Source organism: Collinsella sp. AM29-10AC, assembly GCF_003469085.1.
Taxonomy (GTDB): Bacteria; Actinomycetota; Coriobacteriia; order Coriobacteriales; family Coriobacteriaceae; genus Collinsella.
Window position 1 is genome coordinate 1 of sequence record NZ_QSKB01000005.1, and the last position, 57,671, is coordinate 57,671.

Consider the following 57,671-nt stretch of genomic DNA (forward strand, 5'->3'; position numbering starts at 1 on the left):
GTGGCCTCCTTGGCCGGGCGCCACCAGGACTCGTTGGCGACGTACCAGTCGATCGTCTGCTTGAGCCCCTCGGCGAAGTCGGTGTGCGCCGGCCTCCAGCCCAGCTCGCGCTGGAGCTTGGTCGAGTCGATGGCGTAGCGGCGGTCGTGGCCGGGGCGGTCGGCGACCCAGTCGAAGTCCTCGGGGTCGCGGCCCATCGCCTCGAGGATCATGCGCAGGACCGTGATGTTGTTCTTCTCGCCGTCGGCGCCGATGAGGTAGGTCTCCCCCATGCGGCCCTTCGTGAGGATGTCCCAGACGGCCGAGGAGTGGTCCTCGGTGTGGATCCAGTCGCGGACGTTCTCGCCGCGGCCGTAGAGCTTGGGGCGCACGCCGTCGATGATGTTCGTGATCTGGCGCGGGATGAACTTCTCCACGTGCTGGTAGGGACCGTAGTTGTTGGAGCAGTTGGAGATCGTGGTTCGCAGCCCGTAGGTGCGGGTCCAGGCGCGCACGAGCATGTCGGAGGACGCCTTGGTGGAGCTGTACGGCGAGGACGGGCGGTACGGCGTCTCCTCGGTGAACTTCGCCGGGTCGTCGAGCGCCAGGTCGCCGTAGACCTCGTCGGTGGAGACGTGGTGGTAGCGGACGCCGTATTTCCTCACGGCCTCCAGCAGGCGGAAGGTGCCCTCGACGTTGGTGCGCAGGAAGGGCTCCGGGTCGGCGATGGAGTTGTCGTTGTGGCTCTCGGCGGCGTAGTGCACGATCACGTCGTGGCCGGGGACGAGCCTATCCAGCAGCTCGGAGTCGCAGATGTCGCCCACCACGAGCTCGACGCGGTCGGAGGGCAGCCCGGCGATGTTCTCGGGGTTGCCGGCGTAGGTCAGCTTGTCCAGGACGGTGACGTGCACGTCGGGGTGGTTGTTGACCACGTAGTGGACGAAGTTGCTGCCGATGAAGCCGCAGCCGCCCGTGACGATGATGTTCCTGGGGGAGAAGGTCTCCTCTGCCATGTTCGTATCTCCTTGTTTCCTAGTACTCGCGCGGGCTGTTGACGATCTCGCCGGCGGCGACCTTCTTCAGGTGCTGCCCGTAGACCGACTTGCCGTAGGCCTTCGCGGCCTCCTCGAGCTCGGCGGTCGTGATCCAGCCGTTCTCCCAGGCGATCTCCTCGGGCACGGACACGGGCAGGTCCTGGGAGTGCTCCACGGCGCGGACGAACTCCGCGGCCTCGTGCAGGCTCTCCATGGTGCCGGTGTCGAGCCACGCGTACCCGCGGCCCAGGGTCACGACGGACAGCGTCCCCTCCTCCAGGTACATCTGGTTGAGCGTGGTGATCTCCAGCTCCCCGCGGGCCGAGGGCCTGACCTCATGCGCCTTGGCGGCCACGTCGCCCGGGTAGAAGTACAGGCCGGTGACGGCGTAGGAGCTCTTGGGCTCGGCGGGCTTCTCCTCGATGGAGACGGCACGGCCCTGCGCATCGAATTCCACGACGCCGAAGCGCTCGGGGTCGTCCACGTGGTAGCCGAAGACCGTGGCGCGGCCCGACTCGGCGTTCTGGACGGCGCGCGTCAGGTGGCGCGACAGGCCGTTGCCGTAGAAGATGTTGTCGCCGAGGACGAGGGCGCACGGCTCGCCGGCGATGAACTCCTCGCCGATGGTGAAGGCCTGGGCCAGGCCGTCGGGGCTCGGCTGCTCGGCGTAGGACAGGTTCACGCCGTAGCGCGAGCCGTCCCCGAGCAGGCGCTCGAAGTTGGGCAGGTCCGTCGGCGTGGAGATGACCAGGATGTCCCGGATGCCCGCCAGCATGAGGGTGGACAGCGGGTAGTAGATCATGGGCTTGTCGTAGACCGGCAGCAGCTGCTTGGAGGTCACGAGCGTGAGCGGGTACAGGCGCGTGCCGGACCCGCCGGCGAGGATGATGCCTTTCATATAATCCGTCCTCTGTAATCGAAAATAGTTATAAATCAAGCGGTTAGTAAGAGTTTGATATTCTTTAAGTTAAACCTTCTCAATATTAACGAAAGAAGCAATTGATGAACAACCGCAAGGACACAACCCGTAGAGACGACATAACGAACGTGAGGGCCCTTGCAATATTCCTTGTAGTCCTAGGCCACAGCATTATTCTGTATTCAAGTGCGTGGGGATATTATCCAACTGAACAAAAATCAATTCTGTTGGATAATCTCAAATTCTTAATTAACGGAATCCAGATGCCCTTGTTCTTTTCGTTATCTGGCTTTTGTTTTTTATGGAGCTGGAATCGATCAAGCGATTTTATAAATCAGGTCATTAAAAAAGCTCAACGCTTAATTATCCCCTATATCATGATTGGAATATGTTGGCTCTTCCCCATCAGGATGCTCGTTAAGTATCCCTATTACAATGGCCTAACTGTACCGCACATCATCTTTAAATCAATTCTGTTGGGCGAAGACAACGGTCACCTTTGGTTTCTCCCGACTCTTTTTTTCATTACAGCAGCCACGTCGTGCATCTTTCAAATACTCGAAAAGAGCCCTCTAACAAGTTTTAAGGTTCCGATAGTTTTCGGCGCTTCAATTTATCTTTACCATTTTGGAATACCATCAGCGAACAGATATATCAATTTGGCAGAAGCAAATGCAATATGGTTTGCGCTTGGCCTAACAATCCACTACTTGGAAGCAAACAAATGGTTCGAGAGCTATAAAAGGCGTAAAAGCATATCAATAGTCCTAATACTATTATTCCTTGTAAACTTACTAAAACAAGTGGTGCCCCCCATTGCTTCCACCGCCCTTACTTGCATGGCGCTTGCATCAATTTATTGTGTCATCCCCCAAAAGGCAAACCTACTAACCGAAAAGATTAGCAAAAACAGTATGGGAATATATCTTTTTCATTCTCCACTGGTTTACATTTCTTTTACCTACTGGCCCAACATAGCCCCAATGGCGATGGCAGCAATTAACCTGATTGGATTTGGATCAGTCGCCTATATGTTGACGAATCTAATTCGAGCCACAAATATGGGTTGGATAATCGGAGAAACGCCAAAGGCACCACACGATAAGAAAAAGGGAAAGCAATAGCCAAGGAATACAGCTAATTAAACTGTTTCTTCCATTTATCGATGCTCGTCCAGGGAAGATTAATCTCAGTTTTAACGGGATGGTTTACCCAATCAGCTAATTTATGGAGATAGCCGTCCTCGCGTTCAAGAACGGGAAGTCCCGTGTCTTCACCGATTTGGCGGGCTCGATTATCAATTGCAATAATTAGAGAGCGATGTCCTCCATTTAAACAGCGGATGCCCGCATGGAGACGCGTCCCCACATAATCAAACTCCTCGGTTTCAATTACACGATTAAGCTCTTCGGTATTGGGGCCTATGACATTAAATTGCTTCAGATCGACTATTTGATCAAGACACCAATCAACATCATGGCTTCCTTGAATCCAAATCGTTACCTTTTCGTATTCCGACGACAGCAATTCCAGCATCTTACGGTCACGTTCCGCATCGAAACAATAATCGGTAATTGACGTAACAACGTTTTTAGAACGCTTAGAGGATATCTCGAGTTGCCTAGATGGGGTTAACGACCACATGGTCGGACATGCGGTATTAAGAACATTCTCTATGCCAATAGAGTTAAGCCTCTTCTTAGTCATTTCATCTCGAACACTATGAAGATATTCATCGGATAGCAAGGTTTTATAGAACTTCTTTGTATAGGCGTCGATAGCATCGTCCACCCCAATATCAGACATGCCCACGCCGAACAAAACAACATTTCTATTATTGCCCAACCGCTTGGCAAGCGCCCATTGCTGCTGATCAGCCATATGCGTATACAGAATATTGGTGCCGCACAACAGCTTTACGTATTCAGGATACATTTCAAGCTCTTTGGAATAATAGTGCGTTGCCACATGGGGCAACGCACCGCCAAAGATTTGATCCGCGATACAGCCACAGGCATCCATGATCACATGGTCACCAGAGTTCTCGCTTCCCATAGCCGTATCCAAAAGGAGATAGCGTTCTTGCTTAACACCATCGGATTTTTCATCGTGCCTGCACGATGTCGCAGAGGCTTTAAGTAGCTGAGTCCATTGGTTAAAGCGCGCCATTAGTTTCTCCGAAATAAACGTTTGAGTAGAGCAACGTGACCGCCTTCGACGCCCGTCGAAGCAGAAGGCTGAAACGGTTCACAATAATCATCAGATAGGTTAAAAACGGCAGACACGCTGCATGCGCCACTTTCAACCGAACGAACAACAGGATGAGCGTTGCGAGAAGGCGAAAGACAGACTAGTTGGCTTAGCTCGGCGACACAAAGCGGATTCTTGCCGTCTTCCGCAAAAGAGTATATATGAATGCGAAGATAGGCCTCTTCATCATCATTTAAAAACAGCGGAACATGCCCCGCAAAAAGACCGTCCCTAGATTCAAGACTAATCCAGCGAATATCAGACTGATCAAGGGCACACCAAACTGCCGCGCGAACATCCACAGGCATCAAAGACGACTCAAAACGCACAGTCAAATCAACAGAAGAAGCTTGAATGAGCGTTTGAGACATGGCAGACGATCGCAATCGAGCATCAGCGAGATGATCGCTGAGCAAGAAGACCTTACTTAGTTCTTCGGTTTTTAGCACATTCCCGAAGGCGGACTTCCCGCTAACCAAGGATGGCTCTTCATTCAGATAACGTGTAAAGGCCTCGAAGAACATTTCATTTTCACGCTCAATCGACGTGCAGCTAAATCGATTAGGCGAATCGCATTTTGAGCCTGAAAGAGCCTCAAGAATAGAAGAAGCAATGCCGCAAGCAGAGGGCTCAGCGAGGTGGATGGTGCCCTCCGGAAAGTCGAGTAGATTATTCTCACGGTTTATTTCAATTACCGAAAGCTTCGATGCAAGCATTTCGAAAGGCAGGCGAGAGGGATTAGTCACGCTCAACGATACGCCGGCAACACACTTGGCATAAAGCGAGGCGCATTCATCAGCGGTCAAGATGCCGAGGCTGCGTACACGTGGATCACGAATGGGAGGCATTACGTCTTCGCCGTATAAATATACGACAACTGCATCGTCGAGCTTGAGAAGCAATTTAATTGCATCAAGCAACATGCCAGACAAACGCCGATCCTTATTGGATTGATAAATAGCACAGATGGCATACTCTCTGCTTAGATTTTGTTCCTGCGCAGTATATATATCGCTAACGCCAAAATCACAATATGGGACTTCATGCGAATAATAGGGTTCAACTTTTTTAGAAAGCCATCTGCCTATTGTTATGGGGTTTAGTTCATAACGATAACTTGCTTCGGCATTTAGATACATCTCCCCCATCGGATAGAACCAAGGTTCAAAATCCTGAATGAAGTAGAACTTATGGGTGCACTTCTGCATAGATGCAAAGTGCGCCGTATTCCAAGCGGTGGCGATTACTGCAAAAAAATCCTCGGACACACTCGGAGCCACACGAACTTCTTTAGGCGAATAACCAAACCAATCCTTTATTTCGGTCTGAACTCTATGAGCACTTTTGTATGCTTCACAGCCCGGCATAATGTAAAAGTAGTTCTCATATCCGCGAGAATCTAGAAAGGAAGCCTTGCTGCAGATGGTTCGAAAGCCGCCAGAACCCTTTGCCGGCGGAGATATTATCCAGGCAATTTGTTTCATTTAAAGCACTCAAATCGCTTCGTAGTCAAAAGGATCGAACTTATATAACGCTGCGCGCTTGGGATCTCGAGAAAAGTTAACGGAGAACCATGGATCTCCCTCAGAGAAACGCTCGGACCAGTTATGCAACAATCGTGCCTTATCCTCAAAATGCTTATGAGAGCGAGATTTACTATCAAGGGATTTGTCAACACATGCCATATGGTAGAGACATGCCTCTGGTGTATAGATCACTTTTAACCCAGCTTGAGAAGACTTGAAGCAAATATCAACATCCGAATAGTCAAGAAGATACGACTCATCAAAACCACCCAGACGATTAAAATGTTCGCGTGAAATAGCTAAACAGACACCACTCACCGCCGATACATCCCTTACGGTCAATGGCATATAGATATAGCCAGGAGAAGAGCGATGAATGCCTTGCGACAGGTTGACGATTGATTCTCCAACATAAGACAGGCCTGCCTGCTGCACAATGCCGTCAAGATCGCACGTCATTGTTCCAACGACGCCAACATCCTCTCGTTGAGAAAAACCGACGAGAGTCTTTAGCCACGAGGAGTCTAGTGCCTGAATATCGTCATGAATAAAGACGAGTTGCTCGCCACGCGCGGCGAAAGCACCGGCATTTCTCCACACAGATATATTAAAGGGGTCATCAAGCGCGTGAACGATATAGCGGCAACGAAGTCCAGAGCTCGATTGCTTAACAGCAGCTTCCGCTTCCTGCGAGCACACGAAAACGACTTCAAGATCATCAAAATCGGTGTCATTGATTGAAGATACAAGAGTCGAAAGAACCGAAGAATTGCCGCGGGTGGTAACGATTAATGAACAGGACTCAGATGAAGGAACATCATAAATGGGGCTATAACGAAAAGCACGATTATGAGAATTGACCACAGTCGCCTTGATACCGCATCTATCAAGGTGCTCCTGAACAGCTTTTATTCCAGCGAGGGTTGCATAGGGTTTACTATCGGAATTACCCGCAGTCGAATTCTCGCTTATTCTCCAGTGATACAAGATTTTAGGAACGTGATGGATCGTCCCACCAAGTTCGGCAATCTTCAGCACCATGGCATGGTCCTGGGCGCCATCCAACTCGCTGTTAGAAAGGTCAATTCTGTCTAAACATGCCCTCTTAATAGTAAGAAGGTGGCAAATATAATTATTGTCTCGAGCCATATCAAGACTAAAATCCGGCTTAAAAGTAGGATGAGCCAAGGACCCATCAGGCAATAGCTTATCTTCATCACAGTAGAGAAGATTAATATCCGAATTATGATTTAGAGCGTGTGCATACTCAAACAAGATATTCGGTTCGAGAACATCATCATGATCGAAAAAGCAAAGGTAGTCTCCCTTGGCCATCTTGATTCCGACATTGGTGTTCTCAGTGATACCTAGATTGCCCTCAAGATCAGTCACTTTAATTCTAGAGTCTGCAGTCACATACTCGGAAACCAAGTCGCTAAGTCCATCGTAATCTGGCGTAGAGTTAACCAGGATGAGTTCCCAATTCGAATACGTCTGAGCAATCACAGAATCAGCCATATCCCTGAAGAAATTCAAGGGAGTCTTATATAGAGGAACGATGATTGAAAACAAGGGCTGGTATGCAAGTCTTATTTGTGCTTGTGCCCGCGAATCGGATCCAGTCAATCTGCGCCCAGAAAACCAGGACAAATAACGGGGTTGATCGAATGCACACGCATGATTCCGATCAGCCTCATCCAAAAGCTCTTTAAGCATATCTTTCTTTAGATTGATAAACGTATCTAGATGACCAGAAGCCCTGTGTATGCAAATGCACAGGCTATCCCCGACCTCAGGAATATGAAGAGAGAAATTTATTAGACCAGGATTCGCATCGGCTATTAATTTATTAAATAACAAAGATTCCCCAACAACGCAGGCTTCTTCATTAAAAGCGACAATACGATCACCCTCAAGGTAATCAGTACCCGAAAGAACACCTCTAACGATTACGCCATCAACGCAGGGAATAAAGCTCTCAATTTGGATAGAAGCGAGCGCATGCACGCCAGAACGGTCAATATTGCGAAATTGTCCACAATGCTCCGCGCGCAGCAAGCCGTTAACTTTCGACTCAATCGAAAACTTGCCAGGATTGATGCGGCGCTGGTAAATTACATTATCTCCGCTAAAGAAAGACAGCGATTGGTCGACACCAAAATCGGCAAGAACAGCAACAAATTCAGTCTCTGAAATAGGAATGATTCTTGCGGGCAGAATTTGCCCATTAGGTGATTGCGACTCAACAGCATCAGGAAAAACGGATGCGGCTTCATACAGTAGATATAGCTTGCCGTCGCCACGGCAATTTAGCTTATTGTTAAATTCGGTATTAAAAACTATGCCCATATCAGCAACACTTTCCAACAACTAAAACAAACTCGCAAATCGTAGCCAAAGTAAACGGGAATACGAGGCATATCAATATGAATCGTTTACTGTCCCCAAAGACCAAGCGACTTTGGTTAAGGATAAACGATAGGCACGGAACCAGAAGTGGCAAAAGGTAACGACTCTGGCAACCATTAACTGTCCCCAATCCAACGGGAGTAAAAGACACATAAAGTGCAGTTGCCACCAAAATCACCGTAAACAAAAACACAAATGAGGCCCATAGAAATTGTGCGAGACCAATATGATTAACGCTAATCGAATCGGCCGAAAAAAGCCCAAACAACAATAGGCAAACAGCTGGAAGCACCTGAACCAACCCACGGATTGCATTTACAGAAATCTGAGCAGCAAGCGATCCAAGGTATGCAAAGTTCAATGCATATCCAGAAGAGGTTATCGGATTTAAATAATAAGTTGAAAAATAATTGGCGAGTATTTCCGCGTAGCGCAATGGATCGGCGAGAATGAAAGCGATTTGCTGACCAGAGTTAACATCGGAGCCGCCTCGCATATCGCCAACGTTAGATCCGCCGGCCGTTGAAAACAAGAACGGAAGCGCAAATGAGGCAAAAGCAATCAAGCCCAAAACAAACACGGCGGCATAGTAATGAACTCGTTGCTTCGAGCCCGCAAAACGATTACGCGGAACCATAAAGAAAAGACCGATTATCGGAAAATACACAGCTTTGACTGCGAGTCCTAAAAAGGTAAATAAAAATGCGAGTGCTATATTGCGAACTGTAAATTCATTTAAATCACCCCATGCATACCTCAAAAAATAAGCAAAACCGAGAATGATAAACGAAATGAGCCATGCATCATATGAGAAACATGACGCAAGAAAGATCGAAGTTGGCAGCATTCCCACAAAAGCAAATAGTCCCTTTTTTGAGGGCGTAACCTTGATTGCAATGGCAATTGCAAGACAGTAACTAAATAAATTGCAAATCCGAGCGAATTGAATCATAGAAGAAAAATCGAAATGCAGAAGGCGAGCGAGCCAAAGGCCAATTGCCGATGGAATATACCCAATGCTGCTAAGCGTATAAACGAATTCTTCATGCTTGTTAACTTGCACATGACCAGAAGCGATATCAGATCTATAGGAGCCATTCAACTGCCTAGCATGCTCAAGAATTTCCGCTCGATCAAAATGGGAAAGAGAGGGCTCTTCATAGCCCTGTGCACGACGGACCGCTTCGTCAGTAAAGTTAATATCCGAATCAGTTTTTTGAGTTTCAAATAAATAAGATGTCGAAAGGGCATTGGAATAGTGAATTTGATCATCCCATGAAATACCCGTCGTTATCGGAGTGCTCACCACAAGGAAAACACCAATTGAGAATGCAGCGATAAAGAAAGCAACAGGAAGGGCAGAATTTCTCTTTCGAATGCCCGAGCAAGCCGTGAAAACCGAAGTTATGATTACCAGCAGGAAATAAACAACAGCATTAATGAACCCATTCACGAATGCAATCGTAGAGCAGCCAAAAACAATAAAGAATGCGATAATCAGCAGGGAAACGTAATCGGTAGCCTTGACCCTCGCCGAAGCAGAATGGAACAACGCTTTCAGAGAAAAGCCGCTTTGGAATAAATAGAGTATTGCGCAATAGGAAATCAGAAAAAAGAATATGAGCCGCTTTTTATTCCAGTCAGCAATATTCGAGAAATGAGAAGCCGGCGAGCCAAGAACGGTGCAGCCCTCCCAGATGACCGCCACAGCAAATGCCGTAAGCAACAGGACTAATAATTGAGCGCAGCGACCAGAACAGTTGCCACGCTTTTTTTCATCATCTGAGGAAAGGAAGATATAATATGATTGCCAAATGGCAACATCTACAACGACGCAATAGAGCGCTAAAACGAACAGCTGTGAGACAGAGTGGTTCACATAAAAGTGCTTCATGCACAGAAGCTCGACAATAAAGAGAAGAGCAACGAAGACGGCTTTCATTATTTGCTTTTGGTTTACGCATCGAGACAACACGGGGCTAATTCACCTTTATCCAAATCAAGCTGCAAGGGCCCTCGAAGAATCGTTCCCAGTCATCTGGATGACAAGTATGGGCACCAAGCACTGTTCACAACTGTTGAAAGAAATATAAGTAGAGACATTCCCATCCGGATGATTTATACGCCAAAGCGAAACGCATAGCCTACTTTTCCTTCTCCCTACTTAACGCAACAGCCTGAACAAGCGAGTTCAAACGCTCTTCCTGTCGAGAGAGGCGAAGAGAATTGCAGAAATCACGGACCACAAGAACGGCAATAACGTAAAGGAACACGAAGTTAGAAGCCGACAGGAAACCAAATAGACTTGAAAGCCACATTGCAACTTGTGGAAAAACGCCCAAAATTACAAAACTGACGCTGAATAGCAGCCAAAACAGAGAATCCAAAACTTGCATTTGGGATTTTTTTAATTTGCGCAATACGAACACGAATACCAAAACAGCGCAAACGAGAAGCAAAATACGAAGAGAGACCGGCAAATGGATCACCTAAACCACTGAACGACAAGGAGCGTAACGAAAACACGAACCATATACTGCATAGACCTAACAGGGTTAAGATAGCTCTCGCCACCTTGACGCTCGCGCATCTTAACCTGTACCTCTGAAATAGAATACCCTTGCTTCAAAAAGAGAGCGAGAGATTCTGGTTCCGGATTTAAGGTATTGTCGTAATAGTATTTCGTAAGAATATCCCGCCCAAATAGCCTAAATCCAGACGTGGGGTCACTGATCCTCTTGCCTGTCAGAATCTTTATTAGCACCGTAATCATACGCGAGCCGATCATGCGAAGCGTCTTGTCTTTGCGCACGCTTACAAACCTAGAGCCAATGACAATATCTGATCCATCAGATTGAGCCCTATCAACAAGGACCTTTATATATTCCGGACAATGCTGGCCGTCAGCATCAAACTGAACCATATAGTCATATCCATGATCAACCGCATAACGCGCAGCCGTCTGAAACCCAACGGTCAAACCACAGTTAATGGGCATATCAATGATGTCACAACCAAGATCCTTGCAGATAGCTAGCGTTCGATCTCGAGACCCATCATTGATAACAACAAAATCAAACTCAGGTGCAATTTGCCTGAGCTCGCATATCGTCTTTTCTATGCATTCCTCCTCATTATAAGCAGGAATAGCGATAAGAGTTTTAGGTGTCATATACACATAAACCGATCTCTAGTTTTTCTCATTATTATAGCGAGAGATATACAAATGGTTAAATAGACACAACGAATGGTGCACCCTTGATTATCAACCCTTGATTATCAACTTCATCCGAACACCTCCCACATTCATCCGCACATGTGCGGATGAATGTGGGAACCCGATACCCTGAGGGCCGAACCGGTTGGCCCCGGGGACTCGAAGGACGGCATGTCCGGAAAGAAGAAAAAGGGTTCCGAGAAGGCGACCCCGAGTATCTACGGCAGGCGCTCACCAGACACGAAAGGGACACGGTCCAGAAGATGCTGGAGCTGGACGCCCGCGCGCCTCCAGGGCGATGCTCGGCGGCGATGCGGAGGCGCTGCTAGACGCCTACAGCCTGGAGGACGTGCCCATCGGAAGACTCGACCTGACGCCGAGCCTCATCGAGAGGGCACGCGCAGAGAGGCGCGACGCCCCGCTGGCCTAGCCCAAAGGCAAAACGGAAGAGGCGGACCGACCGTCCGGCTGAGTCTGGAAAGAGGTGCCAGACTGAGGGCGGAGAATGGCCCCCGGACCTATCGAACACATATCCACCGTTCCTTCAACTGGGGAAACGGCGCCCCCGGGGTCCATGGGGGCCGCGGGGGCGTTCGGCTAGCCGCGGGTACGGACTATCTGCGCAGTGTGTTCGGCTGAGATCGGAAATCAACCACGAATGGTGCACACGGCATCGAGAACCCCGCAACAAACCTAGCCCTAGATTTCAAAGCTAGCAATCTTCCGAGTGTCAAACGGCATGGTTACGCCATGTCTCTCTAAGCGTAGGTGCACAACTACGAGGTTTTCTCAAATGTTTTAATTGTAACCACACGCGCCATATTAATGACATTCATTAAATACGACTTAGAGCAAAATGGGATTTGAAGCAATTGGGAAATACCTTTTGCTCGATTACCAGAATGAATATTTCTCAACCCATTATTAAATAATGCATTTGCCTTTAGATAGTTCTCAGCTCGTCGCCGATCGAACCGCTCGGCGACGATTGTATCAATCTTATCGACATCCAGTGATCGGCCCTCTTTGAAAGCTGAACGTAAACACTGAGAAACAACGAACTGTTTATACAAATTGCTACGCGAAATGCTATTAACAGTCATTCTGTATCGAATGAGCGGCTCTGGAACATTTCCAATAGTGAACCCTTCCAGCTCGGCACGCAACAGTAAGTCATAATCTTCTGCTAGCGGAACAGACCGATACCCCATTTCAAATACAGACCTTCTTCCAAACCAACTCGGATGAGGTACGCAATTTCTAATCATAAGAGAACGCCTAACGCCTTCACTCGAACTTGGAATTGAATCAACGAGATATAATTGACTACCGTCTTCGTCAATGGCGTTCAAATAAGAACCCACTAGGTCAAGCTCATGTTCTTCAAGATACGACAACTGCCGTTCAATGCGCTGCGCCTCAGAAATGTCATCTGAGTCCATTCGGCAGATATACTGACCGCGTGAGACCTTGAACGCCCTTTCCAAAGATGCAGCAAGACCAAGATTGCGTTCATTTCTCACGAGGCAAATCCTACTGTCATGAGAGCTATAGTTTTGAGCAATATCGTAAAGTGTGTTGTCATCTGGATTATCAAAAACAACAACCACCTCGATTCGATGATAGGTCTGCTTTAAAATAGACGCTAGTGCCTCAGTAAAATCTTTGGCGCTCTCCCTATAACAAGGCATGAGCACTGAAACCAACTGTGAATCTGTCAACTAAAACCTCCAACACCGCTGCGGGAGCAAACGCTAATGAAAACTACCGATAGTTTAATAGTCCTTCATGTGGCATATATTACAAGTGATTTCGCTTCTGGCGTGTCTACAGTGGTGCCTCAATACCTAAATGAGCAGTCAGAAATAAAGGACATGAATATAGCTCTATTAAATCTTACAAACTACAGACCTAAAGATGCGAAATATCCCGTCTTCTATCAGTCATGCATAGAAAAACTTCCTGAACCGTTTTGCAATCCGTCACTCGTAATATTTCATGAGATATATAGGCCAGATCACATTAAACTAAGCCATTGGCTCAGAAGACGTGCGATCCCATACATCATCACACCACATGGGTCTCTAACATATGTGGCGCAAGAACAGCATCATTTAGCTAAACAATTGCTTAATGTTTTCTTCTATAACGCCTTTATTCGCAATGCTGATTGTATCCATTTTCTATCGGAAAAAGAGGCGATGAGTTCAAACGGCTTTAAACATAGGAAAGCAAGCATTATTCCAAATGGTGTTAGCATCCCAAAAGCCAAAGCCTCAAACTTAGACAGCCGCATCGCGCTTTTTATTGGCCGCCTAGATATAGAGGTCAAAGGTCTTGATCTACTGATCAAAAGTCTGCCACTAATTGCTGATGAGCTAAGAGGGCTCGGAGCAAAAATCTACATCTACGGTCCAGACGAAGATGGGTCTATGGCCAAACTGGAACTACTTATTGCCGACAATCAAGTATCCGATATTGTTTTATTAAATGGTCCAGTTAATGGTCAATCTAAAGCGGACGCTTTTCTCCAATCGCAGTTTTATATCCAACTTTCACGCACTGAAGGTTTCCCGACGTCTGTTTTGGAAGCACTAGCATATGGCCTCCCAATTATTGTTACCGAGGGAACTACATGGAAAGAAACAGCGAACAATAAAGGAATTGGAATCGGTGTAGAATCTGATCTCGAAGCCATTTCTAAAGCAATTCTCACGCTGTTCAATGACGATGAACTTCGTTGTAAACTTGCAACTGCAGCTAGAAAGTATGCAATTGAACACTTTCAATGGAAGGCCATTGCCAAGCGTCAATTTATTTTATACAGGGACATTGTAAACGGGCTTTCTAACTAACCATCTTGTTCTTCCAATACGGAAAGGGACTAAATGCTGTTTTCAATTATTATCCCTGCATATAATGCGGCATCCAGTTTGCCGGAAACGCTATCATCCATCTACCAACAAACATATGACGGCTATGAAATTATCCTCATTAATGATGGATCAGCAGACGCTACTGAAAGTGTCTGCAAAGTGTTTTGTGAATCTCACAACAATACTCATTACGTTAGACAAAATAATATGGGCGTATATGAGGCCAGGCGAAAAGGCGCGGAGATAAGCGCCGGAGATTACCTGGTCTTTGTTGATGCGGATGATTCTTTGCGCTTCGATACCCTATCTATTCTTGCTCGCGAAATCGATAAGTGCAATCCAGACATAATCTGTTTCAGCTATACAAGAAACCCAGACTATTCAAACGATCCGTTTATCAATCCCGCCCTTCCGTCTGGCATCTATGAAGGTGACGATCTCGACGAAGTCAAAAAATGTTTGGCGCGAGGGAAACTCAATTCAATTTGGGGAAAGGCAATCAAAAGAAACTGTCTGATTGACGATTTAAGCAATACCGATACAAAGAGAATCGATTTTGCAGAAGATTTTCTGCAAATGATACCCATAGTCGATTCAGCCAGATCGGTTTTACAAATAAGTGATGCGCTGTATTATTACAATTGTCAAAACGGACAAAGTGCAACACACAGCTATAAGGAAAAACAGCTTTCAGATTTAACCTTCGTCACCTCAAGCCTAGTGAAAATCGCCGCTCGTTGGGGAGAAGAAACAGAAAGGCTGGCATGGAAAACAAGAACGGAACAGTATCTTTATCTCCTATCGATCAACGAGCTCAGTGACAATAATGAGACCAAAAAACGTAACTTTGTTTCAATTTCAGAGGCCTTATTTAATCCCTCAATTAAAGCTGATGTCCCTTGCAGCACCTACAGACCTGACAGCTATTTACTGTTCCTTGCGGCAAAGAATAAGCACTATTTGTTATCTCGAGTAGTAATACGCTGTTGTGAACAGCTAAAACTATTGATACTGAAAATCTTGAGCTAATCGCCCTGTTGTCATCGCTCATTTTTCCTGGCACCGAGTAGTAAAACCAACCGACTTAGCCTTCGATAATCAAATGTCAGGCAAGCCGGTTGGTCATAAAAGTAATGAAAGAACATTAGGCTATTCTGCTTAACAAGCGTCACAGATTATCGCTTGATAAATGCAGATATGCTCGTCTTTTCGGATTCGTTTAGCCCAAACATCAAAACCAAGAAGAAATAGATAAAGAAATAAATTATTGCTGACACCAAAACCACCACAAGGCCAGATAAAAGGCTTTTAATTAGGTTATAGAGCAGCAGCAAAGCCCCCGTACCGGCAATAACCAAGACGGAAAGTTTGGCAATTTCAAGCCAAAATTTCTTTATGTTCAACCCAAGCTTTTCAGAATAATACCAATTCATACAGAAACCGTTACCTATAACCATAGCGATGGCTGTTGAAACTGCTGCGCCCACTATGCCCATAAGCTTGAGCAATATAATCGTCACGACCACGTTGACAAGCGCAATCGCAAGATACATATACCCCCTATACAGGTAAACATTCGCAACCTGCATTATGGTAAGTCCCAGGTTCTGAATTAAGTCAATGGTAAATGGAACCATTACGATCAAGGCGATATAGAAAGCGTCTATATAGTCCTTACCAGCCCAAATAATGATGAAATCTTTCCCCAGAACAATAAATAAACTAAGAACAAATCCGCAGACGATAAAGGAAATGCGACCGACTTTAATGAAGAGATCCGAAATTTCAGACATATCCTTATTCTGGCAATACAGTTCTGAAACTCGAGGAAGAAAAACTGATGAGGCTGCCGTACCGATTGTCATATAAATCGTGTAGATTTGAGATCCGACAGAATATACCGCAACGGCGGCAGCACCAAAATAATAGCCGACAATTAATTGATCGGTTTTCCAGAAAATCTGGTCAGCAATCGTCACCAATACAATCGCGCCGCTAAAAAATAGCAATCCTTTAGCCAGTTTCATGTCCCAGCCATGATATCTGAAACTAATGTGCAGATTATATTTAGCAAACAAACGCTGACTCACCGCGCACAACACATTTGTAACAAGCACAACTAAACATACGGCTAATGCATTCTTAAAAATTGTCGTAAGTCCATACACTATGAAAGGCTGAGCTATTAGGGCGGCCAATTGCGAGCCCTTCAAAAAAACGAACCTTTCATTAGCAGTTATCGCCGCAACGCTAATAGTGTTGTTCATGATAACAATTGTGTTGATCCCTAATACAACAAGCATTGCGGAACACTCATCAAGCTGTGAGTTTGTAAAACTGGCTGAATATACAAACCGAACAACCACGGCGAGAACGCAACTTATTAGCATCACGAACACAGATAGGACCCAGTACAGACGCCTAGCTATTGCGAGAGTATTCTCCATTAAGTCATTTTTGCCCTCTGCCATATACTTGCAATAAAAACGCCCAACACCGGCAGACAAAATCCCATTAATGGAAACTATATAAGACATGATAGAGCCTATCAATTGATAGAGTCCATATTCGTCTTGTCCAATGTTTTGCAACAACATCGGAACATATACAAAGCCGACTAAAGCCTGAGCCAGTATATAACCATATGTAATTATTATGCCAGTAAGTCTTCTGCTTGCGCTACTTATCAGAATCACCGTTTCACAATTAGTTGCTTCAAATACCATTCAGAAATTAAAGCACTATTTAATCAGAACAACCGATTGCCGAACCTCTCCTTTGTTCGCATTGTTAAAACAGGGTCCGATTAAATTCCCAGGCAGAATTTGATGCCACATTTTATTGTCATGCGGATTATCTCCCCAGAAGAACCCAATATGACAGTCGATTGATCCGTCAGTCTTAAAGAAGATAATATCTCCCTTTTGAGCATAACCACTATTTAGCATATCTTGGACAGTACGGAACTCATACATTTTGCATCCCAAATCTCGAGCATAGCCATACCATCTCCAAGCGTTAATATAGCCGCCACCGCCTGGCCCCCCAGCCCAAGGAGAGTGATTATTATTCTGCGCAATACGATTGACATCGCCACCAACCGCAGCATAAGCATGGGCCACGAAGCCAGTGCAATTCATGCCAGTATAGCCATCCCATCTCGGGGCACCTTTTGGGTAAAGGCAACTATCATAGGAGAAGCCACCGGAATATCTCGTTCCTAAATAATAGCCATCAAATTGATGCGTCGTAAGCCAAGTGACGAGTCCAATACGACTAACCCCCAAAACCGTTGAGCTGCCAAATGGGCTGTAGTAAATCTGAGTCGACTTCGACTGGAGAGTGCCATCAGGAAGCAAGACATCGCAGTAAAGATCGTAATAACCATCTTGCAATCCAAGTGCAGAGGGATTGAAATAAGCGTCATTCACACTGGAAAATTCTTTTAGAACACCCCATTTACTCCAGTCGGACTTGGCCCAAACAAATTTAAACTGAAATTGTCCAGATTTTTCAGCTGCAAGCGTTCCCAAATCAGCTCGAACTCCCCAAGAATTATTGCCATCAGTCGAAATTGCAGTAATCCTCGAGAAATCCCAACAGCTAATGATTGTTCTTTTTGTTTGGACAACTCCATCTGACCCCGAAACGTCACAGATCAATTCATAGTCTCCGGCGTCTTTTGGAGCCCATTGCAAGTGTGAACTTGTGCCCTGTTGAGCAACGCCCCAGTCAGCCCAATTATTCTTATTCCAGACGAACTTATACTGTAAGTAATTAGTATCACCCGAGCATCTAGCATCGATCTCAGTGCTTTCATTAGGCCTGACAAGCGTTGCAGAAGAACTCAGGGACTCGTAATTCCACTTCTCGGAGCCAATCGAGCATTCAGTCTTCGAGGTCATCGTCTGATCGTTGGCCTCATCAATAACATCAACAAAAACGGTGACAGCGCCAGATTTATCGACTCTCCAGTCAATTGAGGATTTACCTCTGCCGGAGTCAATCACACCCCATTCAGCCCAGTTGTTCCGCATCCAAACATATTTGTATGAAATCTGATTATTCTTTCGGATGGTAATCCGAGGTGTAATTGAAAGCGTATCCCCTACGCACAAATTGGATGAATCAGATTTCAAATCTATTGAAGTGAAGTTAGATAGATTTCTCTCCACCCTGACGGGGAACCTCCAGGTCCTCACGTTGCCGGCCGAATCGACGGCGTCGACCAAGATGTTGACGTCGCCGGCGACCTCCGGCACCCAATCGCAGGAGGCCTCGGGCCCGAGCTGGCGGATGGTGCCCCACCTGGACCAGCCGCCCTGCTCCCAGACGAACTTATAGCGGACCGAGCCCGAGTTGCCGGACGCGGTCAGGCCGAGCGAGCAGCGGTCGCCCAGGAGAGGAGACCCTCCATCGGACGCCTTTGCCGAGAGGCCGTCGACAGAGTAGTCCTCTGAGATGCGAACGGGGAGTCTTGACGTCGACGTGAGCCCGCCGACCGTGACGTCGGCATAGAGAGTATAGGAGCCGGAAGACGGGGGCGTCCAGGTACAGGCGGCGGACTCAGATGCTGCCTGGATGACGCCCCACTTGGACCATGAGCCCCGTTCCCAAAGGAATTTAATCTTTGCGCCGGGAGCCGCGGCGGCGGAGATATCGACCTTCATTCCGCCGCTCCACTCGAGCGTATCCCCGCCGCTCACGGAAAGGCGACAGGCATCCACCCTGACGGGGAACCTCCAGGTCCTCACGTTGCCGGCCGAATCGACGGCGTCGACCAAGATGTTGACGTCGCCGGCGACCTCCGGCACCCAATCGCAGGAGGCCTCGGGCCCGAGCTGGCGGATGGTGCCCCACCTGGACCAGCCGCCCTGCTCCCAGACGAACTTATAGCGGACCGAGCCCGAGTTGCCGGACGCGGTCAGGCCGAGCGAGCAGCGGTCGCCCAGGAGAGGAGACCCGCCATCGGACGCCTTGGCCGAGAGGCCGTCGACGGAGTAGTCCTCTGAAACCGGCGAAGTTGCACTTAAATCATCGGCCCGTGTTGAATCTTCAATCTGTGATGGAGACAGGCCCGCTTCACTCAAACCAAAGCAAGGAGTTACGGCCAAACAGAAATAAAAGAAGAAAAAAGCGACACGGACAGCCTTACTTCTAAAGAAATGCATATAGAACCTCCCCGATAGTTCACTCCAACATAATATTGCTAGCAAGTAACAATTTAAGGCCAAGATTTACCATACAAGTAAGGTCGACTACAACCAGCGCAGTCGACCTAGAGAATTCATATTGATATTAGCCAATTAAAGAAATAATGCGCGCAATATTCTGACCATATGTGTCACCCGGAACAGCCCAGCGGCCGTTTAAATCTTCCAAATATGGCGCAACTCCGAGAAAACCCTTAGACTGAAGGACTTCATATCGAGGATCCACACAAGTGTTATTCAACGCCGCACCAGTAGCATATCCTTTAAGATGCTGGACTTGGGCAAGCAAGCCCTGATATACATCGTCAAATCTAGCGCCTCCCGATTGTTGATTGACGGCGCCCAGTCCGGCGAAATTGCACTGATTCGGCTTTACGGAACCTCCAAATTGCAACCATCCAGTCTCAAGCATAGCCTGAGCAAAAACAACTTCCGGACGAACCCCTTCAGAAACAGCGGCTTCAACAATTAATGAACAAAAATCACGAATAGTAGGTGCTCCCTTTGAAACAAATTCGTCTGAGGGATATGTATGTCCTGTTGATTCATATAAGTTCACCATAGCATCAACTGAAGTCTGCAGACTTCCCATAATTGGAGTACCCTCCACCGTGACCTTGCGGGTCAGGTGCCTCTCGGCGGAGCCGTCGATCACGTCGAGGTAGACGGTGTACTCGCCCGGCTCGGTCGGGGTCCACTCGCAGGAGGAGGAAGCGGAGGGCTGCTGGGCGACGCCCCACTTGGCCCAGCCGCCCTTCTCCCAGACGAACTTGTACTTGAGGCCGGAGGCGTCGCCGGACACCTTGGCCTGCAGCTTGACCGGCTTGCCGCAGAGGGCGGAGCCCGAGACTTCGAGCGACTCGACGGAGCAGCGCTCGCCGACCGTGACCTTGCGGGTCAGGTGCCTCTCGGCGGAGCCGTCGATCACGTCGAGGTAGACGGTGTACTCGCCCGGCTCGGTCGGGGTCCACTCGCAGGAGGAGGAAGCGGAGGGCTGCTGGGCGACGCCCCACTTGGCCCAGCCGCCCTTCTCCCAGACGAACTTGTACTTGAGGCCGGAGGCGTCGCCGGACACCTTGGCCTGCAGCTTGACCGGCTTGCCGCAGAGGGCGGAGCCCGAGACTTCGAGCGACTCGACGGAGCAGCGCTCGCCGACCGTGACCTTGCGGGTCAGGTGCCTCTCGGCGGAGCCGTCGATCACGTCGAGGTAGACGGTGTACTCGCCCGGCTCGGTCGGGGTCCACTCGCAGGAGGAGGAAGCGGAGGGCTGCTGGGCGACGCCCCACTTGGCCCAGCCGCCCTTCTCCCAGACGAACTTGTACTTGAGGCCGGAGGCGTCGCCGGACACCTTGGCCTGCAGCTTGACCGGCTTGCCGCAGAGGGCGGAGCCCGAGACTTCGAGCGACTCGACGGAGCAGCGCTCGCCGACCGTGACCTTGCGGGTCAGGTGCCTCTCGGCGGAGCCGTCGATCACGTCGAGGTAGACGGTGTACTCGCCCGGCTCGGTCGGGGTCCACTCGCAGGAGGAGGAAGCGGAGGGCTGCTGGGCGACGCCCCACTTGGCCCAGCCGCCCTTCTCCCAGACGAACTTGTACTTGAGGCCGGAGGCGTCGCCGGACACCTTGGCCTGCAGCTTGACCGGCTTGCCGCAGCGGGCGTCGCCCGAGACTTCGAGCGACTCAAGAGACCAATTAACAACTTTGTATTTAGAAGTGCTAGTCACATATCCATTGGAGTCAATGACATCAGCATAGATCTCATATTCACCAGCCTGGGGCAGGGTCCAAGAAATCGACGGCGAAGTTAAGTCTTGACCGATTACACCCCAATTGGAATCACTCCAATCAGACCCAGCCCTATGCCAAACAAACTTATATCTAAGGCCATCAGTCTTGCCGCTAACATTTACACCGATTTTTACCGTTGACCCCGCATGTCCCAGTTCTTCCGAGAAGGAAATTCCATTGACGGAGTAGGGATGCGGGAACTGCGCGATGATTGCGGCAGCGTCAGCCTCGCCAAGACGGCGGCAACCATCGTCCGAGAAATAGTTGGCCACATCACCGTAATTCGAGATAAAGCCATGTTCGATAAGAATACCTGGAATTCCCTGCTCGCGAGCGCAGCGGATAACGGCGAACTCGTCGCCTACCTCCATTTGAAATACGCCGCGGTATGTTAGTCCCATAGCAGCAAGGTTGTTCATGACCTTGTTGGCAAGCTCAACAGAGACCTGCGTGTAGTCGGTGCCATTTGCGGTAGGAGCATAAACTTCTGCGCCGTGAGCCCCAGAAGACCCAGAGTTGATGTGAAAGCTAACAAAGGCCTGCGCGTCCTGATCAATGCAGCGCTGTACGCGGTAAAGATAATCATTGCTGGGATAGTAGCCAGACTGCTCGCGCGCAAGAACGATCTTAAAGCCGTAAGCTTCAAGTTTATTTTTGCAGGCTGTCATGATCTTCCAGGTAAGGTCGGCTTCACTCTTGCCATTACCCTGAGCGCCAGAATCCACCCCGCCATGTCCCGCGTCAAGTGCAATAACCCCCACATTACGCGCGGAGCGCTCAGCATAGGTGGAAATGCCATCGGGTGAATCGGCGCATTCCAATGCCTGCTGAATCGACTGGGCTTCAACGGCATTGCCATCGCCGTCCGCATAGTAAACAGAAGTGCCCTCGGAGCTCACGGAGCCATTAATGACCGTAAACGAATAATCCCTGTCAGAAAGATCCACCTCATGCTCAGAGCCATCGCCCTGCAAAGCATAGGTTATCGATGTGAGGAAATATGTATTAGATTCCAACTGCGAACCAAAAATAAAAGCAGCAGAATTATCAGCCGTTGCAGATGCTTCAATAGTCCCCTGAACCCCATTGGCACTTACATAGTTGAGAGTTGCGGAGGCAAGGCTATCGCCGTCATCGGGAGTAGCAAAGGCAACGACCTGATCAGTCCCGCTGGAAAGGCTCGGGTAGGCAAGATATACATACTGGAAAGAAGAATCGACCGGTTCAGCCTGCTGATGGTTCTCAGATACATCAACGCCAAAATCCTCATCAGCCGATTCGTCAACGTTCGTTGCCGGCGATGAATCATCAGCAGCGTCGACATCAACAGAACCCGCATCACGCGAGGCCTCGCCATCATCGTCTGCAGTAGCAGCGTCCACGGCAGCGTCCGCAGACGGGACGTTGCTCGCAGCGTAGGCAGCAGCCACAGGACCCATCAAGGATGAAATGGTCAAAAGACCAGCAAGAGAAAAAGCTGTTGAGGCACGCAATGCCTTTTTCATATTGAATCCCCCGTCACAAATAATGTTACTAAGAGAAGATTATCTTACAATCTCCTCTGCATCGGAAGTCCAGTTATTCGAAGCGCGGGAATTGTTATAAAGGCAGGCAGAAACCTGCTCTTATAAAAAGCAGGTTACGTTCTCAGCAAACTTTTGTTTTTTCGTCCTTCCATGGACACAGTGCTAGCTCTAGTTTTTGAAGCAATTAGCGGCGCCCCAAACAGCGCAAGTGCCAGTAACACGAAAATCCACTGAAGCACGCAATTCGTTTAAGCACGTGACGGACGACGAAAGCGTGTACGCAGCCGCGAAATACAGCAAAAAGCCCCATGTTTCGCTTGTATCAGAGGCGTCTGGGGCTTCATCGAAAGAGTAGCCTGGCTAACGCATTCAAGAAAAATAGAGCGTGGTCTTCATGAATCAAACGCCAGTATGCAACGCTCGCGCGCGTCTTTGAATCTTCTAATGAGCAAGAAGAGGGGGGTCTAGGAAAGACCTAATAGTTCTTGGAATCTGGGAATCGTCGAACTCACCATCTTTAAACAAGAGAATCATATAGCTTCTTATCGTTCTGTCTCGAAAAGATATGAGTGACCAGATGCACATCGTGGGCCTTTGAAATACAATCTTCGTCCCTTAAAGATTCAGCAACATAACAACCGCCCCAATCAAAAAACCGAGATAGCCCCGGCTGATAATCAAAGAGGCGGTTGGATTGGCAACACCTATTTGGACGATTCCGGGAGGGACAGCCCCGCCTCCCTGAACTCGACCGGCGACATGTAGCCCAGCGTCGAGTGGATCCTGAAATTGTTGCACCAGTGCACGTAGTCCGAGAGTTTGACCCGGAGCTCGCGCGTCGTGCCGAACGTCTCGCGGTGGACGAGCTCGGCCTTCAGTATCCTGTTGGTCGACTCGTCGACGGCGTTGTCGTAGGGGCAGCCCATGGCCGACAGCGACCTCTCTATGCCGAAGGCCTCGAGCATCAGGTCGATCTCGGCGTTGTCGAACTCGCTGCCGCGGTCCGTGTGGAAGACCTCGATGTCCGAGATCGGGAAGGAGAGCGTCGCGAACGCCGACCTGACCAGCCGGGCGTCCTTTGTGTTCTGGTGGCGAAGCTCCTGCGGTGGTACATTTCATTTTTCAGCGTCGCAAAGAACGACTCTGCGACGGCGTTGTCGTGGCAGTTGCCGGTACGGCTGCAAGAGAGGCGCACATGGTTGCCCCTGGCCCACTCAGCGAGCTTGCGGCTGGTGTACTGCGCCCCCTTGTCCGAGCGGAATATGGCGTTCTCTGCCACGTACCCGCGCGCACGCGCGCTCTCGAGGGCGCTGACGACGATATCGGCGGTCATGCGCTCGGACAGCGACCAGCCCACGAACATGCGGGTGTTCAGGTCGATCACCGTCGACAGGTAGAGCCAGCCCTGGCCGGTGCGCAGGTAGGTGATGTCGCCGACGAGCTTGTAGGTGGGCACCGGGCTCGTGAAGTCCCGCCTGATCAGGTCGGGCCTTGGCTTGGCGTCCCTGTCGGGGACCGTCGTCCTCTTCGACTTGTACGGCGTGCAGCCGCGGATCCCCAGCTCGCGCATGCACTTGCGCACACGGTACAGCGTGATGCCGCGCAGGCCGTCGGGCAGGAAGCACTTCACGAACCGCGCGCCGAAGCGCCTGTCGGACTCGAGCCACACGCGCCGCACGGCGTCGCGCGCCTCGGACCAGTCGTCGACGGGGCAGCCGTTGGAAACCCAGCTGCAGTGGCCCGACCGGCTCACCCCCAGCACCTTGGCCATCATCGCCACCGTGAAGTTGCCCTTCTCCGCCTCCATGAGCCTGTACCTGGCTAGAGTGCCTGCTCTTTGGCGAAGAAGGCCGCGGCTTTTATTAGGAACGCGTTCTCCGCCTCGAGCTCGCGTATGCGCTTCCTCGCCTCGCGAAGCTCGCGCTCCTCGGCCCTCGGGTCGGGCTCGCCCCCCAACTCGCGCTTGCGCTTGAGCACCCAGTCGTTCACCGTCTTGGGGTTGAGCCCGAGCTCCCCGCAGACCTGGGTTATGGGGCGCCCCGTGGAGATGACGTAGTCGGCTGTCTCCCGCCTGAACTCGTCGGTGTACTTCTTCTGATTGGCGACCATGAGGCAATCCTTCCGTCCATCGGCTTGAATGCAGTCTAGGGCATCGCGGCCACACGATCCCTCCAGCCCGCGTGTCCGAAAAAACGATACAGGTCAGAGGTCGCCCCGCGACGCGGCGCCACGCGACGAAGTGCAACCGCAGGCTGATCGACCGCAGGGAGGCCATGGCCGCCGCCGGCAAGAGGCCGTGCATGGCCAACTGCGCCACGGCGCGCGAGATGGCGTGCTGGGTGTGGGCCATAGCCGGGATGGCGGCGGCGTAGCGCGCCGCCGCCCCCGGACACGGGTTCCGACCCCGGCGCGCGCCGCGCTCGAGGCCGTTGGGAGGCCATCCGAGTCCCTTTTCTGGGCGGCGGGAGACCGCCATGCCCGCATAAAGACTCCGATTTCGCCGCGAGGCCCCCAGCCGTAGCAACGAAATGCGCAGCCGAGAAGGCCACGCGCGGATATTAGAATGCCGAACGTGCGTCGAGCAGACACGCCCTCCAGCGGCGCGGTCGCAGGGTGAAGATAGGTAGGCCCGGCCGTGCGCGGTAGCTCCGTGGGCGGCCGGGCCGGTTTTGCCTCTTGGCAATGTTCAACTCATATTAAAAGGGAGGAGTCGACTGATCGGCCCCTCCCACGGCGTTTCGCCGTTTCTCTCTGCACATATTAGCACACGGAAGGAACGTCACCGCTTGCGCCCGTAGCCATCGATGAACCCCTCAATAAATCCGTATTTCTGCCGGTCACCGCTTCCGACGATCATCATGTACGTATCAACCCCGACAGCGCTCTCGAGCTTCTCGAGCTCCCGCAGGCATTTCCGAAGAAAATCTCTGGAACGCTTCTTCTGATGCGTTAGCAAGGTCAATAGGTAGGCCAGGAGAACGATGTAGTCGATTATGGAATTGAAATTCAACCTGTACCCGATAGAAAGATCCTCATCGAGAAGCTCGCCAACCGCGGTCAGGTTTCTGTCGGTCTTGGGATACTTAACCGATTGGCTGAACCTCGAATCAAATACCGCCCCGTTATGGGCGACCGCGTTCCTTAAGGGACGAATCGTCTCGACGATGTTGATGACGATGCCGGGGTTCGCATGTAAGAGACCTAGGTCGCTTGCGATATCGGCGAGGATTTCATCGGGAAGGCTTCTGCATACGCTTGTGAGATCGCCGAGGGTCATCACCTCGAAAATGCTCCAAACGGGCGCGTCATCGTCGCGATCGACATAATGCTTCACGAGATCGTTTTTGTAACTCCGTCTCACGATGTTCTGAAGCTGGCTCTTGAGCTTGAGCTTTTCCCCCATCTGCCCGTTCACGACCCTTCCGTTGACATCCCTGCATGTCCGGAGGCCGCGCTTTAAGAAGGTCGCCAGCCCGGGGTCCTCTATGTTCTCAAGTATTCTGGCCAAGACTATGTTTTTAACCGCCGTTTCGATGAACATTATCTCCGGGTAGATTGCAGCCTTGATGGCGGAATCGAACCCGTATATGTCCATGAGTGCATCGAACGAAGGGAGGGGGAGCGCATTTTTGGGCTTTCGGACAAACCGGAAGCCTTTATAGCCATGGAAATAGCCCATGTTTCTCAGCAGTATCTTTCTGTCGCTCCCCCGCAAATCCTCCATACCGTGATTCGTCCTCATGTGCTTCATGAGGGAATTGATGCTCATGCCCTTCTTCATCGAACCTCCCTTGGCCTCCTTCTAGGAAATTATATCCCAGCCCGCCTCGACGGGGCGAGCCTGTCGTTGGCGCCGGCCTATTTGTGTTTGTTAACGTCGTGATTGCGGGTTTGGTCACATCCGATTTTCAGAATTGAGCACGATAGTTTTTCGGTTTTGAGCACGGCCACGCCGACCAGACCGCATGCCTTAACGTTGTCGGTGCGTCGTATCGGCAACGAGCAAAGGCAGGAGGGAATGATCGACGTGGACAAGATAGAGGACGCAGGTGGCGGGCTGCAGGGCCATGCTCGAGGCCGAGCTCGCGCACAGGGACGCGACCAAGAGGGCACGGCTGCTCAGGCAGGCGAGGCTCCCCGTGCACAAGTCGGCCGAGGGGTTCGACTGGTCGCACGTGCGGTTCTCCGAGGGCTGGGGCCGCGACGACATGCTTTCGCTGGGCTTCGTCGGCGCCCGCGAGGACCTCGTGTTCTTCGGCAAGACCGGCAGGGGCAAGACCCACATGGCCGTGGCCCTGGCGATGCGCACGGCCGCCGCCATCTGGTCGTCGCCGAACACCGCGCCCCACCGGCTGAACTCCAGGTTCGTGGTGATGACCACCGACTGCCGCTCGTAGGCGTCGGCGAACACCTAGAAGAGCGCGCGCGCCGTCGGGATCCAGCGGCAGGAAGCCGAGCTCGTCGATGACGAGCAGCCTAGCGCAGCCGATGAGCGCGGCCTCACGGTCAAGGCGCCCCTCGTCGCGGGCGCGCCGCAGCCGCATGACGAGCGATGACGCGGTGAAGAAGCGGGCCTCCATCCTCCGCTCGCACGCCAGCATGCACAGCGCCGAGGCCATGTGCGTCTTGCCGGTGCTTACGTCCCCCACCAGCACGAGGTCCTCGCAGAAACCAGTTTCATGGAGCGTTTCATTGAAAATCCCCCTAATCTAGCAACGGTTTAAAGTCTACTAGATTGGGGGGGGACGCGAGCCAAGTCGACAAAGGCAGTTAACCGGCGGCTATTCATGCCTCAATTTAGAACCGCTCGAGAATCTCCGCGGCATTCTCTCGCAGATAGATATCTAGGTCCGGCACGACAAACTGCACGTAGCCCCTCTGTGGAGCCTGAATAACCTCTCTTTGTAGCAGCTTAGCCCTAATAGAGCTCTGACCTCATTGGTCTTTTTACCCATACGTTTAGCAATCTCAGATGATTTGGACTGCTGCTTATCCTCGCACATGGCCAAAAGGTATTTGATATCTTTGAGTCCAAGTCTAGAAATCGCGGGCTCGTGAACAACATCGTGAAAACGAGCCTCTGCCAGCGCAATGCCTTCGATAACATCGCGCTCGCTCACGTTGGCACTTTCGACACGATGCAAGTTGGCGCGCTGCCAAATGGAGTAACCGACCAGTTGCGCCAGATAGGCATAGCCCTTAGTGGCCTTAGCAGCTCTCGACAGCAATTAAACCATTGTCTAAAGCGAGAAAAACTCGCTCTCAGCGGATATGTTCGGCCCCAACCACGGATCGCCCGTCAAGAAGAACTCAGGCCAGCGCTGCATGAACAGTGCCTGTTCGCGCTTCCAGCGGCGCAGTTTTCCCTCGTTGGCCTCTTCCCTACCGCGCGAGGTGAACTCGTAGTGGTACAGCTCGGCATAGGGTGTAAAGATTGTGCGGTAGCCCGCCTCCCACACGCGCAGGCAAAAGTCTGCGTCGTTAAAGCCGACGGCGAATTCCTCGTTGTAGCCGCCGACCCGCTCAAATACGTCGCGTCGGACCATCTGGCAGGCACCCGTTACGGCGCTGAAGTTACCGGGGCGCACAGCGCGGGCAAGATAGCCCTCGCGCTTTGCCGAGAAGTCCTGGTTAGCATGGGCAAGTGCGCCACGCACGCCAACCAAAATGCCGGCATGCTGCACCAGATGATCGGCAAAGTAGAGTTTAGCGCCCACCACGCCCGCATCGGGACGCTGCAGATAGCTCATCATCTCTTCGATAAAGTCGGGGCTTATGACCTCGGTATCGTTGTTGAGCAGCAGCAGATAGTCGCCCTTGGCATGCTCCACGCCAAAGTTAATGATCTGGGAGTAATTGAACTCACCCGGCCAGTACACAACGCGCGCGATACCCTTGCCTTCGGATGCCGCAGCCACGCGTTCCGGCAGGGTTTCGTAATACGCAAACGTCTCCGGGGCTTCGCTGTTGTTCTCCACCAAGACAATCTCGTAGTTGGCATACGTTGCCTTCCGGGCGATCGACATCACACAGGCGTCAAGCGTCTCAATGTGATCCTTGGTGGGAATCACAATGCTCACCAGCGGCGCAGGCTCCGGCAGCGCATAGCGCATGCGGTAGACAAACGGCGTCTCGGTATCCTCAACCGTTCCGCAAATGCCCAGCGCGTTAAAGTGGCGCTGCAGCGCAAGACGACCGGCTTCAATAGCATACGGCTTGCTATCGGCAGAGCCATCGGCGGTCGATCCCGGATGCACGCGCCAGTGATACAGCACATGCGCAACATGCTCAAACCGCGCGTCCGCCGCAAGGCAGCGAAGCGTAAGGTCGTAATCCTGGGCGCCCGCGACGTCTTCCGGCGACATGCCAATACGGTCGATGAGTGCCTTCTCCACCATCAGAAAATGCGTCACGCAGTTATGGCTATAGAGCAGGTCGACGTTGAGCTTAGTCTTAAAGACCGGCTGGCCCCACTCCCCCATTTTTTGGAACATGTCCTCGTCGCAGAACAGGACCTGGGGACGCTCGCCCTCGGCAGCCTTGTTCAACGCGGCAACATAGTGGAATAACGCGTCCGGTTCCAGGATGTCATCATGGTCCAAGAACGCGATGTAGTCGCCCGTCGCTTGCTCAATACCAGCGTTGGTGTTGACCACAATGCCGCCGTTGCCGGGAAGCTCGATGCGACGGATGCGCTCGTCATTGGCATCCGCCGCAAGATTGGCCACCGCATCCCATTCAGGCGAGGCATCCATAAGGAGCAATTCCCAGTTGTCATAGCTCTGGGCTAGCACCGAGTCCAGCAGCTCGCGCAGGTAGACCCGATCAGTCTTGTAGCACGGCACCACAATGCTCACGAGCGGCCTATAGGCAAAGGCCGCCGAAGCGACACGCTGGCACGCCATATCGCCCGGCTTTGCGCGATGTTGCTCAAACCAACGTCGATAAGCTGCGTCGTCTGCACGCGCGTCCTTCATGCGGTTCCAGCTGTCGTCAACCATGCCGTTGTACAGGCGACCATCCATGGCGCAAAAACCGCTCTGGATTAGGCCCGTGGGATCGCTCACAATCGCGACAAAATCTCGTATATCCCGAGGCATCTCTACGCTCAGATACGTTTTATTGACACGGCATCCGTCCTGCTGCGGCACATCGACCTGCGACTCAAACACATGCACGGTAACATCGATGGCGTTCATATGCGTATCGAAGATCAGGAGCTCAGGTGCGCACTGGGGGTCTCCCGCCCAGGTAACCTCATAGCGCCACACCGCGCCGGCGTCTGCCGGCAAATAGCGAATGGCATCGATCTCGTAGAGGCCGCAGTGTTCGCCACGCTGCGCATCGCGGATAAGCGCACACAGCGCAGGCTTAGCTTTGTAGTTAATCTTGGATTCCAGCTTGGCCACGCGGCTATCGAGGCGAATTGAGCCCAACCTTTGGTCACCGGATGCAAATGTGACGTCAATCGTAGAGCCGTCCAGAAAGGGAAGCGCCAAGACGGCGAGCTCGCGCTCGTAATCGGAAACGGAAGGGCAAAGCGCCAGTACACGGCCATGATCGACCGGGAACGCCAGCGACGGCACAGAAGAACCGCTCGTCGTCGCATGGGCAAACGCTTGAGAACCCTCCCGCTCAATAAGCGCGGCGACATCCTGACCGGCAAAACGAAGCAGCACAAACAGACGGCCCTGACTGCGGCAAAGTGCCAAACGCTTGATACTCATCTACACTTCTCGCTTTCCCAGGGCGTTCGCTGCCATGCGCTTGCAGGCACCCAGACACCCAAACCTCAAGACGTCGTAATCGAACATGAGCTTTTTGCACTCACGGGCATTGGGGGCCTTGCTGGTAAGCGCCGCACGCACCATAGCGGCAACAGAAGGAGCGCATTGTGCGAGCGCAGCATCGCTGCCCACGGCAGAACCGGCAAGCGCCGTGGCAACGGCGGCAAACACCTTGCCGCAGTCCGAACCCAGCAACCTGAGCGCATCGTACAGCACCAGATCGCAGAGGAAGTACGCCAGGTCCTCGGCATGCTGTACATCGAGACCGTCGCGCTGCCAGTCAGCCATCACCGCGGAGTAAATCTTCACGTGCTCCAGCAGTCGCGTCTCGTCGTCATAGCGCATAGTGTCCATAAGCGAGCCCTTGCGCGCGACACGGTAGTCATACAGCTTGTTCGAGATAAGCGCGGTCTTACGCGAACGACCGTACACGGCAAAATCGAAGACCTGGTCCTCGCCATACTTGACGGTTTCGTCGAACACGATCCCGTTACCCAGCAAAAACTCACGCTTGCAGGCGGTGCGCCATGCAAAGGGGCGAGATGCTTCCTTAAACAGCAGGTCAGAGCTATAGCCTTCAAACGACACATCGCGCGGGCTCAGCACATAGTTAAGCCACGGATACCCCGCCTCCAGCGGATACGGATTCGCACCAAAGGTCAAAACAACGCAGTCCTCGCGCTCAAAGGCATCGACGATCACGCGGCATGCATCGGGCGTAAACCGGTCATCGGAATCCAAGAACGCAACGATAGACGCCGTGGACGCGGCGATGCCTGCATTACGCGCACTCGACAGGCCGCCGTTCTCCTTATCGACCAGCGTAAAGCGCGCGTCCTTTTCGCAATAGGTAGCCGCGATATCGCGCGAGCCGTCCGGCGAGCCGTCGTTGACCAGCACGCCTTCCCAATCGGGCATGTCCTGCGCAAGCAGGGAGTCCAGGCACCAGGCCAGGCACTCCTCCACGTTATAGATGGGAACGACAACGGAAATCTTGGGGGTAGCCATAGTCAAGTGCTCCTACTGTGCGACCGGAACGTCATCGGGGTGCGGATTATCACCGTAGGTGCGCTGATACGTCAGCACGCGCCAGACCAGCGGCAGCCCGCCGATCTTGAAGTAGTGCTTAAACGTATTGATCTTGCCCGGCTTCTTAAAGCCAAAGCGCGAATCGATATAGGCGCGGGGCGACTTGACCATCAGGCGCAAGTCGGTCTCGCCACGCGGATCGAACAGCGACAGGTCAAAGCGACCGGCATCCCAATCGGACTTGAGCTCGGGAGAGGCCTTCTCCCAAAACTGCTCGCGCAACTCATCGACCAGGCGCTCATCATTCCAACGGTACGTATCGACCTTCATGCGCATTAAAATGCCCTGAAGCTGAGCCTTAAGCTCGGGGCGTTCATCCAAAAAGCGTTGCATCTCGGCATATTCGTCGCACACGCAAAACACCTTGTTAGGCGAATTAACGGAGCTCTTCTCGTTATCCTGGCGATAGCACAAAATGGGGTCCGCAATAAACGCGGCACGCTCGGCGCATGCCCAGACCTTAAAGTTAAAACCCGCATCCTGATACGAGGCACCCGGCGTGGGAAGGAACCGAATCTGATTGTCGTTGAGGAACTCGCGCCGATAGATAGCCGACCAAATGGAAGGTTTGCGGTAGAAGATGCCCGGGCGATCGACGGGGCGATAAGCGGCGCCCGTCATATGCTCGTCGATGATCCCAAACAGCTCACGGCGTTCGCTGGGCGTGGACCAATACAGGTAAAAGTCGCCCTTTACCACATCGGCATGTTCAGCATCGGCCTTGGCGACCAGCTTTTGGAGCGAATCCTCAAACATAAAGTCATCGGACTCAAGGATGCCCACGTACTCGCCGCGCGCCATCTCCAGGCCGCGGTTCATCGAGTCGCCGTAGCCGCTGTTGGCCTTGTCGATCATCTTTACACGGGGGTCGCGCTCCATGTACTCGCGGATGATATCTGGCGAACTATCGGTGGAGCCGTCGTTGATGCAGATGATCTCGATGTCCTTGAGCGTCTGCGCCACGGCGGAATCGAGGCACTCGCGCAGGTAGCGCTCAACATTGCAGATGGGAACAAGCAGCGAAACTTTAGGGGTATCAGAGTTCTGCAAGAGAACCTCCTATTGAATAGCGTGTAACAGGGTTATTTTAGCAGCCGAGTTGCGGCGGGCGGCAGCGCTTGGAACTAGAGAAAGCGCTCCAGGCAGGCCTTGAGACCACGGGTCGAAAGATAGAACAACGTGGCGTCTGCCATCGAAACGCCCGAGGTCGCCACAACGAGCTTATGGGCGACACGGCGAACGGCGCCCTTAGCAGGCATATCCGCCCACTCCGTTCCCAAAAACGTCGTGAGGTCCATGTTGACGCGAGCCGCCACGCGATGGAAGTCATCGGCATCCAAGCGCGCCAGGTCGAACACAATGAGGTCCAAAAACCAAGTTATCAGCTCGCCGGGGCACAGGTCCAAAAGACCGTAGGCCGCCCAGTCCTCCAAGACTTCCTCGAGCATCCTCATGTGGGCGTCAAGCTTTTTGGCGCGAGCCTCGGCACTGTTGAACTCGTGCGTCGCCGATTCGCTCTCCATCACGTAGTGGTAGAACTTGTCCGGCATGACGACGGTCTTGCGGGCAAGCGCATAAGCCGCAAATTGGAAGACGACGTCCTCTCCCAAAGCCAAACCGGGGGCGAAGCGAATGCCTTCGCGATTGAGCAGCTCGCGCGAAAAAGCCGCACGGCAGGCATAGGGCTGCGCATTCGAATGAAACAGCAGTTGGGGATCACGGGCGCCGAAGGTACCAGCTTTGGGGCTCATGAGCTGCTGAACGCGTTTGGGGGCAGCATCGGCTGGTTCACAGACGCCGCCAAAAACGGCGGCCTCGACATCTGCAGACTCCATGGCATGCAGTACGCGCTCGACCGTCTGGGCATCGATGTAATCGTCGGCGTCCACAAAAAAGACGGTCTCGCCCTCGGCGGCATCGATACCGGCATTTCGAGCACACGAGACACCCGCATTTTCCTGGTCAATCACCAGTACGCGATCGTCGGCCTGCGCGACCTGGCGCAACACGTTCAACGAATCATCAGTCGAACCGTCGTTGACGCAGACAACCTGAATCGAGCGCTCGGACTGAGCCAACAGCGAATCGAGGCATCGCTGAATGGAGCGCGCAGAGTTGTAAACGGGGACGACAATGGTCGCTTTGGGGGTCAAAGTCTCTCCCATGTCGACCTACCCCCTCAGCGATTCGATGAGGAAGGCAGCAACCACGCCTGGGCCTCCAACCGAGGCGTAATACTTAGCACGCCCCAAGGCACCATCCGTCGCAAAACTCGGATGCTCGTCAACCCAGCCCTCAGGATCTTTGAGGATGGCAGCGAGATTTGCGCGCTTCCACGGCTTGAGATCGTCAAGCGAAAACTCCCCCGCGTCCAAGGCCGCTTGGAACTCCTTGGCCATCTGAACCAGGAACTCCTTATAGAACTTAGGCGCCAAGCGCACGTAGTTCCACATATACGAATCGTACTTAATGAGTTGGTTGAACTTGAGCATGCGCGCGACGTCATCACTTGCGTGGTCGCGGGCATAATCCTCTCGAATCCAACGCTCAATCTCGGCATACTCGGTATTGACGCAAAAGACCTTAGCCGAAGAATTGACCGAGGAATTCTCGTTGTCCTGGCGATAAGACAACACGGCATCATGAAGGTAAACAGCCTTATCGGCGCACGCGATCACCTTAAAGGCGAATGACGTGTCCTGAAAGGATGCCCCCGGAGTCGGCAGGAACGTAATGCCGTTGCGCTCAAGAAAATCGCGACGGTACACGGCCGACCAAATCGACGGCTTTTGCTTAAAGAACTGCGTCGTATCGCTCGGGTGCACCGGCTTGCCACAGTCCTTGGCTTTAAACATCTCGTGCAGCGAACGGCGCTCCTCGGGCTTAGACCAGTAGAAATCAAAGTTCGCCTTCGCGAAGTCGGCATTATTGCTATCGGCGGCCGAGACAAGCTTTTCGAGTGCGTCGGACGCCATAAAGTCATCGGACTCCAAGATGCCCACGTACTTGCCGCGCGCCATCTCCAGACCGTGGTTCATCGAGTCGCCGTAGCCGCTGTTGGCCTTGTCGATCATCTTGACGCGCCTATCGTGCTCCATATACTCGCGAATAATCGCCGGCGAGTTGTCGGTCGACCCGTCGTTAATGCAGATGATCTCAATATCCTTGAGCGTCTGTGCCAGGGCGGAATCGAGACACTCGCGCAGGTAGCGCTGAACATTGTAAATGGGAATAAGCAGCGACAGAACAGGGCTGCCAGAGACGTTAGTAGACAAATGTGCTCCTTAGGAAATACCTGTCGTTTCATGGTATCAAAGGGTCAGCGCGCCAGCGGGCGTTTATATAATCTATGGAGCCTCTTGCGGGCAAAGTAGCCGCACGTCATGCGGCGGGCCCATGGCAGGTTCCTGCGTTTTATTCAAAGCTTGCCGACAAGGTGCGGTGAGCCTTTACAATAGAACAGTCCCAAGGACGTATTCGATAGCTTCCGCGCAGCGCTCGCCCGCCGCGCGTGAAAGGATATATTGCCCCATGCCTTCAACCCTTCCCGCTCCCATCGATAAGCTCGCCATCGTTGTCGTTACGTACAAGCGCCAGGAACTCCTGGCCAACCTGTTCGACTCCATGACCGAGCTCACGGCAACGCCCTGGCGCATCGTGATTGTCGATAACGAGAATTCGCGCGAGACCGAGGCCATGTGCACCGCATTCAACGAGCGCCTGGCCAGCCTGTGGGGCATCGACACCGAGCAGCCCGACGCGCAGGGCGGCACCGACCGTGTCATCTACGCCCCGCAGCTCGAAAACGGCGGCGGTGCGGGCGGCTTCTCCGCTGGCACTAAATGCGCCTACGATCTGGGGGCCCAGTGGTTCTGGGTGATGGACGACGACGTGCTCGTCATCCCCGAAGGCATCGAGCGTCTTGCCAAGTGGACCGACCGCTACGATGTCATCCAGGGTTCGCGCCTGGACTTTGACGGCGGCGCTTTCTTTTGGCAGTACCAGCTCATCCTTTCGCTCGGCATTCCCAACCCTGTCGCCAAGTGGGACCTGGGACCCGAGGGCTACCGCGCCATGAACCAGCTGTGCTTTGAAGGCGGCATGTTCTCGCGCCGCGTGGTCGACAAGATCGGCCTGCCCGATGCGCGCTTCTTCATCTACGGCGACGATGCCTGCTATGGCTACGTGGCCAGCCAGCACTTCCCCGCCGCCGTTGTTGCCGACGTGGTGCTCAAGCGCGCCCGCGCCGTCTCCAACTGGGACATCGCCGGCAAGCGCCAGCTCAACTCCACGAGCGACACCAACCGCTACTACATCATGCGCAACCGCGGTTATCTGGCCCGCTACATGCAGATCTACGGCGACTATCACCCCATGCTGTTCCGTCTGGGCAACGCCGCGACCTTCTGCAAGGAGTTCATTCGTCTGGCCGCCGTTGACAAGTGCTTTAAGACCGGCATTCCGGCGCTGCGCCGTGGCATGAAGGACGCCCGCAAGATCGTTAAGGATCCCAACTGGAAACCCATGCCGCCCCTGAAGGACGCCGAGTAGTAAAGGGCTTTCGCCCGCCGCTACAGGCGTTGACACACCACGGACACACGCTGACCGTCAAAACCAAAGCCCCAACGCATGCGCCCGACGGCGGGGCGCGGCACGCGGATATCATCGATGCCGTCGCGCTCTATGTCGAGCAGCGCCTGAACCGCTAACAGTTCCAGGCCCAGGGCATCGACGCCAGGGTCATACAACATGTTGATCGTAATGAGCGGTCGCTCATCGAGCATGCCGAGCGTGTCGGCCACGTCAAACACCCGACCGGTGGGAATCACCTGGATATCCCAGCGATCCGAGACGCCACTTCGCTTGGAGCTGGGATTGCAATAGCCGGACAGTCCAAAGCAAAGCCCCTGCAGCGCCAGATGATAGGCTGTCGGCATATCTGATTTGTCCACATCGATGCCCAGATCGCCGATAGCACAGCTCAAAGCTTGCTTTACAGCGTCCTCGTCTCCTCGACACAGCCCGTCATGGAACGAGTCGATAACTCCAACGTCCTCAACGGCGCACTCAAACCATTCCAGAATTACAAGACGGAGCGCCTGACGCACTTCGTTGTTAGGCAGACGCAGGGAACGAAGGCACGCGCCGTTTTCCGAATGCCCCGTCATGTCCGTCGTAAGAAATCCAGACAGATACAGCGCTGTCCAGATATCTTCGGGCTTGGCGGCATCGGCCTCCTCGGCATGCACATGCACTGGCACCTCAATAAACCCATGCGCCTCAAGTAAATCGAACAATGCGGACAGGCGCATGAGATTCCAGTCGCCGACGCATGCGCTCAGACGGTCGGCGTAACCATACAGATCTGCCCGAACGGGCGCGACGCAACCGCGATGTGCGTAGTCCACCACGCGCTCCGGGCTCGAGCAATAAAAACCACCAAGCAGATAGCCCTCGAGCCACTCACGCGCGTCATCCAGACAGCCGTTGCGACCGATGCAATCCAACAGCACTTGGACTTCGTCGTCCGAAAAACCGAACCATCGATCACACCAACTCGACAACGCTGTCGCCGACCGATAGGAAACCCCACGTTGGGACAACGCAAACTCGGCATGACCGGGGCGTTCGCACATCAGACACGTCAATCGCAACGAGTCGCCGGCATCGGCAATGGTGTCGAACAACATTCGGCTGAGCGACTCTAGGGAATCCACGCTACCGTCGTCCTTAGCGTCCAAACGCTTTGGACATACCGCGTCGTAGTCGTCTATCAGAAGAACAACCTGCTCATCGAAAGCTGCCTGGAGCAGTTTAATAAGCACGCCAAGCGCCGCATCGATCTCCTTATCGCTGGCCACCCCACGCGCCGCCCTCTCGATAAGACGAACCTCACGTCTTGACAGATCAGGCGCGGCAAGCAGCGGCAGTAATCGGGCGCACTCGCGCACGACAGCCCCGCGAATTGCTGCCGCAGCACCAGCGCCATGCCTCGAAGCGGCAGCTGTAAAGTCGAGCATGATGACCGGATAACTCGCGTACTCATCACGATAGCGACCGCCGCCCGCCTGCCAAATCTGGGTACCAGCGAACAGGCTTCGATCCGGCAGCCGGCGATCAGGTCGTTCCAAATAGCACTTGAGCATCGATAAATTCATGCTCTTGCCAAAACCCTTGGGCCGACAGCAAAGCGCAACAGGTGCTTCACTGTCCAATATATCGGCAATAAACATAGTCTTATCGACGAGTAAACACCGATTGATTGCATCGGAAAAGCCGTGTGCATCAACCGGTAGAGCTGCGCTATCCGCATGATTGAGCAACCGTGCACCAAACGCATGAGTAAAACCACAATTCACCTGTTCAGACACCGTAAACTCTCCTTCTAACGCAGCACGATGCCCATTGTAGCGAGCGGGTAGAGCGCAACAATATCGACATGCAAACGTTTCGGGCAGCGGTAGCAACAGCCCCCCGAGGGGGCATAACAAATCGTTGCACAACAAAAAAAGGGGGGCCGATGCCGCCGCACCGGACCCCGTCCCAAACTCTTATAGAAAACGATCTGGAAGATTACTCCTCCAAGCCGTCCTCCCCAGAAGCCTTCTTCTGCTGATCGAGCTTATGCTTACCACTTACGATAGACGTAGCGCCCAGTGTGGCCAAGCTTGCACTGGCAAGGCTCGCCATCACAATCAGATCGCCCGTCTTGGGCATATTGCCGCCAGATGACTTGGCTGTGGTGGTCATCGTGGTCGTAGTGGTCACCGTTTTGGAGTCATTTTGCTCCTGAACCTGGTTGTCAGCACCGCTCTTGTCGTCGTCTTCGGACTGTTTCTTTTCGCCCTCGGTCTTGCTCTCGTCCTTCTTCTGACCGGACTTGTCGCCCTTCTCATCAGAGCTAGGACCCTTATCGGATTCAGCCTTCTCGGAAGCCTTGTCCTTTGAGTCGCCCTTTGCGGCCTCGGTCTTTTCCATAGAAACCTGATCAGAGTTGTCCTTGTTCTGAGTCGAGCCATTATTGACGCCAGCCATCAGCGAAGAGCCCAACGTAGAACCAAGCTGCACGGAGAAAGAAGGCTTCTTGTCCGGCGAAGCAACGGGAACGTCCGGCGCCTTATTCGAGTCATCCTTGGAAGCATCGGAACCAGGGGTTGCGTCAGAGCCGGAGCCGTTGTTAGAGCCGGTGCCAACGGACGAATCGCTCGAGCCGGTGGATGAGTTAGAGGTGCCAGCGCCGGTCGAACCAGAAGCGTCGCTGTCCGTATTGCCGGCAGAGCTTGAAGACGAATCGCCCGCAGCAGAGCCGTTCGAAACGGAGCCGTTCGAGGTAGAGCCGTTGTTGGTAGTGCCACCAGCAGAGCCATCACCGTCAGCACCGGTCGAGGGCGCATCCATCCTGTCATCGTTGGCATCGTCGCTCGAGTCGTCATTCGAATCAGGCGTCGGCGAGGGCGCCGGCGTGGGCTCGGGCTGCACGGGCGTCGCAGCGGCAGCGGCCTCGTCCTCGGCGATATAAACCAAGCAGTCCTTCAGCTCGTTGCGGTAGCGGTTCTTCCAGCCCTCATGATACTGGGGCTGGCTCGAATACTTGGTCGCCACGTTATTGACCACACTGTTGGAAAGCGCCGTCACAAACTCGCGATCAGTCATACTGTTAGAAAGGTTTGCCCAACGGAAGAAGTCCCTGCAACCACCGGTGCCGCACATGTTGGTGATGCTCCACACCATGCCCTTGACGCAATCGGCGCGGCCGGAGATGTCAATGCCAAGAGCGCTCTTAAGCCACGCCTCGGTCACCGCATAGTACGAGTTGTACGCATAGGCATCTTGAAGTGCTGAGAACTCAACAGGATCGGTGTTATAAGCACCTTGGAAGGCATCCTGCGCGATATGGCCCAGCTCGGTGAGCTGGCCGTTCTCGTACATGGCATTGCTCGTGTTGGAAATCTCGCTGCCGCGATCAATCGCATCCTTGAGCATGCAGTATTTTTCGGGGTTGTAGTTGTAGGCCTGCTTCATAAACGGGATGAGCGACCAACGACGGTCGAACTGGTAATAACCCAGCGCGTTGTAGCCGTCGCCATACGAAAAGCCCTGGTTGTAGTTGCCATGGCTCTCGTACTTGGTAAAGTACTTCATCTCGGGAGTCACGTTGACAAACGAAACGCCCTGGACCGACCTCAGCACGCCCGAGAAGGACTGCTGGGTGTAGAGACCTTTGTCGATATCGGTGGCATCCGAGGCAACGCCCGGCGTGGGCTCCTCGGCGGCGGCGGGCGCGGGTGCGGTAACGGCGCCAAACGAAAGCGCCAGCGTCAGGCCCGCGACAATAGCAGAATGCTTGGGCTGCATAAGATCCTCCCTGCATTGGTGTAGTTAAAGTGCGGTTTGCAAAGATAGAATTAAGTATTGCAGCTCACCCGTTGTTGCACAACAACCCCTCGGTAAACGGCAACAACCCTCCGCGAAATCCGCGAAATCTAAAGGAATTAAACAAACTGGTCGTCGGGCACCAGAAGAAGATCGCCGTAGCGTCCCATCAGCCCGTCTCTCAACCGACAGAAAGCGGGGATATAGACGTTTAAGATACGCTGAATCAAATCTTGAGCGAGCTTGTTGTCATAGATATGGACGTTCGTATTGCGGTCTCTGAGCATATCTAGCCATGCCGCCTCATCAATAAAGTCGTAGAATCGGTAGGCTTCCTTCAAGATGGCACGAGGAGACCCCGATGCAGCAAGCGTGGCGCCCTCATACTCGAGCAGACGTTTAAGGAGCTTCCAGCTCAGTTCAAACTGAAGGTTGAACTTATTAATCAATCCACTCTGAACAAAATCATTGCTAAGATCCTGATTGGGTGCATCCTCAAGATTCGCCAAGGCGCTGGCAAAGTTCTCATATTTTTTCATACAGAATCACACCATCCCTGGCAATTTCATCGAGCAATTGCTGCGATAAGGACTCATCCAGATTGACGACGTCTATATCTAAAAGAGTATCAAGACGCTCCTCTATCAGATATGAGAAACGGTCGAAATCCCGGCAACCTGCTACAGCAATATCAATATCGCTCTTAGGCAAGTTGTCACCGCGGGCACGAGAACCAAACAGCACAACCCTCTCGGCGTCACATTCCCGAGCAAAAATCTCAATTTGCTTGTACACCTTGTCGAGAGATACCATCTGCAGCCCTACAGCTTAATGTCGAAGTTGATCTCGGGGACGGCAGCAAGGTCGGCCAACGTCACGCCGTCGACGTACTTTTCGATCACGTCGTCCAGACCGCGCCAGAATTTGACGGTCGAGCAAAGATCGCTGCGGGCGCAGCTGTTGTCGATGCCATCGCACGCCACCGGAGCCGTGCTGCCTTCGACGGCGCGCAGGATGTCGCCGGCACGCACCTCGGCCGGGTCCTTGGCCATCATGTAGCCGCCGCCCTTGCCGCGCACGCTCTTAAGTAGGCCCGCCTTCATGAGCGGACGAACCAGCTGCTCCAGATACTTTTGCGAGATACGCTCGCGGTCGGCGACCTCGCGCAGAGCGATCTTGCCCTCGGCGTCGCCCAGCGCTGCGATATAGATCATCAGTCGGAGGGCATAGCGGCCCTTAGAAGAAATGAGCATACCTACCCTCCCATCGCATCTTGGACAACATAACCAGGTTTGTTTGTCCCAAATCTTAAGTAAGTGGGACAAACACAACAGGTTATTTTGTCCCACATCTAGAAAAGTCGAGTGGATTAGTCGGGTTTTCCCTTGACTAACGCCGAACCCATAGTAACTTTATTCCGAGAAGATTCCTAGGGTTTCGTACACCCATGAGTACACCATATACAGAGAGGGACAGCATGAGCGCAAATCCGCTGCTTTCCATCGAAGGTCTAACCGCCTCCGTGGACGAGAAGACCATCCTCCACAACGTCAACCTTAACGTCGCCGCCGGCGAGACCCACGTGTTGATGGGACCCAACGGCGCCGGCAAGTCCACCCTTGGCCACCTGGTCATGGGCGACCCCGTCTACACGGTCAACGACGGCCGCATCGTCTTTGACGGCCAGGACATCACCGAGCTCACCACCGACAAGCGCTCGCGCGCCGGCCTGTTCCTGAGCTTCCAGGCCCCTGTCGAGATCCCCGGCGTGCCACTGTCGAGCTTTTTGCGCGCCAGTATCGCCGGCCGCCCCGGCCTGGAGATGAAGGGCAAGGAATTCCGTCGTCGCGTCAAGGAGCTCGCGGCCGAGCTTAACATGGATACCGCCTACCTCAACCGTGAGCTGGGCGTGGGCTTCTCGGGCGGCGAGAAAAAGAAGGTCGAGATGCTCCAGCTTCTGCTGCTGCAGCCCAAGCTCGCCATCTTGGACGAGACCGACTCCGGCCTGGACGTCGACGCCCTGTCCACCGTCAGCCACGGTATGGACGCCTACCGCAAGAGCTGCGACGGCTCCATGCTCATCATCACGCACAACACGCGCATCCTGGAGCACCTGGATGTCGACCGCGTCCACGTTATGGTCAAGGGCCACATCGTGCGCGAGGACGATGCCTCGCTGATCCCCTGGATCGACAAGAACGGCTTTGAGACCTTCGAGCGCGAGGCCGCCGAGCAGCGCGCCCAGGCCGAGGCCGCCGCTGCCGAGCAGCAGGCGTAAAGGGGCGACGCAATGACCAAGAACCGCACCGAGGTCGCGGACATCGACCGCAGCCTCTACGACTTCACCTACGGCGAGGAGGGATTCGAGCGCCTCGACGCCGGCATCACGCCCGACATCGTGCGCGAGATCAGCGCCAAGAAGGACGAGCCACAGTGGATGCTCGATCTGCGCTTAAAGTCCCTCGAGATCTTCAATCGTTTTCCCGACCCGACGTGGGGCCCCTCCATCGAGGGCCTGGACATGGACAACATCGTCACCTACGTCAAGCCCAACACCGACCAAAAGCACGACTGGGAGTCGGTGCCCGACGACATCAAGAACACCTTTGAGCGCCTGGGCATCCCCGAGGCCGAGCGCAGCTACCTGGCGGGCGTCGGCGCGCAGTACGACTCCGAGCTGGTCTACCACAACATGCAGGACACCGCGTCCAAGATGGGTATCGTCTATTCCGGCATCGAGGAGGCCCTGCACGACCCGCAGTGGGAGCCGCTCATCCACGAGAAGTTTATGACGCTCATCCCGCCCACCGACCACAAGTTTGCGGCCCTGCACGGCGCCGTATGGTCGGGCGGCTCGTTTGTCTACGTGCCCAAGGGCACCAAGTTGGACTTCCCGCTGCAGAGCTACTTCCGCCTTAACGCCAAGGGCGCCGGCCAGTTTGAGCACACGCTCATCATCGTCGAGGACGACGCCGACCTGCACTTCATCGAGGGTTGCTCCGCGCCCAAGTACAACGTTGCCAACCTCCACGCCGGCGCCGTCGAGCTCTTTGTGGGCAAGCGTGCGCACCTGCGCTACTCGACCATCGAGAACTGGTCCAAAAACATGTACAACCTCAACACCAAGCGTGCGCGCGTGGACGAGGATGGCGACATAGAGTGGATCAGTGGCTCCTTCGGCAGCCACGTGGGCTACCTCTACCCCATGAGTGTGCTCAACGGCCGCCGCGCCCGGTCGAGCTTTACCGGCATCACCTTTGCCGGCGCCGGGCAGAACCTCGATACCGGCTGTAAGGTCGTGCTCAACGCCCCCGAGACCTCGGCAACCGTCGAGACCAAGGGCATCTCCAAGAGCGGCGGCATTCAGACCTTCCGCAGCTCCATCGTGGCCACGCCCAAGGCCGAGGGTTCCAAGGCAACCGTGAGCTGCCAGTCGCTCATGCTCGACGACCAGAGCCGCTCCGACACCATCCCCGCCATGGACATCCGCGCCAAGAACGTCGACATCGGCCACGAGGCCACCATCGGCCGCATCGGCGACGACAAGGTGTTCTACCTGATGAGCCGCGGCATCTCGGAGGAAGAGGCCCGCACCATGATCGTCAACGGCTTTGCCAACCCGGTCTCCAAGGAGCTGCCGCTGGAGTACGCCGTCGAGATGAACAACCTGATCAAGCTCGAGATGGAAGGAGCGATCGGATAATGAAACAGGAAACCAACACCGCTGCTACCACCCTTGAGCAGGTCAACGCGATGCCGGCTGCCACTTGGGGCTGGCTGAAGATGAATCAGACCAAGCTCGAGCTCTCTGACGAGCTTGCCGCCGCTCCCGCGGAGGCCGTTGAGGTCGAAGGCTTGGGCGAGCAGTTTATTGGCGTGACAGACGCGTTCGACGCCGCCATGGACGCCATGGCCGAGCGCTTCCCCGAGCGCCGCTCCTCCGCCCCCGGTGATGCCGCCGACCGCGCCCGCATCACGCCCGAGACCGAGCTCGACGTGCCCGCCACCTCCGTCTACCAGGCCGGCGCCATCAAGCTCGAGGAGGAGCTCTCCCCTGCTGAAGCCTTCGAAACCGGCATGGGCGAGGCTGCCTACGCCTACTTGGCCGAGCACGCTACCAAGCGCATCGTCATCGATGTGCCCGCATACCAGCACGCCACGGTTACCGTGCGTGTGAGCGGTGTCGATGCCGCCGCGGCCATCGCCGCCATCGACGTCGTCGCTCGCCCGCAGGCAACGCTCGACCTGCATATTGCCCTAGACTCTCCTGTTACCGGCGAGGGTGTCGTGGGCTCCGTGCTACGCGTGTGCGCCCACGAGTACGCCACCGTCAACGTGACCTGCACGCAGACACTCGACGACAGCTGGATCGCACTCGACGACACCGGCCTGTTCCTGGACGAGGGCGCGCGCGTCAACGTGCAGCACACCGTCCTGGGTGCCGGCGCCAGCGCCACCGGCCTTGCCGGCGACCTGCTGGGCGACACCGCCAAGGTGACCATCGATACCGATTACCTGGGCGCCCGCGAGCAGGTGCGCGACTTTAACTACGAGCTGCGCCACCGCGGTCGCAAGACCGAGTGCGAGATCGACGCCAACGGCGTGCTGACCGGCACGTCCAAGAAGGTCTACCGTGGCACCATCGACCTCGTGCACGGCTGCAAGGGTGCAACCGGCACCGAACGCGAGACGGTGCTTTTGGCCAACAAGGGCGTCGACAACAAGACCGTTCCCGTCATTCTCTGTGACGAGGACGACGTCGCCGGCAACCACGGCGCCACCATCGGTCACGTCCGCGACGAGCAGCTGTTCTACCTCGCCTGCCGTGGCCTTGACCAAAACGCCGCCGAGGACCTGTTCATCCGCGCCAAGCTGGAGGACGCCGCGCTTTCCGCCACCGACGAGCGCACCCGCGCCGCCGTCGTCCGCCTAGGCAACAACCTGATCGACAACTTTGAAGAGGAGCTCGCATGATCGACACCGAGCACGTTAAATGCGATACCTGTACTGCCCCCGAGCCCATGGAGCTCGACGCCAGCGACGAGGCTTCGCGCGGCTGGCCCACCGTGGACATCGAGACCAACCCCTACAAGGGCCAGTTCCCGCTGTTCCAGCAGCACCCCGAGATCGCCTTCCTCGATAGCGCCGCCACCGCGCAGCGCCCTGCCTGTGTGCTCGACGCCGAACGCGACTTCTACCAGCGCATGAACGCCAACCCCCTGCGCGGCCTGTACTCGCTGTCCGTCGAGGCCACCGACGCCATCGCGAAGGTCCGCCAGCAGATCGCTGACCTCATCGGCGCCTCACAGGCCAACGAGGTCGTCTTCACCCGCAACACGAGCGAGTCGCTCAACCTGGTCGCTAAGAGCTTTGCGCCCACAGTGCTCGAACCGGGCGACGAGGTCGTCATCACCATTATGGAGCACCACTCCAACCTGATTCCGTGGCAGCAGGTCTGCCGCGAGACCGGCGCCAAGCTCGTCTACCTCTACCCCACCAAGACCGGCCAGCTCACCACCGAGGAGGTTCTTGCCAAGGTGGGTCCCAAGACCAAGATCCTAGCCGTGGGACAGGTCTCCAACGTGCTGGGCGTCGAGAACCCGGTCAAGAACCTCGGCAAACTCGTGCACAAGTACGGCGGCTACCTGGTCGTCGACGGCGCGCAGTCGCTGCCGCACATGCCGGTCGATGTGGCCGACCTGGGCGCCGACTTCTTTGCCTTTAGTGCGCACAAGGCCATGGGCCCCATGGGCATCGGCGTGCTGTGGGGCAAGATGGACCTGCTCAACGCCATGCCGCCCATGCTTACCGGCGGTGAGATGATCGACTCGGTTACTGAGCAGGACGCCGTCTGGGCTCCCGTCCCCGAGAAGTTCGAGGCCGGCACGCAGGACGCCGCCGGCATCTTCGCCACAGGCGCCGCCCTCGACTACCTCGTCAACACGGTGGGCTACGAAAACATCCAGGCACGCGAGCAGGCACTCGTCCACTACCTGATGGGCGAGCTCATGCAGCTCGACTTTGTCCAGATCATCGGCTCAATCTATTGGGATAACCACCACGGTGTCGTGAGCTTTAATGTCAAGGGCATCCACCCGCACGATGTCGCGAGCATCATGGACATGGACGGCGTCTGCATCCGCGCCGGTCACCACTGCGCGCAGCCGCTGCTCACCTGGCTGGGCGTCGAGAACCTTGCCTGCTGCCGCGCCAGCGTGGCCTTCTACAACGACAAGGCCGACATCGACAAGTTCATCGCCGGCCTGCATCACGTTTGGAGCACATTCAATGGGTAATCTGTACACCTCCACCACATTTATGGAGCACAACTCGCACCCCGACTATAAGTACGAGATGGATGCTCCCACGCACGAGCACGACGGCATCAACCCCAGCTGCGGAGACGAGCTCACCTTGCAGCTGCGTGTCGAGAACGGCGTGATCGAGGAGGCCTCCTTTACCGGCCACGGCTGCGCCATCAGTCAGGCCAGCGCCGACATCATGGCCGACCTCATCACCGGCGAGACGGTCGAGGAAGCGCGTCGCTTGGCAGGGCTCTTCCTCGCCATGATCCGCGGCGAACAGCTCTCCGAGGAGGACCTGGAAGATCTGGACGAGGCCGCCCAGCTCCAGGACATCTCGCACATGCCCGCCCGCGTCAAATGCGCCGAGCTCGCCTGGCGCACCCTCGACGGCATGCTCGAGGGGCAAGCAAACCAGTAGCGTATGCCCCGAATCCAAGGTTTTTGATTGCCGAGCCGCCCGATACGGGCGGCTCTGTTTTTTCTAATGAGCGCGAACGCACAAAGTCCGCGCGTCCGGCACCCCGTCTGTCATTTACCACACAGCCAGACGCGAACACGGGCGTTTTCCACAGCACCAAAGGCCTGCGGCAGGGCCACGAGCACGCCTAGCATCGTCCCATGCCCCATCCAGCTGGGCTCCGATTCGCTTCGCGCCTGCTGCAGACGGGTCCCATAGGGAGCGGCGTGCATTTTTGCGAGTATTCAGCACGCCAAGCTGTGTGTATACGCATCGAAAGCGTTAATCAACGTCTCCAGGCGCATATATAGTGCGTTTTAGAACAAGCATCGTGGTCTCAGGGGCGCAAACATGAGCTTCGGGAGCGCATCGGCAGGCATAAATAGCTTCGGGGCCCGTATGTTGCAAAATTGCGACGGTAGTGGCAGTACCGCGATGCTGAAAACTCCATTTTTTGCACGGCGCAGATGGGGGTAGGCACGGGCAAACCCGGACTGAGCCCTTATTTTATGCAAGATGGCGATTGTTCTAAGCATATTAAGAAGTGCAGTTGCCGCACCAAGCTTTTGAACGCTTGTTGCGGCGTATGGACGACCCCATCTGCGGCGCACAGGCGACCCTACATCACGTTTCCGCCAGTCCGCATCGCCGTCCGCGCGCGGGCACGCACAATACGAGAGACGGTACTTTTGCCAATCCCGGTATAGCGCTCAATCTGGCGCACCGTGAAACCGGCATCGTGCAATCCAAAAATAACGGTATCGCGCTGCGCCGGCGGTGCGGCTTTAACCCCGCGAAGCGGAACCCCGAGTTCCTTAGCCATCTTGCCGGCAAAGGCGTGGCGTTCCCACTCCGTCTCTTTCATATCGCCCAGCGCTGGCTCGCCGCCGTCGGGCGTCGAAAGTGAATAGGCAATAAAGCCCTCGGCAGAACCAAAGAGCTCAAGCACGCAAGAAGGATCAGAAAATCCCCTCGCGACATCAGCCGCGTCACCGTCGTAAGCGCGCAAATGCTCCGCAAAGCTGCTCCAGGGATAACGCTCGATTAGGCCAACGCCCGCCTCCTGTGGATCGGCGTGTACGGAGCGAATAGCCTCCATCACCTGCCAGTCGGTATCGAGCGAGCGCCGGTCAAAACGGTTCTGGAACAGATGACCTGTGCGCCCCGTGCGTTTATTGAACCGCCGCGCGTACGTCAAAAGCAGCCGGTGCATCGCCGCGCTCATCGCGTCCTCGTAATCTGCCAGCACCAGATGCACGTGATTGCCCATAAGACACCAAGCGATAACCGTGACGCCTGCCTCCCGGCAGCAGTCGCGCATCAACTCCAAAAACTCCCACCGGTCTTCATCGCCCTCAAAGATGAGCTGCTTGCCCGTACCGCGGGCACAGACATGGTAAAAGCCGGTAACCGTTCTCCAAACGCGCTGCATGGCGCTCCCTTCGCCGGGATCTGCTTGCCATCCAATACAGCACGATTGAAGCGTGCCATCAAAACATCCACGCAAAACAATAGACTCGCGCGGCCAAAGGCAGTAAATAGGCGGCGAACGGCACCGTTGCAACAGGTCAGCCCCTGCAACGCTTACAAGAGCTGACCAAAAGCTTGCCCAAGACGAACCCCCTCTACGGAAGTTCGCGACCACAGAACATAGAGTTAAACCGTTTCAATTTAAACTTCCGGACTTCTCGCTACGAAAACTGAGCCGTTCGCCGAATATTCCGTGCATTTCGCGGTATTATAGGGGCTGCATGTCATGTCCCTTTCGAAGGGTCGCCCGGCAATCGCCAGCCACGACCCCCAGACGGGACGCCAACACGATAGAGAGGAGAGGCATGCAGTACTCACAGGAAGTGGAGAACATGTGCCCCGTTGCCAAGGGTGCATACCACGGCCCCGCACCCATCCCCGAGGAGGGCAAGTGGGTCCAGGCTAAGGAGATTTCCGACATCTCCGGTCTTACGCACGGTGTGGGTTGGTGCGCACCTCAGCAGGGCGCCTGCAAGCTCACGCTGAACGTCAAGGACGGCATCATCGAGGAGGCCCTCGTTGAGACCATCGGCTGCTCGGGCATGACCCACTCTGCCGCCATGGCTTCCGAGATCCTTCCCGGTAAGACCATCCTCGAGGCCCTCAACACCGACCTCGTCTGCGACGCCATCAACGTTGCTATGCGCGAGATCTTCCTGCAGATCGTTTACGGCCGCAGCCAGACCGCGTTCTCCGAGGGCGGCCTGCCCGTGGGCGCCTCCCTCGACGACCTCGGCAAGGGCCTTCGCTCTCAGGTCGGCACCATGTTCGGCACCAAGGCCAAGGGCGCTCGTTACCTCGAGCTCGCTCAGGGCTACGTCACCCGCATGGCTCTCAACGACAAGAACGAGATCATCGCTTTCGAGTTCCTGAACCTCGGCAAGTTCACCGACGCCGTCAAGGCCGGCAAGACCCCCGAGGAGGCCATCGCTGGCGCTATGGGCCACTATGGTCAGTGGGAGAACGCTGCCAAGTACATCGACCCGCGCACCGACGAGGAGACTCACTCCGTCGCCAGCGTGTTCCCGGTTCACGAGTAGAAAGGGAGGGAAATAACTATGACTGTTACGTTCGAAGGTTACGAGCGCCGCGCTGACAAGATCAACAAGTGCCTCGCCGACAACGGCATCGCCTCCCTCGAGGAAGCTCTGCAGATCTGCACCGACAAGGGCTTCAACCCGCGTGAGATCGTCAACAACACCCAGTCCATCGCCTTCCAGAACGCCGAGTGGGCCTACACCCTCGGTTGCGCTCTCGCTGTCAAGCGTGGCGCCAAGTCCGCTTCTGAGGCTGCCGCCATCATCGGCGAGGGCATCCAGGCCTTCACCGTTCCCGGCTCCGTCGCCGAGGACCGCAAGGTCGGTCTGGGCCACGGCAACTTGGGCGCTATGCTACTCTCCGACGACACCGAGTGCTTCGCCTTCCTGGCCGGCCACGAGTCCTTCGCTGCCGCTGAGGGCGCTATCGGTCTGGCTCTGAACGCCAACAAGGCTCGTAAGAAGCCGCTGCGCGTTATCCTGAACGGTCTGGGCAAGGACGCTGCTCAGATCATCGCCCGCATCAACGGCTTCACCTATGTGAAGACCCAGTTCGACTACTACACGGGCGAGCTCAAGGTCGTCGAGACCATCCCCTACTCCGATGGTCCCCGCGCTGCCGTTAACTGCTACGGCTCCGACGACGTCCGCGAGGGCGTTGCCATCATGTGGCACGAGAACGTCGACATCTCGATCACCGGTAACTCCACCAACCCCACGCGCTTCCAGCACCCCGTCGCTGGCACCTACAAGAAGGAGCGCATCGAGGCTGGCAAGAAGTACTTCTCCGTCGCTTCTGGTGGCGGCACTGGCCGTACCCTGCACCCGGACAACATGGGCGCCGGCCCTGCCTCTTACGGCATGACCGACACCATGGGCCGCATGCACTCCGACGCCCAGTTCGCCGGTTCTTCCTCCGTGCCTGCACACGTCGACATGATGGGTCTCATCGGCATGGGCAACAACCCCATGGTCGGTGCCACCGTCGCCTGCGCTGTCGCCGTCGAGGAGGCCCTCAAGGCCTAATCGCGCCCGCGCGATGCTCATACAGTTGAGCTTTGGAGCCGCTACCTTTCGAGGTAGCGGCTCTTTTTGTTTACGCTGTCGCAGGGTAGCTAATGCCGATATATCAGTTGGGGCGAAATACGAGATGAGACGAGATGGAACGTCAGAGTGTCCATGACGCCCACCTGTCATATTTGCCCTTTACCGATTTGCCGAGTCTTTGCGATACCTTTGCCGATCACCCGTGCGACAATGCGCCGGACGAGAAAGGAATCCGATGGAATCGACTGATGTACTGGTAATTGGATCTGGCATTGCGGGCCTTTGCGCCGCCATCGAAGCGGCACGCACGGGTGCAGCCGTCACTGTGGCAAGCGCCGGCAAGACCATGAGTGGATCGAGCTTCTTCCCCGGAACCTGGGGCCTGGGGCTTATCGGACCCGTTAACGAAGACGACGAACAAGACTTCATCGACACCATTCAGACCGTTGGTGGCGGCGTCGCCGACCCCGAGCTTGTCCAGACGTTTGTGCACGGCATTCCCCAGGCAATTGAATGGCTCGAGCAAGACCTGGGCGTTGAGCTCCAGCGTCCGCAAAGCGCTGAGAGCGCTCAGCAAAAGCAGTTTATTCCCTGCTTTGACCACAAGACGCGCATGTGGCGCGGCCTCACCCGCAAGCCCCTTGAGGACGCATGTATGGCCCAGATCGAGTCGCTCGGCATTCGCCTGCTCCCCCGCCATGAGCTTATCGATCTTGTTGAGAACACGAACGGCAGAATCACCGGAACCGTGCTCTACGACCTTACCGAAAATCGAATCGTGCCCTTTGCTGCCAAGGCCACGATCATCGCAGCCGGTGGCACAGGCGGCCTGTTCGAGCGCAGCCTTACGTCGGCTGATGTGCTCAGCTCCTCGCAGGCCATCGCACTGGCGCACGGCGCATCGCTTACTAATATAGAATTCATGCAGATGATGCCCGGCTTCATCGAGCCCAAGCGCAACCTGGTCTTCAACGAGAAAACCTGGCGCTACGTACATGTAGACCAGCCGGTCGATATTGCCGACGGCAAGCTAAACGATCTGCTTGAGCAGCGCTCTGGATATGGTCCTTTCACCTCGCGCTTGGCCTCCCGCGCCATCGACCTCGTCATAGATCAGGCAGGTGCAGAGGGCCTGGCGCTCCACTACGACTTCCCCCGCGAGGACATCCCCGAGTTTGTGCAGACCTTTGCCACCTGGCTGCAAGACGAGCACGGCATCGCGCCGACCGACGAGATGCGCGTGGCGATGTATGCCCACGCCGCCAACGGCGGTATCAAAATCGACAAGACCGCGTACGCAGGCGTTGAGGGCCTCTACGCCTGCGGTGAGGCAACAGGCGGCATGCACGGCGCCGACCGCATCGGCGGCTTGTCGAGTGCCAATGGCATCGTGTTCGGGCGCATTGCGGGCGCATCGGCAGCCCAAGCAGCGCTGGACGCTCCTGAGGCGGCCGCACCGATGGATATCGCCCTCCCCCAGCATGGCATAGCTACAGCAGACGCCGAGCGCCTGACCCGCTGCCTCAAACGCACAATGAGTACCTACTGCATGATCAACAGGACCGAAGCGGGTCTATCCAAGGCCCTGCAACAGCTTGAAAGCCTGCAAGACGACGCAACGGCGCTGAGCAAGCCACACGCCAATGACAGCGAAATCGCAGCCCTCGCCCGCCTGCAATCGCAGATTCAACTAGCACAGGAAATGGTCAAAGCCATGCGCAAGCGAACCGAAAGTCTCGGATCGCACTATCGAGCGAATTAAACTGGACACCTATCTAAAGCAAAACACAACTAATCGATATCTATGGGCCCCGTGAACTCGAAGTGGCACGGGGCCCATTCGTGTCCGCACGGCAGCGTATCCTAATTCTGAATACAGAGCGGGCAAAGCCCGCATAGACAATAGGCCAGCGAGGAGGAGATATGGACAGTAGAGATATCGAGAAGTGGCGTGTCAAACTTGATAGCTACGCCAATGTGGCAGACGGCGTTGAGTATTGGCTCGCACGCGATTTAATGGAACCCATGGGGTACACTCGATGGGAGAACTTTGCCGAAGTTGTTAAGAGGGCAAAAGTCTCGTGCGAAACAAACAAAACTCCAGTTGATTCCCATTTTCGTGACACCACGAAAATGGTAACTGCCGGTGTCGCCGCTCGCGCGGTTAAAGACTACAAACTTACGCGCTATGCATGCTATTTAATCGCCCAGAACGGAGATTCAAACAAGCAAGAAATCGCGCTCGCACAGGCGTACTTCGCCGTGCAGACGCGCCGGTTTTACTGATCCCCAGGGTAGACTCGATCTGTGAAAGTGGCTGTGCCCTTTCGGGTTCGACCCCATGCAAGGTCAAAAAAAGCGACCAGCCGAAGCCAGTCGCTTTAACATACTTTGGTGGGCCGTCAGGGGGTCGAACCCTGGACCTTGGGATTAAGAGTCCCCTGCTCTACCAACTGAGCTAACGACCCAAAGCTAAAGTCCGTGTTGGCGGACTTTAGAGGAGATATCGTGTGGTGGGCCGTCAGGGGGTCGAACCCTGGACCTTGGGATTAAGAGTCCCCTGCTCTACCAACTGAGCTAACGACCCAAAGCTAAAGTCCGTGTTGGCGGACTTTAGAGGAGATATCGTGTGGTGGGCCGTCAGGGGGTCGAACCCTGGACCTTGGGATTAAGAGTCCCCTGCTCTACCAACTGAGCTAACGACCCGATATCAACACGAAGCAAGAACTGGGGTGGGTAAAGGGACTCGAACCCTCGACCTACGGGACCACAACCCGTCGCTCTAGCCAACTGAGCTACACCCACCGTGTCCTGTGCGCTTCGCGCTCGACTATTATTGCAAGGAACGCCACGCGATGCAAGCCCCAATTTTCAAGAATTTTGAAAAGAGTTTTTCGAGGCCGTTTCGAGCAAATCCCACCGGTTCCATAGGAGTAAACTTGCTCCACCCAATGCTCGAAAGGATAGGCATGAAAGAACTCTCCAACCGCACGGCGGCGTTTACCGATTCGGTCATCCGCCGCATGACGCGCATCTCCAACAAGTATGGTGCCGTCAACCTGTCGCAGGGCTTCCCCGACTTTGATCCCCCGGCGCAGCTGCTCGATAGCCTCAGCACCATCGCCACCGATCCCAAGCCGCTCTATCACCAGTACTCCATCACCTGGGGCTCCCAAGCCATGCGTGAGGCGCTTGCCGCCAAGCAGGAGCATTTTATGGGCATGCCGGTGAACCCCAACGAGAATATCGTAGTCACTTGCGGCTCCACCGAGGCCATGATGGCCGCCATGATGACGGTCACAAACCCCGGCGACAAGGTCGTCATCTTCTCGCCATTCTACGAGAACTACGGCGCCGACACGATCCTCTCGGGTGCCGAGCCCATCTACGTGCCGCTTAACCCACCTGCGTTCGACTTTGACCGCGAGACACTCGAGGCGGCCTTCCGCGACAACGATCCCAAGGCCATCGTCCTGTGCAACCCTTCCAACCCCTGCGGCAAGGTCTTTACGCGCGAGGAGCTCACCTTTATCGCCGACCTCTGCAAACAGTACGACGCCTACTGCATTACCGACGAGGTATACGAGCACATCGTCTACGCGCCCCACGAGCACGTCTATATGGCCACGCTGCCCGGCATGTTCGATCGAACCATCAGCTGCAGCTCGCTGTCCAAGACCTACTCCATCACCGGCTGGCGCCTAGGCTACACCATCGCTCCCGCCGAAATCACCGAGCGCATCAAAAAGGTCCACGACTTCCTCACCGTAGGCGCCGCCGCTCCCCTGCAAGAAGCCGTCGTCACCGCCCTCAACTTCGACGACAGCTATTACCAGGAGGTCCTCGACCTCTACACCGCCAAGCGCGACCTGTTCTGTCAGGGACTCGACAGCATCGGCCTTACGCACAACGTGCCGCAGGGCGCCTACTACGTGATGATGGATATCTCGGAGTTTGGCTATGACAGCGACCTCGACTTCTGCGAGGATTTGGCCTCCAAGGTGGGCGTGGGCGCCGTTCCGGGCTCGAGCTTCTTCCGCGAGCCCGTCAACCATCTGATTCGTTTCCACTTTGCCAAGCGAGACGAGACGCTCAACGCTGCGCTTGAGAACCTCAAGTCGCTACGTGATAAAATCAACCCGCGCGGGTAAGGACGGCCCGGCAACTAAAGTAACCAAAGAAGCCCCGCATCGCCCGCCGCGTTGCGAGGCTTCTTTTTATAGCGCTTTCTTAAATGGTTTAGAGCGCTATATTTTAGTCACGGAGCAACTCATCCCGGAGAGAGGAATACTATGGCAGAGCAGCAGCTTATCGGAGCGCTCGAGGCCGGCGGCACCAAGATGGTCTGCGCCACGGGCTATGCGGACGGCACGGTCCTGGAGCGTGAGCAGATCGCGACCACGACTCCGCAGGAGACCGTCGAGGCCGTCAACGCATGACTTGCCGACAAGGGCATCGCCGCGCTGGGCATCGGCGCCTTTGGCCCCACCGCAGTCAACCCTGCCTCGCCCCAATACGGCAAGATCCTGGAGACGCCCAAAACGGCATGGCGCTACTTCGACCTGCTGGGCACCATCCAAAACGAGCTCAATATTCCCTGCGGCTACGACACCGACGTCAACGTCGCCTGCCTGGGCGAGGTCACCTTTGGTTGCGCCCAGGGCCTCACTGACGTGGTGTATCTGACCATCGGTACCGGCGTGGGCGCTGGCGTGCTCTCGGGCGGTAAGCTCGTGCACGGCATGATGCATCCCGAGGCTGGCCACATCCTGGTCACGCGCGACCCGCGCGACACCATTGGCGAGCACAGCGCCTGCCCCTTCCATGACAACTGCCTCGAAGGCCTCATCGCCGGCCCCGGCGTTAGAAAGCGCTGGGATGGCAAGAGCGCCGGAGACATGGCTGATGACCCGGAAGCCATGGACCTGCTCGCCGGCTATCTGGCACAGGCACTCATGACCTACACGCTGTGCTACGCGCCGCAAAAGATCATCATCGGCGGCGGCGTGGCCGACCACACTCCCATCGTGCCGCTCGCACGCAAAAAGTGTGCCGAGATGCTCAACGGCTATATCGTCACGACCGAGGTCAACGACATCAATAACTACATCGTCAACAACAGCCTCGAGGGCAAGCAGGGCGTTATGGGCTGCCTGGCCCTGGGCGCACAGGCGCTTCAGTAGCAGATGAACCCACAGGGCGTGGCGCGCCCGGCAAATCCGACCTACGAAACGACGCCACCACGCCTCATATAAGCCCTCAAATAAAAAAGGCCGCCTAGGACCAAACAATACGTCCTAGGCGGCCTTTTTGGCGCACATCAGCGACCGTAAGAGATATCGGAGCACAACGCCCGTTGCCGCTCCACAGCAGTCGATCATCACATCGGTGATCATGCCGGCGCGTCCCGGCACAAAGAGCTGAATCGTCTCGTCAATCGAAGGAATCAGCAGCAGGAACACCGCCGTGGGCAGCAGCACGTCAAAGGTGCGCCGGCCCTCAAAATCAAAGGCGTGCGTTGCCAGGATGCCGAGCACCATATACTCGGAAAAATGCGCGCACTTGCGAACAACAAAGTTGGTCACCCATTCATATGGAAGTCCCACGCCGTGCAGGAAACCGCGGATAGCTTCCATGACCGTTAGGCTCAGTGAGCCCGACCCCGAGCCGGGAACCAGCGAATTGCCCCAGATCAAGAGCGCCATCAGGCAGGTTACGACCGCCCATTTTCGATTGATCTTAACCATGCAGAAGTTATGCCTCCGCGCGGAGCGGCGCGAAGCTGGCGGTACCGCCCTCGATAACGCTCAGATAAGCACGGCCCGTACGCTTGGCGGTAGAGGACTGAAGACGCTCGATCTCTTCCTCGAGGATCTGATTGACGCGCTCGTGACGACGATTTTCCATAATGCCGGCGGCAATAGCCTCGGCCCGCTCGATGCTCTCACGCGAGATACGGGCAGTATCCTCGGGGAACACAGCGCTGTGACGGCCGACATAGGCGGGGGCAGCAGGCTGAGGGGCAGCGACGGGAGCGGGGGCTGAAACAGGAGCAGGCTCGTCAATCTCATCCAGAATCGCGGTGGCGGCGGCCCACATACCCTCGTGGCCCGAGTAATCGGCCATGGGGACATCAACCTCGAGCGAGGCGTCCGGAAGGTCGCCGGTGTCGATGCGATCTTGGGCATCAATCGATGCGGTGATGGCTGCAGGCTCATCGAGGTCATCGAGATCGATGTCCGCGACACCGGAGATGATAGGCATGCTGGCGAGGTTTGCGTTGTACGGCGCAGCCTCGGCCGCCTGCTGCCGGGCAGGAGCGCCCCAAAGCGAGCTTTCGGCGGCGCGGCGGGCGGCAACGGCCTCCTCGTCCGCGGCCATGGCTTCATCAACGTACGAATTGTCGGCAGAAGCGTTCGCGTCCGCCGAGGTAGCGCTGCAGGCGTTATTGGCTGCCGCGTTGGCAACGAGTGCCACGAAAGCCGCCGTGCTGCCCGCAGGGGCGGCCTGGGAGCCCGACACGGCGCGTGCCGCAGCGGCGATGTCATCGCGATTGAAGGAGCCGGTCTGCCCGCCGTTGGTGAGCTCGTCGATGGCGACTTGATAGACGTCGCGCGAGCGCGCAGGGTCGCAGCTAACCGGCGAATCGTCGTCGAGCATGCTGTCGATCATGGACCAAGCCTCGGCCTCGTCCATAGCATCTGCGGCTCGAGCGATGGTAGGGACACCATCGTCGGCATGACGGCGTTGGAACGCACCAGTCAGGCCGGAAAGGAATGCCGAGGTAGACTGCTCCGACTGAGCCTGAAAAGCAGAAGCCGCAGCGTATGGAGTCGCATCCTGCTGCTGAGCTGGAATCGAGGCGGTCTTGAACTCGCTTTGATGCTGATTGAGATTGGCGGCACCGCCCATGGCATCGGGCTGGAACAGACGCTCTTCACGCTGCGCACGATACTCGGAGATACCCAGCGAGGCGGCATAGATACCCACGCCCGCCACCGCGCCCACGGCGAAGGGAACCGCACCCGCCACGACCGTCTCGTTCACCGACGAAAACGGCAGCGTCGCGGCATACATAACCACGGGAGCGGCAAGGCCGATCCCGCACGAAAGTCCGGCAAGGACTGCTCGTTGTGTTGCATCAGAAGAAGCCATGAGCTCTCCCCATCTTCCAGCACCCAAATCGCATCATTCAGTTGGCTGCGCGAGAGAAGATGAAGCGGGGCTATGCCCCAAAGCAACGGTATATGGTTCGTTTCATCTGCGTTTTCCGTCGCGAAGCTTAAAAGCTATTATGCGAAACCACCCTG

Annotated in this window: 43 protein-coding genes, 4 tRNA genes and 3 pseudogenes; 16 read left to right on the forward strand and 34 right to left on the reverse strand. The window is 55.0% G+C overall.

All coding sequences use genetic code 11. The features are described 5' to 3' along the window. Positions 1-992, reverse strand: a 992-nt coding sequence (gene rfbB / locus DW754_RS02540) for a dTDP-glucose 4,6-dehydratase (protein ID WP_117833484.1), incomplete at its 3' end; no start/stop codon positions are given. 19 nt (positions 993-1,011) lie between these two features. After that, on the reverse strand, positions 1,012-1,911 hold the full coding sequence (gene rfbA / locus DW754_RS02545) for a glucose-1-phosphate thymidylyltransferase RfbA (RefSeq protein WP_117758305.1): 900 nt from the start codon (positions 1,909-1,911) through the stop codon (positions 1,012-1,014). Positions 1,912-2,015: 104 nt separating this feature from the next. Between rfbA and DW754_RS02550 the strand changes: the two genes are divergently transcribed. After that, a complete protein-coding gene (locus tag DW754_RS02550) occupies positions 2,016-3,056 on the forward strand; it encodes an acyltransferase (RefSeq protein WP_117758306.1) in 1,041 nt (346 codons plus the stop codon). 13 nt (positions 3,057-3,069) lie between these two features. Here DW754_RS02550 and DW754_RS02555 read toward each other — a convergent pair whose 3' ends face one another. The 7 genes from DW754_RS02555 to DW754_RS02590 form a co-directional block, all read right to left on the reverse strand. Next, positions 3,070-4,101, reverse strand: coding sequence for a polysaccharide pyruvyl transferase family protein (locus DW754_RS02555; RefSeq protein WP_117758307.1), 1,032 nt, complete (start codon positions 4,099-4,101; stop codon positions 3,070-3,072). Continuing rightward, positions 4,101-5,666 (reverse strand): hypothetical protein, encoded by a 1,566-nt coding sequence (locus DW754_RS02560; RefSeq protein ID WP_147336365.1) that lies wholly within the window; start codon positions 5,664-5,666, stop codon positions 4,101-4,103. The genes DW754_RS02555 and DW754_RS02560 overlap by 1 nt, the downstream gene beginning before the upstream one ends. Positions 5,667-5,675: 9 nt before the next feature. Continuing rightward, positions 5,676-8,057, reverse strand: a complete 2,382-nt coding sequence (locus tag DW754_RS02565; RefSeq protein ID WP_117758309.1) for a glycosyltransferase — start codon at positions 8,055-8,057, stop codon at positions 5,676-5,678. Between the two features lies 1 nt (position 8,058). Beyond that, the gene (locus DW754_RS02570) at positions 8,059-10,059 is read right to left on the reverse strand and encodes a DUF2142 domain-containing protein (RefSeq protein ID WP_117758310.1); all 2,001 of its coding nucleotides are present in this window, start codon (positions 10,057-10,059) and stop codon (positions 8,059-8,061) included. 202 nt (positions 10,060-10,261) lie between these two features. Then, positions 10,262-10,597 (reverse strand): DUF2304 domain-containing protein, encoded by a 336-nt coding sequence (locus DW754_RS02575; RefSeq protein ID WP_117758311.1) that lies wholly within the window; start codon positions 10,595-10,597, stop codon positions 10,262-10,264. A 5-nt stretch (positions 10,598-10,602) separates the two neighbouring features. Further along, complete coding sequence (locus DW754_RS02580) at positions 10,603-11,289, reverse strand: glycosyltransferase family 2 protein (protein WP_117758312.1); 687 nt, start codon at positions 11,287-11,289, stop codon at positions 10,603-10,605. 821 nt (positions 11,290-12,110) lie between these two features. Beyond that, positions 12,111-13,055 carry a glycosyltransferase gene (locus DW754_RS02590; protein ID WP_117758313.1) on the reverse strand — a complete coding sequence of 315 codons (945 nt, stop codon included), beginning with the start codon at positions 13,053-13,055 and terminating at the stop codon, positions 12,111-12,113. Between the two features lie 36 nt (positions 13,056-13,091). Between DW754_RS02590 and DW754_RS02595 the strand changes: the two genes are divergently transcribed. Further along, positions 13,092-14,189: a glycosyltransferase gene (locus DW754_RS02595; RefSeq protein ID WP_117758314.1), complete on the forward strand. Its 1,098-nt coding sequence runs from the start codon at positions 13,092-13,094 to the stop codon at positions 14,187-14,189. Between the two features lie 33 nt (positions 14,190-14,222). Next, positions 14,223-15,239, forward strand: coding sequence for a glycosyltransferase family 2 protein (locus DW754_RS02600; protein ID WP_117758315.1), 1,017 nt, complete (start codon positions 14,223-14,225; stop codon positions 15,237-15,239). A gap of 146 nt (positions 15,240-15,385) precedes the next feature. Here the strand turns inward: DW754_RS02600 and DW754_RS02605 are convergent, their stop codons facing one another. The 7 genes and pseudogenes from DW754_RS02605 to DW754_RS02635 all read right to left on the reverse strand — a co-directional run bounded on the left by DW754_RS02605 (position 15,386) and on the right by DW754_RS02635 (position 26,517). Further along, positions 15,386-16,936: an oligosaccharide flippase family protein gene (locus DW754_RS02605; RefSeq protein ID WP_117758316.1), complete on the reverse strand. Its 1,551-nt coding sequence runs from the start codon at positions 16,934-16,936 to the stop codon at positions 15,386-15,388. 15 nt (positions 16,937-16,951) lie between these two features. Continuing rightward, complete coding sequence (locus DW754_RS02610) at positions 16,952-19,381, reverse strand: NlpC/P60 family protein (protein ID WP_117758317.1); 2,430 nt, start codon at positions 19,379-19,381, stop codon at positions 16,952-16,954. Positions 19,382-19,508: 127 nt separating this feature from the next. Further along, entirely contained in the window at positions 19,509-22,715 is a 3,207-nt protein-coding gene (locus DW754_RS02615; protein WP_117758318.1) for an N-acetylmuramoyl-L-alanine amidase, read from the reverse strand. A 725-nt stretch (positions 22,716-23,440) separates the two neighbouring features. Beyond that, positions 23,441-23,701, reverse strand: coding sequence for an IS3 family transposase (locus DW754_RS02620; protein WP_233508905.1), 261 nt, complete (start codon positions 23,699-23,701; stop codon positions 23,441-23,443). Further along, positions 23,701-24,549, reverse strand: a pseudogene (locus DW754_RS02625) (IS3 family transposase); the annotation flags it as partial. The pseudogene DW754_RS02625 and the gene DW754_RS02620, both read right to left, overlap by 1 nt. 8 nt (positions 24,550-24,557) lie before the next feature. Next, positions 24,558-24,845, reverse strand: a complete 288-nt coding sequence (locus DW754_RS11125) for a transposase (protein ID WP_233508906.1) — start codon at positions 24,843-24,845, stop codon at positions 24,558-24,560. 670 nt (positions 24,846-25,515) lie between these two features. Next, a complete protein-coding gene (locus DW754_RS02635) occupies positions 25,516-26,517 on the reverse strand; it encodes an Abi family protein (protein WP_117758319.1) in 1,002 nt (333 codons plus the stop codon). Between the two features lie 286 nt (positions 26,518-26,803). Between DW754_RS02635 and DW754_RS02640 the strand changes: the two genes are divergently transcribed. Beyond that, on the forward strand, positions 26,804-27,133 hold the full coding sequence (locus DW754_RS02640; protein ID WP_117758353.1) for an ATP-binding protein: 330 nt from the start codon (positions 26,804-26,806) through the stop codon (positions 27,131-27,133). Here DW754_RS02640 and DW754_RS11250 read toward each other — a convergent pair. From DW754_RS11250 to DW754_RS02675, 6 genes and pseudogenes are all read right to left on the reverse strand, one after another. Further along, positions 27,103-27,355: pseudogene (locus DW754_RS11250) on the reverse strand (ATP-binding protein); the annotation flags it as partial. The gene DW754_RS02640 and the pseudogene DW754_RS11250 overlap by 31 nt on opposite strands. 621 nt (positions 27,356-27,976) lie before the next feature. Then, positions 27,977-30,463 (reverse strand): glycosyltransferase family 2 protein, encoded by a 2,487-nt coding sequence (locus DW754_RS02655; protein WP_117758321.1) that lies wholly within the window; start codon positions 30,461-30,463, stop codon positions 27,977-27,979. After that, positions 30,464-31,531 (reverse strand): glycosyltransferase, encoded by a 1,068-nt coding sequence (locus DW754_RS02660; RefSeq protein ID WP_117758322.1) that lies wholly within the window; start codon positions 31,529-31,531, stop codon positions 30,464-30,466. Positions 31,532-31,543: 12 nt separating this feature from the next. Continuing rightward, positions 31,544-32,662: a glycosyltransferase family 2 protein gene (locus DW754_RS02665; protein ID WP_117758323.1), complete on the reverse strand. Its 1,119-nt coding sequence runs from the start codon at positions 32,660-32,662 to the stop codon at positions 31,544-31,546. Between the two features lie 74 nt (positions 32,663-32,736). Beyond that, complete coding sequence (locus DW754_RS02670) at positions 32,737-33,777, reverse strand: glycosyltransferase (RefSeq protein ID WP_117758324.1); 1,041 nt, start codon at positions 33,775-33,777, stop codon at positions 32,737-32,739. A 6-nt stretch (positions 33,778-33,783) separates the two neighbouring features. Further along, a complete protein-coding gene (locus tag DW754_RS02675; RefSeq protein ID WP_117758325.1) occupies positions 33,784-34,887 on the reverse strand; it encodes a glycosyltransferase in 1,104 nt (367 codons plus the stop codon). A 256-nt stretch (positions 34,888-35,143) separates the two neighbouring features. On the opposite strand from DW754_RS02675, the gene DW754_RS02680 reads away from it, so the two are divergent. Continuing rightward, positions 35,144-36,163 carry a glycosyltransferase gene (locus DW754_RS02680; protein ID WP_117758326.1) on the forward strand — a complete coding sequence of 340 codons (1,020 nt, stop codon included), beginning with the start codon at positions 35,144-35,146 and terminating at the stop codon, positions 36,161-36,163. A gap of 20 nt (positions 36,164-36,183) precedes the next feature. Here DW754_RS02680 and DW754_RS02685 read toward each other — a convergent pair whose 3' ends face one another. From DW754_RS02685 to DW754_RS02705, 5 genes are all read right to left on the reverse strand, one after another. Continuing rightward, positions 36,184-37,983, reverse strand: coding sequence for an AAA family ATPase (locus DW754_RS02685; RefSeq protein WP_117758327.1), 1,800 nt, complete (start codon positions 37,981-37,983; stop codon positions 36,184-36,186). Positions 37,984-38,185: 202 nt separating this feature from the next. Next, positions 38,186-39,967 (reverse strand): hypothetical protein, encoded by a 1,782-nt coding sequence (locus DW754_RS02690; protein WP_117758328.1) that lies wholly within the window; start codon positions 39,965-39,967, stop codon positions 38,186-38,188. Positions 39,968-40,104: 137 nt separating this feature from the next. Then, positions 40,105-40,524: an HI0074 family nucleotidyltransferase substrate-binding subunit gene (locus tag DW754_RS02695; RefSeq protein ID WP_117758329.1), complete on the reverse strand. Its 420-nt coding sequence runs from the start codon at positions 40,522-40,524 to the stop codon at positions 40,105-40,107. Then, positions 40,511-40,798: a nucleotidyltransferase family protein gene (locus tag DW754_RS02700; protein WP_117655961.1), complete on the reverse strand. Its 288-nt coding sequence runs from the start codon at positions 40,796-40,798 to the stop codon at positions 40,511-40,513. The genes DW754_RS02695 and DW754_RS02700 overlap by 14 nt, the downstream gene beginning before the upstream one ends. Positions 40,799-40,806: 8 nt before the next feature. Then, positions 40,807-41,238 (reverse strand): Rrf2 family transcriptional regulator, encoded by a 432-nt coding sequence (locus DW754_RS02705; protein ID WP_099431873.1) that lies wholly within the window; start codon positions 41,236-41,238, stop codon positions 40,807-40,809. Between the two features lie 224 nt (positions 41,239-41,462). On the opposite strand from DW754_RS02705, the gene sufC reads away from it, so the two are divergent. From sufC to sufU, 5 genes are read left to right on the forward strand one after another with little or no spacing between them, the layout of a single operon-like run. Then, on the forward strand, positions 41,463-42,263 hold the full coding sequence (sufC, locus tag DW754_RS02710; protein ID WP_006235561.1) for a Fe-S cluster assembly ATPase SufC: 801 nt from the start codon (positions 41,463-41,465) through the stop codon (positions 42,261-42,263). 12 nt (positions 42,264-42,275) lie between these two features. Beyond that, positions 42,276-43,688 carry a Fe-S cluster assembly protein SufB gene (gene sufB / locus DW754_RS02715; protein ID WP_022094821.1) on the forward strand — a complete coding sequence of 471 codons (1,413 nt, stop codon included), beginning with the start codon at positions 42,276-42,278 and terminating at the stop codon, positions 43,686-43,688. Then, positions 43,688-44,959 (forward strand): SufD family Fe-S cluster assembly protein, encoded by a 1,272-nt coding sequence (locus DW754_RS02720; protein WP_117758330.1) that lies wholly within the window; start codon positions 43,688-43,690, stop codon positions 44,957-44,959. Before sufB ends, DW754_RS02720 begins: the two co-directional genes overlap by 1 nt. Beyond that, positions 44,956-46,281: an aminotransferase class V-fold PLP-dependent enzyme gene (locus tag DW754_RS02725; protein WP_199411429.1), complete on the forward strand. Its 1,326-nt coding sequence runs from the start codon at positions 44,956-44,958 to the stop codon at positions 46,279-46,281. The genes DW754_RS02720 and DW754_RS02725 overlap by 4 nt, the downstream gene beginning before the upstream one ends. After that, positions 46,274-46,708 carry a Fe-S cluster assembly sulfur transfer protein SufU gene (sufU, locus tag DW754_RS02730; protein WP_117758331.1) on the forward strand — a complete coding sequence of 145 codons (435 nt, stop codon included), beginning with the start codon at positions 46,274-46,276 and terminating at the stop codon, positions 46,706-46,708. Before DW754_RS02725 ends, sufU begins: the two co-directional genes overlap by 8 nt. A 658-nt stretch (positions 46,709-47,366) precedes the next feature. Here the strand turns inward: sufU and DW754_RS02735 are convergent. Further along, positions 47,367-48,179 carry a transposase gene (locus DW754_RS02735; protein WP_117758332.1) on the reverse strand — a complete coding sequence of 271 codons (813 nt, stop codon included), beginning with the start codon at positions 48,177-48,179 and terminating at the stop codon, positions 47,367-47,369. A 403-nt stretch (positions 48,180-48,582) separates the two neighbouring features. Here DW754_RS02735 and DW754_RS02740 point away from each other — a divergent pair, with 403 nt between their 5' ends. The 4 genes from DW754_RS02740 to DW754_RS02755 all read left to right on the forward strand — a co-directional run bounded on the left by DW754_RS02740 (position 48,583) and on the right by DW754_RS02755 (position 52,647). Continuing rightward, entirely contained in the window at positions 48,583-49,317 is a 735-nt protein-coding gene (locus DW754_RS02740; protein ID WP_006235554.1) for an iron-sulfur cluster assembly scaffold protein, read from the forward strand. A gap of 18 nt (positions 49,318-49,335) precedes the next feature. Beyond that, positions 49,336-50,340 carry a GGGtGRT protein gene (locus DW754_RS02745; protein ID WP_117640944.1) on the forward strand — a complete coding sequence of 335 codons (1,005 nt, stop codon included), beginning with the start codon at positions 49,336-49,338 and terminating at the stop codon, positions 50,338-50,340. A 256-nt stretch (positions 50,341-50,596) separates the two neighbouring features. Then, positions 50,597-52,123 carry an FAD-dependent oxidoreductase gene (locus DW754_RS02750; protein WP_117758333.1) on the forward strand — a complete coding sequence of 509 codons (1,527 nt, stop codon included), beginning with the start codon at positions 50,597-50,599 and terminating at the stop codon, positions 52,121-52,123. Positions 52,124-52,284: 161 nt separating this feature from the next. Then, complete coding sequence (locus DW754_RS02755) at positions 52,285-52,647, forward strand: BRO family protein (RefSeq protein ID WP_117758334.1); 363 nt, start codon at positions 52,285-52,287, stop codon at positions 52,645-52,647. Between the two features lie 106 nt (positions 52,648-52,753). Here DW754_RS02755 and DW754_RS02760 read toward each other — a convergent pair. From DW754_RS02760 to DW754_RS02775, 4 genes are all read right to left on the reverse strand, one after another. Further along, positions 52,754-52,829: transfer RNA gene (locus tag DW754_RS02760), tRNA-Lys, on the reverse strand. A gap of 43 nt (positions 52,830-52,872) precedes the next feature. Next, a tRNA-Lys gene (locus DW754_RS02765) sits at positions 52,873-52,948 on the reverse strand. Between the two features lie 43 nt (positions 52,949-52,991). Next, positions 52,992-53,067 (reverse strand) — tRNA-Lys (locus tag DW754_RS02770). A 22-nt stretch (positions 53,068-53,089) separates the two neighbouring features. After that, positions 53,090-53,166: transfer RNA gene (locus DW754_RS02775), tRNA-His, on the reverse strand. Between the two features lie 164 nt (positions 53,167-53,330). On the opposite strand from DW754_RS02775, the gene DW754_RS02780 reads away from it, so the two are divergent. Next, the gene (locus DW754_RS02780) at positions 53,331-54,512 is read left to right on the forward strand and encodes a pyridoxal phosphate-dependent aminotransferase (RefSeq protein ID WP_117758335.1); all 1,182 of its coding nucleotides are present in this window, start codon (positions 53,331-53,333) and stop codon (positions 54,510-54,512) included. Between the two features lie 141 nt (positions 54,513-54,653). Further along, positions 54,654-55,544: pseudogene (locus DW754_RS02785) on the forward strand (ROK family protein). Between the two features lie 114 nt (positions 55,545-55,658). Here the strand turns inward: DW754_RS02785 and DW754_RS02790 are convergent. Further along, entirely contained in the window at positions 55,659-56,108 is a 450-nt protein-coding gene (locus DW754_RS02790; RefSeq protein WP_117758336.1) for a VanZ family protein, read from the reverse strand. Positions 56,109-56,115: 7 nt separating this feature from the next. Beyond that, positions 56,116-57,516 carry a hypothetical protein gene (locus DW754_RS02795; RefSeq protein WP_117758337.1) on the reverse strand — a complete coding sequence of 467 codons (1,401 nt, stop codon included), beginning with the start codon at positions 57,514-57,516 and terminating at the stop codon, positions 56,116-56,118. Positions 57,517-57,671: the final 155 nt, after the last annotated feature.

What these genes read in the sequence shown, in the direction of transcription:
- rfbA (WP_117758305.1), bottom strand. Translation starts at nt 1,911, where the DNA reads ATGAAAGGCATCATCCTCGCCGGCGGGTCCGGCACGCGCCTGTACCCG.
- DW754_RS02550 (WP_117758306.1), top strand. Translation starts at nt 2,016, where the DNA reads ATGAACAACCGCAAGGACACAACCCGTAGAGACGACATAACGAACGTG.
- DW754_RS02555 (WP_117758307.1), bottom strand. Translation starts at nt 4,101, where the DNA reads ATGGCGCGCTTTAACCAATGGACTCAGCTACTTAAAGCCTCTGCGACA.
- DW754_RS02560 (WP_147336365.1), bottom strand. Translation starts at nt 5,666, where the DNA reads ATGAAACAAATTGCCTGGATAATATCTCCGCCGGCAAAGGGTTCTGGC.
- DW754_RS02565 (WP_117758309.1), bottom strand. Translation starts at nt 8,057, where the DNA reads ATGGGCATAGTTTTTAATACCGAATTTAACAATAAGCTAAATTGCCGT.
- DW754_RS02570 (WP_117758310.1), bottom strand. Translation starts at nt 10,059, where the DNA reads ATGAAAGCCGTCTTCGTTGCTCTTCTCTTTATTGTCGAGCTTCTGTGC.
- DW754_RS02580 (WP_117758312.1), bottom strand. Translation starts at nt 11,289, where the DNA reads ATGACACCTAAAACTCTTATCGCTATTCCTGCTTATAATGAGGAGGAA.
- DW754_RS02595 (WP_117758314.1), top strand. Translation starts at nt 13,092, where the DNA reads ATGAAAACTACCGATAGTTTAATAGTCCTTCATGTGGCATATATTACA.
- DW754_RS02600 (WP_117758315.1), top strand. Translation starts at nt 14,223, where the DNA reads ATGCTGTTTTCAATTATTATCCCTGCATATAATGCGGCATCCAGTTTG.
- DW754_RS02605 (WP_117758316.1), bottom strand. Translation starts at nt 16,936, where the DNA reads ATGGTATTTGAAGCAACTAATTGTGAAACGGTGATTCTGATAAGTAGC.
- DW754_RS02610 (WP_117758317.1), bottom strand. Translation starts at nt 19,381, where the DNA reads ATGCATTTCTTTAGAAGTAAGGCTGTCCGTGTCGCTTTTTTCTTCTTT.
- DW754_RS02615 (WP_117758318.1), bottom strand. Translation starts at nt 22,715, where the DNA reads ATGAAAAAGGCATTGCGTGCCTCAACAGCTTTTTCTCTTGCTGGTCTT.
- DW754_RS02620 (WP_233508905.1), bottom strand. Translation starts at nt 23,701, where the DNA reads ATGCTCGAGGCCTTCGGCATAGAGAGGTCGCTGTCGGCCATGGGCTGC.
- DW754_RS11125 (WP_233508906.1), bottom strand. Translation starts at nt 24,845, where the DNA reads ATGGTCGCCAATCAGAAGAAGTACACCGACGAGTTCAGGCGGGAGACA.
- DW754_RS02635 (WP_117758319.1), bottom strand. Translation starts at nt 26,517, where the DNA reads ATGAAGAAGGGCATGAGCATCAATTCCCTCATGAAGCACATGAGGACG.
- DW754_RS02640 (WP_117758353.1), top strand. Translation starts at nt 26,804, where the DNA reads ATGCTCGAGGCCGAGCTCGCGCACAGGGACGCGACCAAGAGGGCACGG.
- DW754_RS02655 (WP_117758321.1), bottom strand. Translation starts at nt 30,463, where the DNA reads ATGAGTATCAAGCGTTTGGCACTTTGCCGCAGTCAGGGCCGTCTGTTT.
- DW754_RS02660 (WP_117758322.1), bottom strand. Translation starts at nt 31,531, where the DNA reads ATGGCTACCCCCAAGATTTCCGTTGTCGTTCCCATCTATAACGTGGAG.
- DW754_RS02670 (WP_117758324.1), bottom strand. Translation starts at nt 33,777, where the DNA reads ATGGGAGAGACTTTGACCCCCAAAGCGACCATTGTCGTCCCCGTTTAC.
- DW754_RS02680 (WP_117758326.1), top strand. Translation starts at nt 35,144, where the DNA reads ATGCCTTCAACCCTTCCCGCTCCCATCGATAAGCTCGCCATCGTTGTC.
- DW754_RS02690 (WP_117758328.1), bottom strand. Translation starts at nt 39,967, where the DNA reads ATGCAGCCCAAGCATTCTGCTATTGTCGCGGGCCTGACGCTGGCGCTT.
- DW754_RS02695 (WP_117758329.1), bottom strand. Translation starts at nt 40,524, where the DNA reads ATGAAAAAATATGAGAACTTTGCCAGCGCCTTGGCGAATCTTGAGGAT.
- DW754_RS02700 (WP_117655961.1), bottom strand. Translation starts at nt 40,798, where the DNA reads ATGGTATCTCTCGACAAGGTGTACAAGCAAATTGAGATTTTTGCTCGG.
- DW754_RS02705 (WP_099431873.1), bottom strand. Translation starts at nt 41,238, where the DNA reads ATGCTCATTTCTTCTAAGGGCCGCTATGCCCTCCGACTGATGATCTAT.
- sufC (WP_006235561.1), top strand. Translation starts at nt 41,463, where the DNA reads ATGAGCGCAAATCCGCTGCTTTCCATCGAAGGTCTAACCGCCTCCGTG.
- sufB (WP_022094821.1), top strand. Translation starts at nt 42,276, where the DNA reads ATGACCAAGAACCGCACCGAGGTCGCGGACATCGACCGCAGCCTCTAC.
- DW754_RS02720 (WP_117758330.1), top strand. Translation starts at nt 43,688, where the DNA reads ATGAAACAGGAAACCAACACCGCTGCTACCACCCTTGAGCAGGTCAAC.
- DW754_RS02725 (WP_199411429.1), top strand. Translation starts at nt 44,956, where the DNA reads ATGATCGACACCGAGCACGTTAAATGCGATACCTGTACTGCCCCCGAG.
- sufU (WP_117758331.1), top strand. Translation starts at nt 46,274, where the DNA reads ATGGGTAATCTGTACACCTCCACCACATTTATGGAGCACAACTCGCAC.
- DW754_RS02735 (WP_117758332.1), bottom strand. Translation starts at nt 48,179, where the DNA reads ATGCAGCGCGTTTGGAGAACGGTTACCGGCTTTTACCATGTCTGTGCC.
- DW754_RS02740 (WP_006235554.1), top strand. Translation starts at nt 48,583, where the DNA reads ATGCAGTACTCACAGGAAGTGGAGAACATGTGCCCCGTTGCCAAGGGT.
- DW754_RS02745 (WP_117640944.1), top strand. Translation starts at nt 49,336, where the DNA reads ATGACTGTTACGTTCGAAGGTTACGAGCGCCGCGCTGACAAGATCAAC.
- DW754_RS02750 (WP_117758333.1), top strand. Translation starts at nt 50,597, where the DNA reads ATGGAATCGACTGATGTACTGGTAATTGGATCTGGCATTGCGGGCCTT.
- DW754_RS02755 (WP_117758334.1), top strand. Translation starts at nt 52,285, where the DNA reads ATGGACAGTAGAGATATCGAGAAGTGGCGTGTCAAACTTGATAGCTAC.
- DW754_RS02780 (WP_117758335.1), top strand. Translation starts at nt 53,331, where the DNA reads ATGAAAGAACTCTCCAACCGCACGGCGGCGTTTACCGATTCGGTCATC.
- DW754_RS02790 (WP_117758336.1), bottom strand. Translation starts at nt 56,108, where the DNA reads ATGGTTAAGATCAATCGAAAATGGGCGGTCGTAACCTGCCTGATGGCG.
- DW754_RS02795 (WP_117758337.1), bottom strand. Translation starts at nt 57,516, where the DNA reads ATGGCTTCTTCTGATGCAACACAACGAGCAGTCCTTGCCGGACTTTCG.